The 55,594-nt window shown below is 69.9% G+C and carries 50 protein-coding genes, 2 pseudogenes and 1 CRISPR repeat array (1 of these 53 cut by a window edge); of the genes and pseudogenes, 18 read left to right on the top strand and 34 right to left on the bottom strand.

Annotated elements, in window-relative coordinates; translation table 11 throughout:
* The 4 genes from D7V80_RS02350 to D7V80_RS02335 all read right to left on the bottom strand — a co-directional run.
* Nucleotides 1-1,864, bottom strand: partial view of a WD40 repeat domain-containing protein gene (locus D7V80_RS02350; RefSeq protein WP_120586592.1) — the 5' portion only. The gene continues 245 nt to the left of window position 1, outside the view; the window shows 1,864 of its 2,109 coding nt (coding positions 1-1,864); the start codon lies at nucleotides 1,862-1,864; its stop codon lies off the left edge, out of view.
* A 42-nt stretch (nucleotides 1,865-1,906) separates the two neighbouring features.
* Nucleotides 1,907-2,224, bottom strand: a complete 318-nt coding sequence (locus D7V80_RS02345; protein ID WP_147446967.1) for a hypothetical protein — start codon at nucleotides 2,222-2,224, stop codon at nucleotides 1,907-1,909.
* 407 nt (nucleotides 2,225-2,631) lie between these two features.
* A complete protein-coding gene (locus D7V80_RS02340) occupies nucleotides 2,632-3,561 on the bottom strand; it encodes a YCF48-related protein (RefSeq protein ID WP_120586590.1) in 930 nt (309 codons plus the stop codon).
* A 667-nt stretch (nucleotides 3,562-4,228) separates the two neighbouring features.
* Nucleotides 4,229-4,552 carry a hypothetical protein gene (locus D7V80_RS02335; protein WP_120586589.1) on the bottom strand — a complete coding sequence of 108 codons (324 nt, stop codon included), beginning with the start codon at nucleotides 4,550-4,552 and terminating at the stop codon, nucleotides 4,229-4,231.
* 770 nt (nucleotides 4,553-5,322) lie between these two features.
* Between D7V80_RS02335 and D7V80_RS02330 the strand changes: the two genes are divergently transcribed.
* Genes D7V80_RS02330 through D7V80_RS02315 form a run of 4 tightly spaced genes read left to right on the top strand, consistent with a single transcriptional unit; the run spans nucleotide 5,323 to nucleotide 8,707 of the window.
* A complete protein-coding gene (locus D7V80_RS02330) occupies nucleotides 5,323-6,198 on the top strand; it encodes a hypothetical protein (RefSeq protein ID WP_120586588.1) in 876 nt (291 codons plus the stop codon).
* A 9-nt stretch (nucleotides 6,199-6,207) separates the two neighbouring features.
* The gene (locus tag D7V80_RS02325) at nucleotides 6,208-7,017 is read left to right on the top strand and encodes a hypothetical protein (RefSeq protein ID WP_147446966.1); all 810 of its coding nucleotides are present in this window, start codon (nucleotides 6,208-6,210) and stop codon (nucleotides 7,015-7,017) included.
* 30 nt (nucleotides 7,018-7,047) lie between these two features.
* Nucleotides 7,048-7,800, top strand: coding sequence for a DUF6345 domain-containing protein (locus tag D7V80_RS02320; RefSeq protein ID WP_120586586.1), 753 nt, complete (start codon nucleotides 7,048-7,050; stop codon nucleotides 7,798-7,800).
* A 16-nt stretch (nucleotides 7,801-7,816) separates the two neighbouring features.
* Nucleotides 7,817-8,707, top strand: coding sequence for a hypothetical protein (locus tag D7V80_RS02315; RefSeq protein ID WP_120586585.1), 891 nt, complete (start codon nucleotides 7,817-7,819; stop codon nucleotides 8,705-8,707).
* A gap of 233 nt (nucleotides 8,708-8,940) precedes the next feature.
* Here D7V80_RS02315 and D7V80_RS02310 read toward each other — a convergent pair.
* From D7V80_RS02310 to D7V80_RS02300, 3 genes and pseudogenes are all read right to left on the bottom strand, one after another.
* Nucleotides 8,941-9,324 (bottom strand): annotated as a pseudogene (locus D7V80_RS02310) (RCC1 domain-containing protein); the annotation flags it as partial.
* A gap of 92 nt (nucleotides 9,325-9,416) precedes the next feature.
* Complete coding sequence (locus D7V80_RS43800) at nucleotides 9,417-9,551, bottom strand: RCC1 domain-containing protein (RefSeq protein WP_370452441.1); 135 nt, start codon at nucleotides 9,549-9,551, stop codon at nucleotides 9,417-9,419.
* 210 nt (nucleotides 9,552-9,761) lie between these two features.
* Nucleotides 9,762-10,091 carry a hypothetical protein gene (locus D7V80_RS02300; RefSeq protein WP_147446965.1) on the bottom strand — a complete coding sequence of 110 codons (330 nt, stop codon included), beginning with the start codon at nucleotides 10,089-10,091 and terminating at the stop codon, nucleotides 9,762-9,764.
* Between the two features lie 51 nt (nucleotides 10,092-10,142).
* Between D7V80_RS02300 and D7V80_RS02295 the strand changes: the two genes are divergently transcribed.
* The 4 genes from D7V80_RS02295 (at nucleotide 10,143) to D7V80_RS02280 (ending at nucleotide 14,997) form a co-directional block, all read left to right on the top strand.
* Nucleotides 10,143-11,330 (top strand): SGNH/GDSL hydrolase family protein, encoded by a 1,188-nt coding sequence (locus tag D7V80_RS02295; protein ID WP_233585077.1) that lies wholly within the window; start codon nucleotides 10,143-10,145, stop codon nucleotides 11,328-11,330.
* A 204-nt stretch (nucleotides 11,331-11,534) separates the two neighbouring features.
* A complete protein-coding gene (locus D7V80_RS02290; RefSeq protein WP_120586580.1) occupies nucleotides 11,535-12,362 on the top strand; it encodes a YdiY family protein in 828 nt (275 codons plus the stop codon).
* A gap of 25 nt (nucleotides 12,363-12,387) precedes the next feature.
* Nucleotides 12,388-13,977: an AbgT family transporter gene (locus D7V80_RS02285; protein WP_120586579.1), complete on the top strand. Its 1,590-nt coding sequence runs from the start codon at nucleotides 12,388-12,390 to the stop codon at nucleotides 13,975-13,977.
* 33 nt (nucleotides 13,978-14,010) lie between these two features.
* Nucleotides 14,011-14,997, top strand: coding sequence for a type II asparaginase (locus tag D7V80_RS02280; RefSeq protein WP_120586578.1), 987 nt, complete (start codon nucleotides 14,011-14,013; stop codon nucleotides 14,995-14,997).
* Nucleotides 14,998-15,009: 12 nt separating this feature from the next.
* Here D7V80_RS02280 and D7V80_RS02275 read toward each other — a convergent pair whose 3' ends face one another.
* Entirely contained in the window at nucleotides 15,010-15,573 is a 564-nt protein-coding gene (locus D7V80_RS02275) for a hypothetical protein (RefSeq protein WP_120586577.1), read from the bottom strand.
* A 147-nt stretch (nucleotides 15,574-15,720) separates the two neighbouring features.
* Between D7V80_RS02275 and D7V80_RS02270 the strand changes: the two genes are divergently transcribed.
* Nucleotides 15,721-17,277 (top strand): leucyl aminopeptidase, encoded by a 1,557-nt coding sequence (locus D7V80_RS02270; RefSeq protein ID WP_120586576.1) that lies wholly within the window; start codon nucleotides 15,721-15,723, stop codon nucleotides 17,275-17,277.
* Nucleotides 17,278-17,289: 12 nt separating this feature from the next.
* Here the strand turns inward: D7V80_RS02270 and D7V80_RS02265 are convergent, their stop codons facing one another.
* From D7V80_RS02265 to D7V80_RS02245, 5 genes are all read right to left on the bottom strand, one after another.
* Nucleotides 17,290-18,633: a DUF2254 domain-containing protein gene (locus D7V80_RS02265; protein WP_120586575.1), complete on the bottom strand. Its 1,344-nt coding sequence runs from the start codon at nucleotides 18,631-18,633 to the stop codon at nucleotides 17,290-17,292.
* 25 nt (nucleotides 18,634-18,658) lie between these two features.
* Nucleotides 18,659-20,146 carry an aspartate ammonia-lyase gene (locus D7V80_RS02260; protein WP_199738339.1) on the bottom strand — a complete coding sequence of 496 codons (1,488 nt, stop codon included), beginning with the start codon at nucleotides 20,144-20,146 and terminating at the stop codon, nucleotides 18,659-18,661.
* A gap of 88 nt (nucleotides 20,147-20,234) precedes the next feature.
* Complete coding sequence (locus D7V80_RS02255; RefSeq protein WP_233585076.1) at nucleotides 20,235-22,109, bottom strand: bifunctional UDP-sugar hydrolase/5'-nucleotidase; 1,875 nt, start codon at nucleotides 22,107-22,109, stop codon at nucleotides 20,235-20,237.
* A gap of 69 nt (nucleotides 22,110-22,178) precedes the next feature.
* Nucleotides 22,179-22,637: a MarR family winged helix-turn-helix transcriptional regulator gene (locus tag D7V80_RS02250; protein WP_120586574.1), complete on the bottom strand. Its 459-nt coding sequence runs from the start codon at nucleotides 22,635-22,637 to the stop codon at nucleotides 22,179-22,181.
* Complete coding sequence (locus D7V80_RS02245; RefSeq protein ID WP_120586573.1) at nucleotides 22,634-23,065, bottom strand: hypothetical protein; 432 nt, start codon at nucleotides 23,063-23,065, stop codon at nucleotides 22,634-22,636. The genes D7V80_RS02250 and D7V80_RS02245 overlap by 4 nt, the downstream gene beginning before the upstream one ends.
* A 212-nt stretch (nucleotides 23,066-23,277) precedes the next feature.
* Here D7V80_RS02245 and D7V80_RS02240 point away from each other — a divergent pair, with 212 nt between their 5' ends.
* Complete coding sequence (locus D7V80_RS02240) at nucleotides 23,278-24,702, top strand: RtcB family protein (protein WP_120586572.1); 1,425 nt, start codon at nucleotides 23,278-23,280, stop codon at nucleotides 24,700-24,702.
* Between the two features lie 12 nt (nucleotides 24,703-24,714).
* Here the strand turns inward: D7V80_RS02240 and D7V80_RS02235 are convergent, their stop codons facing one another.
* Nucleotides 24,715-25,203, bottom strand: a complete 489-nt coding sequence (locus D7V80_RS02235; protein WP_120586571.1) for a serine/threonine protein kinase — start codon at nucleotides 25,201-25,203, stop codon at nucleotides 24,715-24,717.
* Nucleotides 25,204-25,214: 11 nt separating this feature from the next.
* The gene (locus D7V80_RS02230) at nucleotides 25,215-26,126 is read right to left on the bottom strand and encodes a DUF2381 family protein (RefSeq protein ID WP_233585075.1); all 912 of its coding nucleotides are present in this window, start codon (nucleotides 26,124-26,126) and stop codon (nucleotides 25,215-25,217) included.
* 584 nt (nucleotides 26,127-26,710) lie between these two features.
* Here D7V80_RS02230 and D7V80_RS02225 point away from each other — a divergent pair.
* On the top strand, nucleotides 26,711-27,217 hold the full coding sequence (locus tag D7V80_RS02225) for a DUF1993 family protein (protein WP_120586569.1): 507 nt from the start codon (nucleotides 26,711-26,713) through the stop codon (nucleotides 27,215-27,217).
* Here the strand turns inward: D7V80_RS02225 and D7V80_RS02220 are convergent.
* Nucleotides 27,165-29,126 carry a 2,3-oxidosqualene cyclase gene (locus D7V80_RS02220; protein ID WP_120586568.1) on the bottom strand — a complete coding sequence of 654 codons (1,962 nt, stop codon included), beginning with the start codon at nucleotides 29,124-29,126 and terminating at the stop codon, nucleotides 27,165-27,167. The genes D7V80_RS02225 and D7V80_RS02220 overlap by 53 nt on opposite strands.
* Entirely contained in the window at nucleotides 29,126-30,172 is a 1,047-nt protein-coding gene (locus D7V80_RS02215) for a squalene/phytoene synthase family protein (protein WP_120586567.1), read from the bottom strand. Before D7V80_RS02215 ends, D7V80_RS02220 begins: the two co-directional genes overlap by 1 nt.
* A gap of 86 nt (nucleotides 30,173-30,258) precedes the next feature.
* Between D7V80_RS02215 and D7V80_RS02210 the strand changes: the two genes are divergently transcribed.
* Nucleotides 30,259-31,668 (top strand): NAD(P)/FAD-dependent oxidoreductase, encoded by a 1,410-nt coding sequence (locus D7V80_RS02210; RefSeq protein WP_120586566.1) that lies wholly within the window; start codon nucleotides 30,259-30,261, stop codon nucleotides 31,666-31,668.
* Here the strand turns inward: D7V80_RS02210 and D7V80_RS02205 are convergent.
* The 6 genes from D7V80_RS02205 to D7V80_RS02180 all read right to left on the bottom strand — a co-directional run bounded on the left by D7V80_RS02205 (nucleotide 31,608) and on the right by D7V80_RS02180 (nucleotide 40,113).
* Nucleotides 31,608-32,798: a glycosyltransferase family 2 protein gene (locus D7V80_RS02205; protein ID WP_120586565.1), complete on the bottom strand. Its 1,191-nt coding sequence runs from the start codon at nucleotides 32,796-32,798 to the stop codon at nucleotides 31,608-31,610. The two genes, D7V80_RS02210 and D7V80_RS02205, sit on opposite strands and share 61 nt — an antisense overlap.
* Entirely contained in the window at nucleotides 32,795-35,071 is a 2,277-nt protein-coding gene (locus D7V80_RS02200; RefSeq protein ID WP_120586564.1) for an MMPL family transporter, read from the bottom strand. The genes D7V80_RS02205 and D7V80_RS02200 overlap by 4 nt, the downstream gene beginning before the upstream one ends.
* A gap of 105 nt (nucleotides 35,072-35,176) precedes the next feature.
* Nucleotides 35,177-36,535, bottom strand: a complete 1,359-nt coding sequence (locus D7V80_RS02195; protein WP_147446964.1) for a hypothetical protein — start codon at nucleotides 36,533-36,535, stop codon at nucleotides 35,177-35,179.
* A gap of 150 nt (nucleotides 36,536-36,685) precedes the next feature.
* Complete coding sequence (locus tag D7V80_RS02190; RefSeq protein WP_120565104.1) at nucleotides 36,686-37,645, bottom strand: sigma-70 family RNA polymerase sigma factor; 960 nt, start codon at nucleotides 37,643-37,645, stop codon at nucleotides 36,686-36,688.
* A 112-nt stretch (nucleotides 37,646-37,757) separates the two neighbouring features.
* Nucleotides 37,758-38,201: a CRISPR direct-repeat array (repeat unit 24 nt; unit sequence CCCAACCTGTCCGACTGTCCGACA).
* A gap of 50 nt (nucleotides 38,202-38,251) precedes the next feature.
* Entirely contained in the window at nucleotides 38,252-39,556 is a 1,305-nt protein-coding gene (locus D7V80_RS02185; RefSeq protein WP_120586562.1) for an NAD(P)/FAD-dependent oxidoreductase, read from the bottom strand.
* Between the two features lie 89 nt (nucleotides 39,557-39,645).
* Entirely contained in the window at nucleotides 39,646-40,113 is a 468-nt protein-coding gene (locus tag D7V80_RS02180) for an Lrp/AsnC family transcriptional regulator (protein ID WP_014394615.1), read from the bottom strand.
* A 64-nt stretch (nucleotides 40,114-40,177) separates the two neighbouring features.
* On the opposite strand from D7V80_RS02180, the gene D7V80_RS02175 reads away from it, so the two are divergent.
* Both D7V80_RS02175 and D7V80_RS02170 read left to right on the top strand, forming a co-directional pair.
* Nucleotides 40,178-42,292, top strand: coding sequence for a M3 family metallopeptidase (locus tag D7V80_RS02175; protein ID WP_233585074.1), 2,115 nt, complete (start codon nucleotides 40,178-40,180; stop codon nucleotides 42,290-42,292).
* Between the two features lie 5 nt (nucleotides 42,293-42,297).
* Nucleotides 42,298-42,687, top strand: coding sequence for a VOC family protein (locus D7V80_RS02170; protein ID WP_120586560.1), 390 nt, complete (start codon nucleotides 42,298-42,300; stop codon nucleotides 42,685-42,687).
* 28 nt (nucleotides 42,688-42,715) lie between these two features.
* Here D7V80_RS02170 and D7V80_RS02165 read toward each other — a convergent pair whose 3' ends face one another.
* The gene (locus D7V80_RS02165; RefSeq protein WP_120586559.1) at nucleotides 42,716-43,558 is read right to left on the bottom strand and encodes an AraC family transcriptional regulator; all 843 of its coding nucleotides are present in this window, start codon (nucleotides 43,556-43,558) and stop codon (nucleotides 42,716-42,718) included.
* A gap of 147 nt (nucleotides 43,559-43,705) precedes the next feature.
* Here D7V80_RS02165 and D7V80_RS02160 point away from each other — a divergent pair, with 147 nt between their 5' ends.
* A complete protein-coding gene (locus D7V80_RS02160) occupies nucleotides 43,706-44,443 on the top strand; it encodes an SDR family oxidoreductase (RefSeq protein WP_120586558.1) in 738 nt (245 codons plus the stop codon).
* A gap of 25 nt (nucleotides 44,444-44,468) precedes the next feature.
* Here D7V80_RS02160 and D7V80_RS02155 read toward each other — a convergent pair whose 3' ends face one another.
* Both D7V80_RS02155 and D7V80_RS02150 read right to left on the bottom strand, forming a co-directional pair.
* Nucleotides 44,469-45,266, bottom strand: coding sequence for a DUF5995 family protein (locus tag D7V80_RS02155; RefSeq protein WP_120586557.1), 798 nt, complete (start codon nucleotides 45,264-45,266; stop codon nucleotides 44,469-44,471).
* Nucleotides 45,267-45,377: 111 nt separating this feature from the next.
* A complete protein-coding gene (locus tag D7V80_RS02150) occupies nucleotides 45,378-45,851 on the bottom strand; it encodes a hypothetical protein (protein ID WP_233585073.1) in 474 nt (157 codons plus the stop codon).
* A gap of 76 nt (nucleotides 45,852-45,927) precedes the next feature.
* Between D7V80_RS02150 and D7V80_RS02145 the strand changes: the two are divergent.
* Nucleotides 45,928-46,470: pseudogene (locus D7V80_RS02145) on the top strand (sensor histidine kinase); the annotation flags it as partial.
* A gap of 86 nt (nucleotides 46,471-46,556) precedes the next feature.
* On the opposite strand, the gene D7V80_RS02140 reads toward D7V80_RS02145, so the two are convergent.
* A complete protein-coding gene (locus D7V80_RS02140) occupies nucleotides 46,557-47,513 on the bottom strand; it encodes an alpha/beta fold hydrolase (protein WP_120586556.1) in 957 nt (318 codons plus the stop codon).
* 253 nt (nucleotides 47,514-47,766) lie between these two features.
* Here D7V80_RS02140 and D7V80_RS02135 point away from each other — a divergent pair, with 253 nt between their 5' ends.
* Together D7V80_RS02135 and D7V80_RS02130 are read left to right on the top strand one after the other, a co-directional pair.
* Complete coding sequence (locus D7V80_RS02135) at nucleotides 47,767-48,723, top strand: lytic transglycosylase domain-containing protein (protein ID WP_120586555.1); 957 nt, start codon at nucleotides 47,767-47,769, stop codon at nucleotides 48,721-48,723.
* Nucleotides 48,724-48,807: 84 nt separating this feature from the next.
* A complete protein-coding gene (locus D7V80_RS02130) occupies nucleotides 48,808-49,323 on the top strand; it encodes a hypothetical protein (RefSeq protein ID WP_120586554.1) in 516 nt (171 codons plus the stop codon).
* Nucleotides 49,324-49,329: 6 nt separating this feature from the next.
* Here the strand turns inward: D7V80_RS02130 and D7V80_RS02125 are convergent, their stop codons facing one another.
* The 7 genes from D7V80_RS02125 to D7V80_RS02095 are packed head-to-tail and all read right to left on the bottom strand — an operon-like array spanning nucleotide 49,330 to nucleotide 55,502.
* A complete protein-coding gene (locus D7V80_RS02125) occupies nucleotides 49,330-50,442 on the bottom strand; it encodes a hybrid sensor histidine kinase/response regulator (RefSeq protein WP_120586553.1) in 1,113 nt (370 codons plus the stop codon).
* On the bottom strand, nucleotides 50,439-51,140 hold the full coding sequence (locus tag D7V80_RS02120) for a response regulator (RefSeq protein ID WP_120586552.1): 702 nt from the start codon (nucleotides 51,138-51,140) through the stop codon (nucleotides 50,439-50,441). The genes D7V80_RS02125 and D7V80_RS02120 overlap by 4 nt, the downstream gene beginning before the upstream one ends.
* Nucleotides 51,140-52,330 (bottom strand): sensor histidine kinase, encoded by a 1,191-nt coding sequence (locus D7V80_RS02115; protein WP_120586551.1) that lies wholly within the window; start codon nucleotides 52,328-52,330, stop codon nucleotides 51,140-51,142. Before D7V80_RS02115 ends, D7V80_RS02120 begins: the two co-directional genes overlap by 1 nt.
* Before the next feature lie 49 nt (nucleotides 52,331-52,379).
* A complete protein-coding gene (locus D7V80_RS02110; protein WP_120586550.1) occupies nucleotides 52,380-53,768 on the bottom strand; it encodes a sigma-54 dependent transcriptional regulator in 1,389 nt (462 codons plus the stop codon).
* Nucleotides 53,769-53,800: 32 nt separating this feature from the next.
* Nucleotides 53,801-54,097, bottom strand: coding sequence for a TraR/DksA C4-type zinc finger protein (locus D7V80_RS02105; RefSeq protein WP_120586549.1), 297 nt, complete (start codon nucleotides 54,095-54,097; stop codon nucleotides 53,801-53,803).
* A gap of 23 nt (nucleotides 54,098-54,120) precedes the next feature.
* Nucleotides 54,121-55,167, bottom strand: a complete 1,047-nt coding sequence (locus tag D7V80_RS02100; RefSeq protein ID WP_147446963.1) for a hypothetical protein — start codon at nucleotides 55,165-55,167, stop codon at nucleotides 54,121-54,123.
* Complete coding sequence (locus tag D7V80_RS02095) at nucleotides 55,164-55,502, bottom strand: hypothetical protein (RefSeq protein ID WP_147446962.1); 339 nt, start codon at nucleotides 55,500-55,502, stop codon at nucleotides 55,164-55,166. The genes D7V80_RS02100 and D7V80_RS02095 overlap by 4 nt, the downstream gene beginning before the upstream one ends.
* Nucleotides 55,503-55,594: the final 92 nt, after the last annotated feature.

Here is a 55,594-nt window from a genome sequence, read left to right as displayed (position 1 = left end):
GCTCGGCCTTGTAGTGATTCAGGGGCCGGGTGGGGGCCTGGTATTGCTTCAGGAATCCCCACTTCCCGTGCCGGTCGTCCCGCGCCGCCAGCGTCTCGCCTTCGGGCACGGGGACGTGCCGCTCCTCGAACGCGGCCTCCGCCAGGGGCTCGACGGGCCAGGGGGATGCATCCTCCCAACGCGCATGCCGGGTCCCCTCGGCCCAGCGCCAGGGCCAGGCGTGGCGGCCCCCCACGGAGAACATCAGCCGGGGCTCGAGCTTCTCCCGCGAGCCCGGGGGACACACCACGGTGCCGTCCGGCTGCGCGCGCGTGAAGTCCCAGCCGCGCTCGGTCGGGATGAAGCGTGCGACTTCGTCCGGCCAGGGGTTCCAGTCGCTCGGGGGTGGCACGCGGCCCGGCTCCAACTCCAACGAGGAGCGGGAGCGCAGCTGTCCGGTGTTCACGTCCCAGAAGGCGATGTCATGGTGCCCCGTTCCCACGAGCGTGTCGTCCGCGCCCCAGGCCAGTCCGTCGATGCCGCTGGCGCCCTCGAGCCGCCGGAGCATCTTGGCCGAGGACCCCACCTTCCACAGCTCGACCGTTCCTCCCTCATCACGCAGCAGGCATGCGCCCATGGAGCCATCCGGCGACCAGGCCCAGCGGCCCAGGTCGCCGCTCCTGGAAGCCGGCCCGAACGAACGGCGCTTCAGGTTCACCTGACACAGGCGCTTGCCGCCCTCGAAGATGAGGACCTGGGGGAACTCGTAGTTGTTGATGAGCACCGCCAGACGCCGGCCGTCGCGGGACCAGACATATCCCTCGATCGCGTGAACGCGCAGCTCGGCGTCCCTGCTCAGGTCGGACACCGCGCGGCCGGTGTGTCCGTTGGCGAGCCGGGGCTGCTCCTCCCCGTAGGCCAGGCGCGCACCGTCTGGAGAGAACGCCAGCGGCAGGGTCAGGTCATCGAAGCGGTACTCGAGGTCGCCGCTCCGCACGTCGATGGCGGAGGCGGACGGGTGGGGTTCCTGTGCCGCGCTGGCGTTCGGTTCGAGCACGAACTCGTCTTTGCAATAGCCCTGGATGCGTGAGCCATCCGGGCTCCACCGCACCCAGGTATGCGGGCGCGACTTCGAAGGCTGTCCGTCCAGCCGGGCCGGGCACCAGCGAAGCCCTTCACTGTCCTCGTTGACCCGGGCCCCATCCCTGAACGGGGCGATGCAGCCCAGCGCGCCGTCCGGCCCGGGGGTGGAGATGAACAGCTGGGTTTCATCCGGAGACCAGCACCACGCGGGCAGGTGCCCCTTGTTCGCCACGTGTGCGGGATTGATCACGGACCACGCGGGCGGCGAGCCCCAGCGCCGGGTGACGTCCGCGGTGAAGGAAGGCAGCGCTCCTGCGAAGGCCCGCATCACGCCGATGACGGCCTGGTCCAGGATGACGCCGAGCCACGCCCCCGACGGCGACCACTGGAGGCAGGAGGGCTCCCGCGTCGAGCCGACCAGCGTCGTCTCGAACCCGACGGTGTCGACCACGCGCCCCGTCGCCAGCTCCCAGATGCGCACGTCTCCCCCGTGCGATTCGTCCAGGCGGTTGCTCGCGATGGCGAGATGGCGGCCATCCGGGCTGAGCGCGAAGCAGCGCTGCATGCCGATGTAGCGCGGCGTCTCCACGAGCCGTGCCCCCGCGGCCAGCACCTTGTCGGAGAAGCGCCGGTGGACCTCCGTGAGGCCGCGCTCGCGCTCCAACCGGAGGAGCCGTTCACGCAGCGGCGGAAGGTCCCGGCCGGGCTCGAAGTTTTCGAAGTCGGCCTGTTCCAACAGCGCTTCGAGCTCCGCGTCGGAGCATTGGGCCAGCTGGGTGAGGTTCGCGAAGGGTCCTGGCATATGACGGAAATGACTCCTTCGCCCGATGATACCGCACGTTGCTCATGGGCGGATGAGCGCTCCTGGCGGCAGGCCGACGCGCAGCAGCGTGCACTCGACGTGCTGGAAGCCCAGCGCCAGCGCACGCGCGGCGGCCCGGGTGTTGCGGACCTCGAAGGTGCCCTGCTCCTTCCCCGCCTCGAAGATGGCCGTCAGCAGCGCGACCTCGCGAGCCCAGGGCGTGACGCGCAGCTGCTGGACCATCCGCTCCGCCATTCCCTGGCGCACCTCGATGAAGGTCCGCATCTTCTCCGCGGGCCTCCACGCCGCGCCCACGGCCGCCTCCAGCTTCTCGCAGGCCTCATCACAGACGTCGTCCACCACCGCGTCGAAGCCGTGGCGCAGGCGTTGCGGCTGCGCATCACCGCCTGCTCCGCCTCCTTGCGGTCCAGCGCCAATGCACGCAGGACGGCGCGGAAAGTGCCGTCCTTCACCAAGCCCTGGAACCAGCGGTGGACCGTCTTGTAGAGCGGGTACTTCTCCCGCGCCAGTTCGCTCTACTGCGCGCCGATCCGCAGAATCCACAGGATGCCGTCCCACAGCAGATGCATTCCCCCAAGCAGAAGAGAAGGAGGCGAGCGTAACGCTCGGAAGGCGGCGGGCTTGCGCGCACGTGAAGCAAGCCGGAGGGTGGGCGCCATTCTGGAGCACCTGAGATTGGCCATGGCAGGTGCGAGCCTGGCCCCACCAGCGATCATGTCCAAGATCCTCTCAGGCACTCCACTCGCTCATGTGCACGCCGAGCTCGGAAGCAGGGTCGCCAGAATTGTGCCGCTGATGCCGACAGCCCAGCCATGGCTGAGGTCGGGGAAGGAGACCCCCAAGAGGGGGTTCTGGTTGGAGGCCAGGACTTCCCAGGTATCGCCGCCAGAAGCAGTGGACAGGAAGATGCCGTTCTCGCCAACTGCCCACCCGTGGAGGGTATCGGCGAACGTCACTCGCATGAGCCGCTCCGCCCCCATGTCCCTGTGCTGCCAGGTACTGCCGCCATCATGGGTGACTACGATCGTGCCATGGTCGCCGACGGCACAGCCGTGGGTGCCGTCCGGGAAGGCAACGCCCCAGAGGTTTTCGCAGAAGCCGTTACCGGTCTGCCGCTCCCAATATTCGCCGCCGTCGGCGGTGTGGATGATGATGCCGCCGGTGCCGTCAGGGCTCCCAGCACCGACGACCCAACCGTTCGATGTATCGGGGAAGGCGCCCCCCCGAAAGCCGTCAGAGAAGTTCGCTGCCTCCAACGCCTGGCGCTCCCAGTTTCGGCCGCCATCGGCCGTGTGAACGATGACGCCCCCGTCGAATTCTGCGCCTACGGCCCAACCGTTGGTGCAATCAGGGAAGGCGACGGCGCCGAGCAGAGCTTTGACATCTTCGATACTGGAGAGTTGAGGACCCCACGTCCGACCGCCGTTGTCGGTGGCAACGATGGTGGGCGGGTTCCCGCCGACCGCCCAACCATGGAGGGTGTCAGGGAAGACGATATCCCGGAGCGTTGCCGTGGTCATGGTCTTGGTATTGGGAATCTCAGTCCAGGTGGCGCCCCCGTTCTCGGTGGCCAGTATGACGCCCTCATCGGCGCTGATCCAGCCGTGGCAGATGTCAGGGAAAGAAACACCGTTCAGGGATGTCAGTATGGGCGAAACCAGGATGGCGATGGACATTGTCGTAGTTCCCCTCGCTTGAGTGCATTTGCGACAAAAGCGCCAGGTCTGTTGCGCGGTTGGCCTTTCAGGGAGTCGTGTGGCACCAGAAATTCGAATCCCGCAGGCCCATGGCCAGCACCTCCAGGACAGGCTCCCTTGATGGGCAATCCATCAAAAAAACATGGCACTACACTTATGACAGAATCTCCGACCCGCTTGCGGATCCGCCATCTCGTTGTCCTTCCGGAGCCAGTCCCCCGCGGCCACGCTCTGCATGCTCTTCCCGCCATGGAGTGGCCCCTCGGCGTTCGCGCGTCCTGATATGTGCAAGTGTGGAAACTGCAAGTGCTCAGGGCACCAGACACCACGCGCGCCCCTCGGTGGCATGCCGGGACAACGGGCCGGAGAATGAGTGAATGCGTCTTGTGAGCCGAAGGTGGCTCGCCGCGAGGTCCTCCGCTCGAAATCCACGGATAGCAGCATACCGGCGTGCGCCCGTCCCCCCATGCGCCGCTCCCCGCTGCAGCGGTCGCTGGCGAGAAGGAGGCACTATCGGCGGCAACCACCCACGAAAAGCGTCAGCGCCCCCCCGGGGCTCGATTGCGCCGGCCTCCTCAAACGCACCTTCAGAGTGGACGTCTTCTCCTCTCCCAAGTGCGCAGGCAGGCGACGGTGCTGGCCTACCTTACCGAGGGCGCCCTCCCCCACCGAATCCGCCACGCGCACCGTAGATGTCCGCGGCCCCCGAGCGGCCGTCGGCCCAGACCACCTGGAAGCGGCGCCCGGTCCACACCACGTCCGGAGTCACCTGCGCGCCAGCGGCCTCGGAGATGGGGAAGCCATCCCCGTCGAGGACGCTGCCGGCCTCCGTCACCCGATTGCCGTAGGTGTCCTCGCGTCCGGCGCCTCCGCCGCGCTCGTCGCTCCAGTCGAAGGCCTCCGGCGAGTTGAAGGCGCTGGCGTCCGGGCCGACGACGGTGCCGCCCGGCGTCACGCGCACGCCGTTCACGCCGTCCAGATGACGAAGAAGTGGGTGCCATTGAAAGCGATGTCCATCCTCCGGATGGATGTGTCACCGGGATTCAGGGGCGTGCCCCCCGGCTTGGGCATGGTGCCGTCCCGAGCCACGGGCGAGCCGTAAGCCCGCCTGTCCGGACTTCACTCCAGACGACGAAGTACCGCGTGTTCCCATAGGCCACCGCCGGGCCGTACTGAGCGACGTACGCCGGGATGCCCACCCGCTGCTGGGAGGTCCGCGTGCTCACATCTGTACTGCACCGGATTCTTGAGACACCAAGCGGGTCGTAGCCAGGCCGCTGCTCCGACAAACACCCCTCCCAATCTCTCTCAAGAAACATCAGCAGAACCAGCAACCTGGCGACAAGTCGCGACTATCCGGACGCTCGAATCGTTGGCGGGACTTGAACAGCAACACGTTCCCGTCTTCCGATCTGGTTCGGATGGCGGCGACCTGGCATCACACTCGTCGGCACGTAACAGACGCGTGCGGATCCACGTTGCAGCTTGAAGCAACCCTGCTGCCCAAAGGCCGAATCCTTCCTGGCTCTTGGTCCGACTCCTGCTGCCGGGAGAACGGTTCTCTGCCGCCAAGAGCTTGCCGACACGACCACGGTCGCGCCGAGATCGCATGGGCACGCTCCCGCCAAAGGCAGAATAGGGCTTGCCGGCCCTTGTCCGCGCTCCGAGACGGGTCCAAGTTTGGTTAGAGCGAAAGGGAAACCAGGCCAATGCCGGAGTGCGGCAGCACGGAGGTGCCTCATGAGTGACAGGCCCACTCATAAACGCGGGCCGACGCCCGCCTTCATCGTCGCGCGTGCGCTCGTGGCCGCGGGGGTGGCCGGCTATCTCCTGGGGTCGCGCTTCGGCAGGCGGAGTGCCGTCGCGCCGTCACCGCTCACGCCCACGCCGCCTGCGTTCGATCCGGCAATGATCCGGCGCGCCCCCCCAGCCCCGCTGGATGCGCACTCAATCGACGCCTTCGTGTGCTGGGTGGCGGGCACGCCCGTCTCGGACACGCAGTCCGTACGTGATGCGGTGGCCGCCGCGCGCGCTGACGACGATGCGGCTCGTGCACTGATCGCGAGCCTCTTCGAACTGCCGGTGCGCGACCTCGGACGCCATCAAGTGCTTCTCTCGATCATCGGAGAGATGCGTCGGCCCGAGTTCGCCGAGCCGCTGGTGCGGTTCATCGGGCTGCCGCCCTACAGCATGGTGCGCGGCGCGTCCGGCGGCCCTGCGTACGACTCATGCATCTCCTACCTCGACGCGGCGGAGGTGCTGCAGGCCCGAGCGGTCGAAATGCTCGCCCACCTGGTCACCGCCGAGGCATTGCAGGCCGTGCTGAGCTTCGGGTCGAATCACGAGTCGCGAGCCGTGCGGCTGGCCGCGCTGGACGCCTACACCTTCAACTCCGACGACAGTCCCGAGGCGCTCGCGCGCGCACGCGCGGCGGCTCGCCCCGACGAGGCCAGGCTCGTCGGCTTGCCACGCCGCACGCGCGACAGCCACCCCTCCGATTTCGATGCGCAGGTGGCCGCCTTCTACGAACGCCATCCCGAGGAGCGGCCGCCGGCGCCGCACGCCCCATTTAGGCGGTCCGACGTGTGCCGGCCCGCACTGCGCCGACCCCGTTGAGGAGCCACCATGCTCGACAAGCCTCCTTCATTTCCCGTGCACTGTACGGTCGGAGCCAACGTGGAAGAGTCGACGGTCAGTAGCTTGTATGGCGGCTGCTGGCGCGACCTCTATATGTGGGTGTGGCAGGCCTACGACCTCACCGACTCCTCCTGGTATTCGGCGGGCCTCAGCGACGCGTGCAACAGCAGTCTGCCGTTCGCGAAGGTCGTGAACGCCGCGTTCCTCATCAACTACGCGCTGTCGGACAACGACGCGCTGCAGTGGCACTCGACCGAGGACTACCGAAGCTCGTCGCGCGCAACGAGCAACCACTTCCATGGGCCCTTCTACACCCGGCTCGCTACGACGGACGGCGGAACGGCCGACGCGAGAGCTCAGACGCGCCGCTTCCTCGCGCGCGACCGTACCAACCTGTACTGCCGCCTCTTCAGCCTGGGCTCGACTTCGGATTCGGCGGGCAACCGGGCGTCGACGATGGTGCACGAGTCATGGCATCACTGGCAGTATGCCCATGGTTTCAACACCTCGCACCGCAAGATTGGCTCGCCGCCGCGGGACGCGGACTGGTACTACCCGCATCGGGTGAGTGATTTCGACTTCGGGCAGATGAACCGCTACGACACGAATCCGAGCCACCTGCTGTTTCACTCGCCCTACCAGATGACGGTCGAGTTCGATGCGGACCTGGCCGAACTGTCGCGAACCTGGGTGCCGCTGGTGGTCACGCAGGCGGCGCGCAACATCGGCAACGTGCGGCTCGCAAACCAATTCGCGAATGCGGTGGCCTATCGGATCGGCAATCCGCGGCCGTTCTGAAGCGCACCTGATCGACGAGCGGAGGCTGCCATGGCCGTGAGAGTGGGTATCGAATGGACCAACGTGTTTCACCAGAACGACCCGGAGTGTCAGCAGCCCGACCTGAACTATTCGGCCGACGTGGCCGAAGGCTTCCTGCTCGCGATGCGCTCCTTCGGCCACGACGACATCTTCGACTGGGGCAACGACAACGCATGGTCGTCGGACTTCGACCATCCGGACTTCGGCGGCGACTCATTGAACTGGAGCGACAACGTGCACTTCTGCTACTTCGCGGGGCACGGCGGCCAGTTCCGCTTCGAGGACAAGCTGGCCTTCAACATCGGGTTCTCGTCGCGCCACAACCCTCCGGATCTCGCGCCGTGCCGGTCCATGAGCCCGCAGTGGAAGCTTGGCGCGAGCCGCCTCAAGTGGTTCGCGCTTGATAGCTGCGACATTGTCACCGACACGGCGCCCTCGCATGTGGTGGAGGTGTGGGGCGGCCCGATGCAGCAAATGCACCTACTGCTCGGATTCATCCACGTGCAGCGGGTTGGGCCGGGCACGCGAAACCGCAGGATCGCCTTCGCCCTCGACATCTGCCAGGGCAAGCCAATCGCAAATGCCTGGCTCGATACCGGCTATGGTTGGGAGAACCCCAACGAGGATGCGTCGCGCCCGATTGCCATCGCTGCAGGCTCCACGCGCGACGAGGCGATCGCGCGGCGCGAAGGCGAAACGCTCGGCTGGTTGTGGTTCGACGTCCGCGCGACGAACTGGCTGGCGTGGAAATGGCGGGACTGACGACGGAGTAGACACCATGCCGACCTTCCAAATCCTGGCGAAGCCGCCTCAGGCGCCAGAGGACGGCGCGCGCATCTTCCGGCTGGCGCCGACGCGCGCGAGCCCGCGTGCAGTGCTGGGGCGCGCGCGCCGCTTCGGACTCGCGGGCCGGACGAAGAGCGGCACGCTGTGCCAGGACGCGCGCCAGACCCGCTACAGCGAAGGCTCGCTCGAGTTCGTGGTCTATCACGCGTCGGGAGGCATCCGCTTCCACGACAACGCGCGCTGGCAGGTCGACGACGGCAGTTCGCGTGTCGAGTTCGACGACGCGACGGCGATCCGCATGGCCGAGCGGTTCATCGAGGCTCATGACGTGGTGCCGCTGGCGGAGTGCAAGCTATTGCGCGTGACGCGGCTGAACGTCGGTGTCGCCGACCGGCGTAGCGGGCTGGGCGAGCACCGGGTCATCGACGTCGGGGTGGCGTTCACGCGCGTCGTTGACGGCCTGCCCGTCGAGGGGCCGGGCGGCAAGGTCATGGTCTACATCGACCACGAGGGCAACCTGACTGGCATTGATCGCCTCTGGCGCGATCTCCGTGACGACGCGGCCGAGCGTGTTGCCTTGCGCCCGGCGGAAGCGGTCCAGCGTGAGGCGATGCGCGAGTGGGAGGGCCCGGGCAGCGGCGTGATGACCATCGACGACATCCGCCTTGGCTATTACGAGCATGGATGGGACACGGCCCAGCGCTACCTGCAGCCAGCCTGGGTCATTGGGATGTCGGTCAACGCGACCGAAGGCGTTTTCGCGGGCCGCACCGCCATGCGGACCGACTATTGGGGCGCCGCGGCCGTGAAATCGCCGGAGCGGCTCATACCGCAGCGCGAGCCGCTCCGGCGGCAGCCGCCGCGGGAAGGTTACGGAGCGTAAGAAGGACGAGGGCCCTGCTGCGTGCGCGCACGGGGGTTGGTAGCCGCCAGGAGGGCCGCGGAAGACGGAGCTGGGGTGGCGCCGACAGGGGAACCCCCTCCGGCGAAGCCCACCGACGGCCTCGTCTCACGGGGTGAGCGAGTGCGCGGGCCGCAACAACGCGTAAACGCCTGTTCGAGGCCCCGTCAACCATGTCGATCAGCGGCCCGGCCTGCCCCCTCATGCCTGCTCGCTCAATTCCGAGACCGGCTCGAGTACCAGGGCAACGTCACCAGGATGGGCCCGGTGCTGTTCGCCGCCTCGCCATTGCCCAGTTGGCCCGCGGCATTGCCACCCCAGGCATAGACGATGCCAGTGCTCGCCACGGCCAGTGTGTGGTCGTGGCCCGCCGCGATGGCGAGGGAATTGCGGAACGTGAGGCTCTCTCCGCGCGACTGCTGCTCCTGTCCCTCGCCCAGTCCCAGCTGTCCGGAGGTGTTGTCGCCAAAGGTGACGAGCGAGCCGCCTTCGGTTGCCGCCAGCGAGTGGTATTCGCCCGCGGCGATGCGCTGGACGCCCGCCAGGCCGGACACCTGCACCGGGGACCGGCGGCTGGAGGCCGTCGCGTCGCCGAGCTGGCCGTCACCGTTCTACCCCCAAGCCCAGACCGTGCCGCCCTTGCGCAGAGCCAGCGAGAAATCACCCGCCGCGACAAAGGCGATGCTCTCCGTCAGCCCCACCACCCGCACCGGCCTGGACGGGGTGTCGGTCCCTCCGTTTCCAAGCAGGCCCCCGGAGTTGTCCCCCAGGCCCGGACGGTGCCATCCGTGAACAGGGCGAGGGAGTGGCCGCCTCCCGCCGCCACCGCGCGGACGCCGGTCAGTCCGGGCACCGGTTGGATCCAGCCGTCGACGCGGGGGGGTGAAGGAGCTCCACTCCAGCACCGTGCCGTCACGGCGGAGCATGACCGAGTGGTAGCGGCCTCCGGCGACGAGCGGTGCGTCCGGGCACGCGACGACGGAGAGCCCGAAGCTCCGGGTGATGGCGGGCGCCACGTCGTTGGTGATGGTCGCCGTCACCTTGACGCGCGTTCCCGCGGGCAGGCATTCGGGGCCGGTCCAGCGCACGTCGCTGGCCGTCGCGGTGCGCTGCGGCTGCGCCAGGCCCCCAGGCGGGCCTCCCAGCTGAACTTCAGGGTCCGCTGGGCGGCATCCTTCGCGGCGAAGTGGAACGCCACCGTCTCGTTGGCCATCAGGTTGACGGCGGACTGCGTGCTCTCGACGAGCGTGGGGGACTGCGGCTGGGGCGGCGGTGGCGGCTCCGGGTCGGAGCCACAGCCGGTGCCCCAAAGCATCAGCACCGCCAGCAATGCCAGTGGGCAACGGATACCAATCAGTCGGTTCATGAGGAGCCCCCTGGAGATGACAGGAAAGACGATTCATCTAGCATGGGCTGCATGCCCGTTCGCTCCCCCATCGCCAGCGTCTGCCTGGGCCTGGGCCTGTCACTGGCCGCGTGCAGGCGCCCCTCCCCCACACCGGAAGGCCCTTCCATGACCTGGGTGAGCATCCCCGCCACCGACGCGCGGGTGCGGTACGTGGGCCGGACGTATCGCTCCGACACGGGGGTCGTCTTCTCCCATCCGGGCGTGACGGTGCGCGCGCGCTTCTGGGGAGACGCCGTGCGGATGCGGCTCGATGACGCGGGCACGGGCGGCGACGTGGGGACCAACCACTTCGACGTGGTGGTGGACGGGGCCGCGCCCAAGCTGCTCGCGGTGCGGCCCGGCCAGGGCAGCTACCTGCTCGCCAGCGACCTCCCCGTGGGCCTGCACACGGTGGAGCTCTTCAAGCGCACCGAGTCCCTGGTGGGCGCCAGCACGCTCCTGGCGCTGGAGGTCCATGGCGAGTTCCGGGAGCCGCCCCCGCGGCACACGGGGCTCAAGCTGGAGTTCATCGGCGACTCCATCACCTGCGGCTACGGCACCGACGTCACCTTCATCCCGGAGACGTCCTCCTCCAAGGCGCCTGGCTTCACGTCGAAGCACCAGAATCCCAGACGCGGCCATGCCTGGCTCACGGCCCAACGCCTGGGCGCGGAGGCCGTGTTCGTCTGCTATTCGGGCCACGGCGTGTACCGCAACCTGGACCTGTCCACGTCCGGGTTGATTCCCGCCCTCTACGAGCGCGCCGTTCCGGACCACCCCGCCACCTGGGACTTCTCCAACGCTTCGCCGGATGTGATTGTCCTCAACGCCGGCACCAATGACACGTTCGCGGGCGCGGGCACCGCCGCGTTCCTCCCGGACGAGGCGGCCTTCAAGGCCGCCTACCGGACCTTCCTCGAACGGCTCCGCGCGCTGCATCCCCGCGCGCACATCGTCTGCACGCTGGGCAGCATGACGGATGGCTTCAAGCGGAAGGAACAGCAGGGCGTGGTGACGTCCGTGCACGTCGGCGATTGGATTTCCCAGCTCGTGGCGGAGCGCCAGCGCCTGGGCGACGCGCGGGTCCACCGCCACGTGATGGCCATGCAGAACCCCTTCGCTGACGGCGTCGGCGAGGACTGGCATCCCTCCGCCGCCACGCACCAGAAGATGGCGGAGTCGCTGAGCCGGTTCATCCAGGACGTCGTGCGCCCCTGAGCCAGGGCCCGCGAAACAAATCCCTCATCACGTTCTGACGGGCAGAGGCACGAGGGGGCCATCCCCTGGCGTGCCCGCCTGTGATTGCCGTACGCGCGGTGCGTGTCGAAGGTTGCGTGGAACGCGAGAAGGCCTTCAAGCACCACCGAGGCCGCCCCTCCCTCTTCACCGGGACAGGCAGGCTCCTCCTTCCCCAGGGCACGTATGAGTCCACTCTTCATCCTCTTCGCGGCCATGGCCCAGACACCCACGCCTCCTTCGGAAGCGGCGGATGCCTCCTCACCGGCGTCCGTCGCGTCAGCCACCGGGGAAGAGGACGAGGACGAAGGGCCCTGGACGGGGTCGGCGGGGCTCGGCGCCTCCATGTTCACCGGCAACGCCCGCGCCTTCACCATCACGGGCGATGCCATGGCGGAGTACGAGTCCCCGGTGTGGGCGCTCACCCTGGAGGCGGATGGCGCCTACGGCAACGCGGCCTCGGAGGACGAGGAGGAGCGGGAGGTCACGGCCCTGACGCTCGGCGGCTGGGCGCGCGGCGACTACCGCTTCACGCGCCTGCTCAGCGCCTACAGCTTCCTGGGCCTGGAGACGGACCACCCCGCCAGCCTGGAGCTGCGCACCGAGGTGGAGCTGGGAATCGGCCTCACGTTCCTGGAGCGGAAGAAGAAGAAGACGGAGAAGGAGCTCTTCCTGCGCACGTACCTGGGTGCGAGCTACGCGAAGGACCGCCGGTTCCAGTACACGCCCACGCGCGAGGACCTGCCGAACGTGACCCTGTGGTCGCCCGCGGTGGGCGTGGCGTTCCGCTACGACATCAACGAGCGGGTGCACCTGCGCGAGGACGCCCTGCTGCTTCCGGACATCTTCGGCGACACACGCGTCCTCCTGGACTCCACCACGAAGCTGTCCGTGCACATGACGGACCGCTTCGCGCTCACCACGTACTTCGAACTGCAACACGACAGCGTACCCGCGGCGGGCAAGGTCAAGACGGATACCTCGCTCTCGGTGGGGGGCGAGCTGGAGATCTGAGGGATTGGAAAGGAGCAGCACTCCCATGGCCAAAGCGGCTCATTTCGACGACGTCCAGGTCCCAGGCGAGACAAAGAACAAACAGCGCACGCCGCCGAAGAAGAAGGGCATGGAGCGGGTGCTCGACGCCATCGAGCGGGTGGGCAACAAGGTCCCCCACCCCGCGGTCATCTTCGTCGCGCTGATTGCCCTCGTGATGGTGCTCTCCCACCTCTTCTACTGGCTGGGCGCGAGCGTCACCTACGAGACCATCAACCCGGACACGCATCAGTTGGAGGAGACGACCACCGCCGCGAAGAGCCTGCTGACGGGCGAGGGCCTGCGCTTCATGTTCGCGGGCGTCGTGCAGCACTTCATGGACTTCAACGCGGTGGGCGTCATCATCGTCGCCATGCTGGGCGTGGGCGTCGCGGACGCGGCGGGCCTGGTGGGCGCGCTCATCCGCAAGCTGGTGGCGGTCGCTCCGGCCCGGCTCCTCACGTACATCCTGGTGTTCGTGGGCATCCTGTCCAGCATCGCCGCGGATGCCGGCTACCTGGTGCTGATTCCCCTGGCGGCGGCCGCCTACCTCACCGTGGGCAGGCATCCGCTCGCGGGCCTGGCGGCCTCCTTCGCCGGTGTCGCCGCGGTCTTCACCGTCAACATCCTGATCAAACCGCTGGACGGCATCCTGACGGAGATCACCAACGACGCCATCCACATCATGGCGCCGGACCGCTCCATCGACCTGACGGCGAACTTCTGGTTCTCCGTCGCGTCGGTGGTGATGCTGACCATCATCGTGTCGCTCATCAGCGACAAGCTCATCGAACCCCGGCTGGGTGAGTACCAGGGAGAGAAGCCGGCCACGGTGGGCGCGAAGCTGTCCCCGGAGGAGTCGCGGGGGCTGAAGTTCGCGTTCTGGGGGCTCGTGGGCGTGCTGGTGTTCTTCGGCCTGCTGGCGCTGCCCCCGGGGGCTCCGCTGCGCAATCCGGAGACGGGCGCGCTCATCGGGGACTCGCCGTTCATGAACGGCCTCATCGTCGCCATCACCGTGCTGTTCCTGGTGACCGGGGCCGCCTACGGCGTTGGCGCGGGGACGATGAAGAACAGCGTGGACGTCATCAAGGCCATGGAGAAGGCGGTCGCCGGGCTGGGCGGCCTCATCTTCCTCTTGTTCATCATCAGCCAGTTCATCGCCCTGTTCACCTACACGAACATGGCGACCATCGCGGCCGTGAAGGTGGGTGATGCCCTGGAGCACGCGGGCCTGGGCGCGCTGCCGCTGCTCGTCGGCTTCGTGCTGGTGGTCGCCGTCCTGGACCTCATCATGACGGGCGCCATTCCGAAGTGGGCCATCTTCGCGCCGGTGTTCGTGCCGCTCCTGATGCGGCTGAACGTGGAACCGGAGGCCGTGCTCGCCGCGTACCGCGTGGGCGACGGTCCGTTCAACGCCATCTCCCCGCTGAACGCCTACTTCGCGCTCATCGTCACCTTCGCCCAGAAGTACCAGAAGGACGCGGGCGTGGGGACCGTGGTGGCGTTGATGCTGCCGTACGTCATCGTGGTCTTCGCCGTGTGGATCGCCATGCTGGTAGCGTGGCAGGTGCTGGGGCTGCCCTGGGGGCTCGGGTAGACGGCTCGGGTAGACGGCTCGGGAGACACAACCATGTCGAGGGTCCACCTTCTGGCCACGGGCGGCACCATCGCGGGGAGGGCCGGCTCCGGCGTGGAGCCGGGCTACCGCGCGGGCGAGGTCGCCGTGGAGTCGCTCATCGACGCCGTCCCCGGACTGCGCGCCCTGGCCACGCTCAAGGGCGAGCAGGTGGCCCAGGTGGGCAGCCAGGACATGGACGACGGCCTCTGGCTGCGGCTGGCGGCCCGGGTGAACGCGCTCTTCGCGGGTGACGAAGCGGACGGCGTCGTCATCACGCACGGCACGGACACGGTGGAGGAGACCGGCTACTTCCTCCACCTGGTGGTGCGGAGCGCGCGGCCGGTGGTCCTCACCGGCGCCATGCGGCCCGCCACGTCGCTGAGCCCGGACGGACCGCTGAACCTCTACAACGCGGTCGCCGTCGCCGCCGACCCGGAGGCCCACGGCAGGGGCGCCATCGTCGTCCTCAACGACGACCTGCACTGCGCGCGCGACGTGACGAAGTCGAGCACCACGGACGTGCAGACCTTCATCTCACCGGGGCCGGGCCTGCTGGGCACCGCGCGGTACGGGCGCATCCGCTACTTCCGCCAGCCCACGCACCGGCACGCCGCCGCGTCCGGGTTCTCCGTGGACGGGCTCGAACGCCTGCCCCGGGTGGACATCCTCTATGCCCATGCCCACATGCCGCCGGACCTGGTGCGCGCCAGCGTCATGAACGGAGCGCGCGGCATCGTCGTGGCGGGGATGGGCAACGGCAACGTCTCCACGGAAGCCGCGGGCGCGCTCGCGGAAGCAGTGAAGGCGGGCGTCGTCGTCGTGCGCAGCACGCGGGTGGTGAGCGGCGACGTGGGCCGGAACATCGAAATGGATGACGACGCCCTGGGCTTCGTCGCCGCGGACCAGCTCAACCCGCAGAAGAGCCGCGTGCTCCTGCAGCTCTGTCTGGCGCGGGGAATGGAGCGCCTCGCGGTGCAGGAGGCGTTCTACCGTCACTAGGGAGCCCTGCCCTCAGCGCCGCGAGTCGCGCCGGGTCTGGGTCTGGCGGCCCCGTGTCGAGGCATGGACCTGACGCTTCAGGGCGGGAAAGCGCTCCTGCTTCAGCGCCCCGCCCCGCTTCTTGCGGGACGCCTGCTTCGAGGCGGGGGCCTTCGCGGTGCGGCCGGCGGCGCGCGTCCGGCGCGCGGGCTTGCGTCCTCCCGTGGCGGTGCGTGTCGTCCGCCGGGGGCCGCTCGGGCGGCTCGCGGCGCGGGCCCGGATCTGCTCCTTGCGCTCGAGCAGGGCGAGCCGCTTCTCGAAGCGCTCCAGGGTGAGGGCGAAGTACTCGACCTTGCGGAGGGTGTTGCGGTTGCCCTCGGCGCGGCGGGAGCGGGAGGGCACCTCCTTGCGGAGCGCCTCCCTGCGCTGCCGCTGCGCCTCGTCCTGGTACTTCTCCATCAGGCGGCGCGCTCTCAGGATGCGGCCGCGCAGCTCTCGTGGCGACAGCTCGGTCAGGTTGCGTGGAGCGCTGGACAGGACGAGCTGGGCTTCTCGCTCGGTGAGCAGTGACATCCGCTTCGACGGCAGTGTGCGCATGGGCTTCCCCCTTCATGATGGGATTGCGTGGCGGAACATCCACACCTTCCATCCGCCGGCAAACCGCTCCCGGAGGCAGGGGCGAGTGACCTTCTGGATGTTGCACCCTCCTGGCGCCGTGCCCAGTTCCTCCATCAGGAGGCTTCCATGTTGACCTCGTTTCATTCACGCGCGCAGGCCGAGTTCCATCCCGCTCCCTCCATCGAATCTCCGGAGGAGACGAAGCTCGCCGTAGCGGCCACCGTCCCCACCGACGCCGGTTGTGTCGGCACGTTCGTGGGAGCGGACGAAGAGGTGAAGGCCCCTGGCCTCGACCGCGCATTCCTGAAGGCGGCGGGCTTCGAGGGCAAGGCCGGTCAGACGCTGCTCATCCCCCGCTCGGGAGGCCCGCCCCTGGTCGCCGTCGGCCTGGGGGCGCGGGCGCAGCTGGATGCAGGCAAGCTCCGGGATGCCGCCGCCGCGTTCGCGCGGACCGTGGGCCACCAGAAGCACGTGGCGCTCCAGGTCCCGGACACCGGGAGCGTTCCGGCGGACCTCGCCGCGCAGGCCTTGACCGAAGGCGTCCTGCTCGCCCGCTACCGCTACCGGCCCTACAAGCGGCACTCGGAGCAGGAGCCGCCGCTCGAAAACCTGACGCTCGTCCCGGGTTCGAAGAACACCGGGGAGGTTGAGCAGGGCATGGTGCGCGGAGGCATCCACTCCCGCGCCACGGCGTTCGCGCGCGACCTCGCCAACTCCCCCGCCACCCTGCTGACCGCCGCACGGCTGGCGGAGGTGGCCGAGTCCCTGGCCAAACGCTGCGGCCTGGAGGTCGAGATCTTCGATGGCGAGGCCCTGGCCAGGCTCGGCTGCGGAGGCCTGCTGGGCGTCAACGCCGGCAGCGCGGAGCCGCCGCGGATGATCAAGCTGACGTACACGCCCCGGGGCAGCCGGGGCGAGGCCGTCCAGCCCCTGGGCCGTATCTCGCTGGTCGGCAAGGGCATCATGTTCGACTCGGGTGGCCTGGGCCTGAAGCCCAACGACCTGGTCCACGCCACCATGAAGGGCGACATGTCCGGCGCGGGCGCCATCCTCGCGGCGATGACGACGCTGAAGTCCCTGGGCTGCAGGACGGAGGTGACGGCGTACCTGATGTGCACCGACAACATGCCCTCCGGCACCGCCATGAGGCTGGGGGACGTGCTGACGGTCCGCGGCGGCAAGACGGTGGAGGTCATCAACACCGACGCTGAAGGGCGCCTGGTGATGTCGGACGCGCTCGTCCTGGCCACCGAGCAGTCGCCGAAGCCCGACGCCATCGTGGACATCGCCACGCTCACCGGGGCGTGTCAGCGCGCGCTGGGCGTGCTGAGCGCGGGGGTCATGGGCAACGACCCGTCCCTGGTGGAGCAGGTGAAGGCGTCAGGGGAGCGCACCGGAGACACCGTGTGGCAGCTCCCGCTGGACCGGCGCCTGCGGCAGGAGCTGGAGTCGGAGGTGGCGGACATGAAGAACGTGGGCGGCGACAACGCCGGAGCCATCACCGCCGGCCTCTTCCTGGAGGAGTTCGTGGCCGGGCTGCCCTGGGCGCACATCGACATGGCGGGCACCGCGCGGGCGGAGCGCGACAACGCGTGGCGCAGCAAGGGCGCCACGGGCTACGGCACGCGCCTGCTCATCGACTTCATCATGGGCTTCCAGCCCACCCGCGAAACCCGCCACTGAAAGCCGGCGCTTTCAGTCCGGCAGCCAGTCCGCGCGTCCCCGTTCGACGCGGGTCCGGCGCTCGCCCTGGAAGGAGGCCCGGACGCGCTCCGCCTGGGCGAGCAGGCGGTGGAAGCGGTCCTTCTCCGGAGAGCCCTGGACGTCCGCGAGCACGCGTGCAAGCAGCGCGTGTGCCGCGGCGCGGTCCTGCGCGTCGCGCGCGAGCAGGCCCACGGTGAGGGCAATCTGGAGCACCTCCTCCAGCACCTCCGGGTCGCCCCCCGCGTAATGGAGCGGGCCATCCACGGCGAGGAAGAGGTAGTCGCGCAGCCGCAGGGCCACCAGTGACACGCGCGCCCGGCCATCCGGGTCCACGACGTTCCAGTCCCCCAGGGGCAGGCCCGCGAGCCGGCGCATCACGGAGCGGATCTGATGGAGCGCCTGCCGCGCCGTGTACGGGTCGTTCGCGGACGAGGACAGGGCCCGGTTCGCGACGTCGACGAGGATGCGCAGCCCCAGCGCGGGGTCGCAGTCGGGCTCGCGCGCCGGCTGGATGCTCAGCGTGTCGGCGAGCTCGTGGAGCACGTGCGCGGCCACGGGTCCCCCTCCCTCCGCCACCACCCAGCCGATGACGTCCTCCTGGTCGATGTACTCGCCCACGGTGATGCAGATGCGGACCCGCACGCCCCACTGCCGGGCCAGCCGCGTGAGGTCCTGGAGGTCGACATCCGCGAGGTAGCCCGACGTCGCCGCCAGGAGCGAGGTGGCGTCCGCCGGCAACCGCAGCGCCACCGTGGGGTCCAGCGGAAGTTGCTTCAGACGGGCCTGGATGCGCCGCTCCGTGGCGGAGACAATCAGCTCCTGCACGAGTCCGAGCACGCGCTCCACCCGCAGGAAGCGGAAGGTGCGGACCAGGAAGAGGATGAGCAGGCAGAGCGCCACCAGCACCAGGAAGATGGCCACGGACAGCACGGGCCGGGGCCTGACGCCGTGGTCCTCGATGATGCCCAGCTCCCGGATGGCCGCGAGGATGAAGCTGCTGGAGAGGGCGAAGAACGGCAGGGCCCGGCGCAGCGGCGCGTTCTTCAGGTAGATGGGGACCAGCCGGGGTGAGTACTGGTTCGCGGCGGATTGGATGACCGGCGTGTTCAGGGACAGCACGATGGTGAGCACGGTGATTTGGAGCCCGAGCAGCGTCCCCAGCGCGCCCCGGGTGTCGTCCAGGTCGCCCGGCCACGCATGCCCGAGCACGCCCCAGGCGGCGTCCGTCTGCACGCGGGCGAGCGCGATGCCCGACACCACGCCCACGGCGATGATGCCGCCCAAAATCAGCCAGTAGGGCTCGCGGAGGAACCTGCGCAGGCGGCGGATGAACATGCGGACCTCGCGAGGAAGGAGCCCCCTAGTGCGTGCCCTCTTCGTCCCGGACCTCCACCGCCTGGCCCCGGGTCAACCGCTCCGGAGAGAGCAGCTCGTCCAGCTGCTCCCGCGTCAGGAGCCCGGCGGACACCACCAGGTCCGCGATGCTGGCGTTCGTGGCCAGCGCCTCCCTCGCCAGCCGAGCCGCGGGCGCGTAGCCGATGTGCGGCATGAGGGCGGTGATGACGCCCACGAAGGACTCGACCTGGCGCGCGAGCCGCTCCTTGTTGGCGGTGATGCCCCTCACGCAGTTCACGCGCAGGGTCGCCATGGCGGCGGTCATATACTTGAGGTTTTCGAACAGCACGTGGGCCATGACCGGCCCGAAGGCGTTGAGCTGGAGCTGCCCCGCCTCGGCGGCCATGGTGAGCGTGACGTCTCCTCCGGCGACCACGAACGCCACTTCGTTCACGACCTCCGGAATGACCGGGTTCACCTTGCCCGGCATGATGCTGGAGCCCGCCTGCATGGGCGGGAGGTTGATTTCGTTGAAGCCCGCCTGGGGGCCGGAGCCGAGCAGCCGCAGGTCGTTGCAGATCTTCGACAGCTTCATCGCGGTGCGCTTGAGGGTGCCGGACACCTCCATGAAGACGCCCACGTCGGTGGTCGCCTCAATCAGGTCCGGCGCGGTGACGAGGGGGCGCCCGGTGATGTCCGCCAGGTGCGCTCGCGCGGCCTCCGCGAAGCGTGGGTCCGCGGCGATGCCCGTTCCAATCGCCGTCGCCCCCAGGTTGATCTCCCCCAGGTGGCGTGCGACGTCCCTCAGGCTCGCGTGTTCCTCGGACAGCGTGACGGCGAAGCCTTCGAACTCCTGCTGGAGCGTCATGGGCACGGCGTCCTGGAGCTGCGTCCGTCCAATCTTCACGATGCCCGCGAACTCCTGCCCCTTGTCGCGGAACGCCTGCTCCAGGAGCAGCAGCTCCGTCAGCAGCCGCTCGAGGGACAGCATCAACCCGACCTTGAGCGCCGTCGGGTAGGTGTCGTTCGTGCTCTGGCTCCGGTTCACGTGGTCATTCGGGTCCAGGTGCTGGTAGTGGCCCTTGGGGTGGCCGGCCAGCTCCAGGCCGCGGTTGGCGATGACCTCGTTGAAGTTCATGTTCGTGGAGGTGCCGGCCCCGCCCTGCATGACGTCCACGACGAACTGGTCGTGCAGCCTGCCGGCCTTGATGTCCTCGCAGGCCCGGTCGATGAGCGAGGCCCGCGTCGCATCCAGCACGCCCAGCTCCGCGTTCGCCCGGGCCGCGGCCTGCTTCACGCAGGCGTAGCCGAAGAGCAGGTCCGGATAGACGGAGATGGGGCGCCCGCTGATGGCGAAGTTGTCCAGCGCCCGGCTGACGTTGATGCCCCAGTAGGCCCCCGCCGGGAGCTGCCGGGAGCCCAGGCCGTCGGTCTCCGTCCGGGGCGATGCGCCGTCCGGCGTCAGCGTGTGGATGCTCTTCTGGAACGTCTCTTCCGCGCGTGGGTCGGCCATCGCGGGCAACGTAGGGACGCGGGAGGCCCGGTGGGACGTGCCCTCCAGGGAAGGGGGCTGTCCACCGGGCGTCCCTGGGTCGCCTACGTCACTGCACGACGGGCGCGCACTTCGCCGGGCCGAGCGTGGCCTGGAAGTAATGCGCGTAGAGGTCCGGCGTGAGCGTGAAGTTGCAGGTGTTCACCGCGTCCGGCGACAGGTTCTGGTGCTCCTGCATGTAGCGCGCGACGTAGTCCCGCACCCCGTCCGCGGAGGACCACAGCATGCGGCCTTCCTTGAACATGCTGTACCCGCCGCCGCCACCGCCGCGGTAGTTGTTGACGGCGATGCGGAAGAGCTGCTCGTCCTTCACGTCCTCGCCCTTGAAGCGCAGGTGCGTGAGCCGCGAGCCCGCGGGCTTCGTCAGGTCGTAGCCATATTCGATGTGCGAGTAGAGGTCCCAGTTGTAGTCCGCGACCACGGGCGTGGTGGCCTTCGCGTCCGCGGGCTTCGCGGGCAGGTTCGCCGCGTCCAGCTGCTTGAAGTACAGCGTGTTCATCTCCAGCGCGCGCCGGAGGATGGAGCCGTTGATCTCCATCACGTACAGCGTGTTGTCGTAGATGTAGACGCTGTAGGCGTCCCGCAGGGTGACGTCCCCCTGCGGCAGCGCGACGTCATTGGAGAACAGGGCGGTCGCGGACAGGTCCACGGGGAAGCCGGCCTCCTTCGCGGCCTCCTCCTGCACGATGTTGAGCAGGTCCGCCAGCGCGCTGTCCACGTAGCGGCCGGGGAAGCCGCCCGTGAAGGCCGCGGTGGTGCTGCCAATCTTCTGGTTCACGTAGTCCACCGTGGTGTCGTGGGCGGCCTGGGTGAGCTGCTTGACGTTGGCGTCCTCCGCCACCGTCTCGTCCACCGCGTGGAGCTGCGAGTCGTGCGCGTCCACGCCCCAGCGCTCCCCGTTCCAGGTGACGTTGAGCTGCACGTGGGCCAGGTGGCTGCCCCAGCGGTTGGGCTGCGTGAGGAGGACCTCGCGGCCATCCTGCTGCTTCAGCAGCATCTTCGGGATGGGCTGGTGGGTGTGGCCGGTGAGGAGCACGTCCACGTCCGCCACCTGCTGGGCAATCTGCACGGCCTGGTTCTCAGCGGTGAGGTTGCCGCGGTCGGACCACTTCGTGTCGTCCGCGTAGTCCGCGAGCCACGACTCGGGGCTGGTCGCGCTGCCCGTCGGCTGCTTGTCCGGGCCGCCGTGGATGGCCACCAGCACCACGTCCGCGCCAGCCGCCTTCATCTTCGGCACGTACGTCTTCGCGATCTCCAGCGGCTCATCGAAGCGCAGCCCGGTGATGTTGTCCTTGCGCTCCCACGTCGCCACGCCCGGGGTCACCAGGCCGAGGATGCCGACCTTCACGTCGCACACCGTGGTCATCACGTACGGGGTGAAGGCCTCGGAGCCGTCCGAGCTCTTGCGCACGTTGGCGCCCAGGAGGGGGAAGTTCGCCTCGCCCTTGAACTTGTTGAGGACGTCCTGGCCGTAGTTGAACTCGTGGTTGCCCATGGCCATGGCGGCGTAGCCCAGCTCGTTCATGGCGGTGGCCATGGGGTGCTTGGACGCGTTGTCCACCTGGGCGTAGTAGGTGCCGAGCGGCGAGCCCTGGATGGTGTCACCCGTGTCCACGAGCAGCGTGCAGTCCGGGTTCTTCGCGCGCTCCTGCTTGATGAGCGTGGCCACCTTGGAGAGGCCGCGCTTCGCGTCCGGCTTCCCGCTGAAGTAGTCCCACGGGAAGATGTTGGTGTGCAGGTCGCTGGTCTGCAGCACGGTCAGCTTTCGCGGCGACCGGTCCACCGGAGTCGGGTCGACGGGGGGATCATCGTTGGAATCACAGGCGGTCATCAGCGAGCTGGCGCCCACGAGACAGAAAGTGCCGGTGCGCAGCGCGCGCATCAGGAAGGAGGAGCGGTTCAAGAGGCCTCGACCTTGTGTCATGCCGGAAGGGAATCCTCCGGAGGGGCGCGCACACTACAAGACCTCTCTGACGTTCCGCGAATGGGGGGCTCACTCCCCGGACGCCGGCTCCAGGTTGGCCACCACGCGGCGCAGGAGCGACATGAACGTGGCTCGCTCTTTTTCGCTGAAGCCCGCGGTGGCCTGCTCCGCGACGTCCTCCAGCTGCTCCTTCGCCTGGGGCAGGCGCTCCCGGGCCTTGGCCGAGAGCGAGATTTGACTGGCGCGCTTGTCGTCCGGGTGGGGATGGCGCGCGATGAGCCCGTCGCGCTCCATGCGCGTGAGGAGCGCGGCCATGGTGGGCTGCTCGACGTGGGCGTACTCCGCGAGCTGCTTCTGGAGGAGTGGCCCGTGCTCCTCCAGCGCGATGACCACCGGCAGGTAGGCCATCCCGAACTCGAGCGGCCGCAGCCGCTGCTCGAAGTGGCGCATCAGCAGCCGGGACGCATGGTTGATCCAGAAGGTCGGTACGGCTTCCGGGTCCCAGCGCGGGGCGGACTTCGCGCTCATTGGAGGTTGCCCGAGGAGTCCTCCGACTCCTCCTCGGCCGTCGGGTAGGCGGAGACGGCCAGGGCGATTCCCTGGTCCGCGAACCACCGGACGTCCTCCGGCGGGAAGTGGATGGAGCTGGCGAAGTGCCGCGCGGTGCCGACGAACAGCCCGAAGTCCACGACGCAGGGCACGGCCTGCTGGCGCAGCTCCGTCAGCAGGGGGGCCAGCACCTCCAGCTGCCTGCGGGCGGCGGCGACGGGGCCGTGCAGCGTGCCCTCGCCGTCCTCCACCAGGGTGAGGTTGAAGCCAGAGGTCGAGTGCCTTCCCTGGCGCTGGTGCTGCTCTCCCTGGAGCCAGACGGCATCCGGGTGGCACTCCGGGAAGCGGTCCAGGACGGACGCCACATCGAACTCCGGGGCCTGGGCCCGTAGGACCGCCACCGTCATGACACCGCTCCGTTCCCCTGCTTCGACACGTCCATGGCCCCATCCTCGACTGGAGCGGGCATTTTCGCGAGTCCGTCAGGTGAGGTGTGTTGGATCGTCCAGGGGGTCGCGGACGCTCCGGCGTCCCGACCGCGGCTGCTGACCCGAGGTCTCGAACCCATCGCTCACGTCCCCCGGGCTGAAATCCGCCCGGGTCAGATTCCGAGAAGGTCATGCAGCCGAAACTGAACCGGCTCCTGCGGGCACTTGCCCGCGAGGGGCTCGACGTTGCCTACGACGGTCGTGTCTACACGGTCCGCCTCCAGGCGGATCCCCATGCTCCCCCCGCCGAAGTCCTCCTTCCGCCGGACCTGCCGGTGGAGGGCAAGGCGCTCCAGCAGCTCGCGGCGCTCGCCGCGCTCCATCACCCCGACGGCGGCCGCGTGAAGCAGGTGCGCGCGACGCCGGACTTCCACCCGGGTGACTCCGGGGTGGCCATCGGGTCGGTGGTCCACACGGAGGGCCTGGTGGTCCCCGGCGCCGTGGGCACGGACATCAACTGCGGCATGCGCCTGCACGTCGCGGACATCCCCGTGGACGCCTTCCTCGCCCGCCGCGACGCCTTCGTCGAGCGGATGAAGGGGCACTACTTCTTCGGCACGCGGGACGTCGCCCAGGGCTCGCGCGCCCTGGAGGCGCTGCTGCGGGACGGCCTGCCCGGCTGGCTCCTGGAGACGGAAGACCAGCCCCTGGGCATGGCGGCCCGGGTGGACCTGGGTCAGCTCCACCGCGAGTCCGGCCGCGTCCATCTGGGCGGGGCGCTGGAGGGGGACCCGGCGTGGGCGCCCACCGGGCTGCGGCGGGAGGGCGTGGTGCGCGACCCCGGCCTGGCCACCATTGGCGGGGGCAACCACTTCGTGGAGGTGCAGCGGGTGGAGGCCGTGGTGGACCGGGCGCGGGCGTGGGCCTGGGGCGTGCGGGAGGGGCAGCTCGCGTTCATGGTGCACTCCGGTTCGCGGGACATGGGCAAGCACGTGGGGCGCACCTGGCAGGAGCGGGCGCGCGCCGCGTGGCCCATGGGGGCTTCGCACCCGGCGAGCGGCATCTTCCCGCTCGCGGACCCGGCGAAGGTGCGTGAGTACCTGAAGGCGGAGGCCACGGCCGCCAACTACGCCTTCCTCAACCGGCTGCTGCTCGCGGAGCTGGTGCGGCAGACGCTGCGGGAGCTGTTCGGGGACGTGGAGGCGCCGCTCGTCTACGACGTGCCCCACAACATCACCCTGCCGTGGGAGGGCGGCTGGCTGGCGCGCAAGGGGGCCTGCCCGGCCGAGGAGGACCAGCCGGTCATCATCCCCGGCTCCATGGGCGCCACGTCCTACCTGATGCGGGGCCTGGGCAACGCGAAGGCCCTGGCGTCGGCCTCGCATGGGGCGGGGCGGGCGCACTCGCGCTTCTCCATGTCACGGGGTGGCGCGAAGCACCGGGAGGAGGACCTGGGGCTGACGGGGGTGGACTGCATCGCGATGCGGGCCGAGCGCCGCATCGAGGAGGCCCCCGCAGCCTACAAGCCCATTGGCCCGGTGGTGGCCTCCCAGGTGGACGCCGACATCGTCCGGGAGGTGGCCCGGCTGCGGCCACTGATGACGTTCAAGGCGTGATTGGAATGCGAATCACCGGAAAGCATCCACGATGAACGCGGCCGCGACGGAGCCATCCAGGAGCGCGGTTCCAGGCTTGGATTCGGGCAGCTTCCGCATCTGATCATGGCCGAGCCGCGCTACCGCGCAGATGGGAACTTTTTCTCCGTGCGGCGCCTGCGCCTCGTAGTACCGGATGACAACTTGAGGGCCGCTCGTCCAGACCTGCCCATACAGGCGGCTCGTCGCACCGAGCGGGCCGAACTCCTCTCGCATGACGCTCTCAATGGGGCCGTCGTAGAGCGTGATGCGCCGGCTCTCGGTCTGGTTCGCGTCGAGATCCACCAAAACGCTGTCCCCAACGCGCAGCCCCATGTAGCGAATCGCCTTCTTGGACTCTTCCGGGCACTCCTGCGGACGCGGACTCCCGTCGGGGCGCAACGCCACACCGCTTCCAGTGCAGCCAAGCGACGCAGCGAGCAGGACGGTCGAGCTGAACAGGAGGGCTCTAGGGGTCTGCATGAACGGCCCTTCTACTTCTGAACGATGGTGCGTTCCAGCTTCACGACCACCTGGAGGAGACCGTCTCCTCGGAAGATCTGGAGCGCAAGGTCCGTAAACTGACCGTCGTCCGTCAGGAAGGCGCTCCTGTCCACAACGACTGCGATCCGCCCCGTCTCTCCCGGAACGATCGTGGCCCGGTCCATGCGAAGCGCGAAGGGGCGAGCCGTGTAGTGGGTGAAGTCACGGGTCAGATAAGCACCGTCAAACTTCCATGGACCACCGTGGTAGGTGTTCTGCAAGGTGACGAGCGCCGCCGCTTTGCCGGGGCCTTCGAAGACTTCGACGACCATGTCCATGTCCTCGTTCCTCGGCCGGTAGACGAACCTGCGGCGAAAGGGCGTCTTCTTCCGTTGTCCGTTCACGAGAAGCGTCGCGTAGGCGTGATCAACGGAGTTCTCTTCCTTGCGGTAGCGCTCATTCTCCTCAGCGAGCGTGTCGTTCTGCTTGAGCGCCTCCATCAGCGCCGCGTGCATGGACGCATGACTCTCCCGGCTCTTGAAAACATCCACTTGCTGGTCGGGGTTCGGCGACCTCCCGTCCCTCCTGCTCCAGGGAGGCTTCACCAGGAACGGGATTTCAGTCCCATCCGCCAGCGTTACGACCAGAGGGATGCCTTCGTCCCTGTTGAGGTCTTGGATGGGCTCAAGAATCACCTTGTTCCGGACCACGGCCAACGGCTCGAGTCGGCCCTCCCAACCGATCATCCTCGTCGTGCTCGCGTCTACAAGCTGCTCGAACCGCAGTGTCGTGACGACCCGCCCCCTCACATAGATTGAGTGAGTGCCATCGTTCGGGTGCTCGGAGAGCAGGAGGGAGCGCACCTTCGGCTCATCGCGCACTTCACGGGCTTGTACGGCGGATGACGCCATGAGGATGGCCATCAAGCCACACCTGAAAACCTGGAGAGCGCGCATGATCCTTCCAACCTATCAAGGTGGGTCCGAGCGCGGCAACCCAAACGCCTCGCCCGTAGGCTGCCGAGCATTGCCCTGTTCGAACGGCTCAAACATCGCCGGGCCCGAGACACCGGTTCCAGCGAAGTGCCATGGACTGTCACGATGGACAGCCCACCCCGCCCGGAGGCCACTTCGACCCACGCACGGCGCGTCTGGCGTCTGGGACATGCCTTCTGTTCGCGGAGACCGGCACTCCTTGCACCGTCTCTCCACCACGAAGAGGCGTCAGCCATGATGCGTCGTTCGTGCACGGACCTGGGGCACTCGCAGGACTCGTATGACTGCCACCAGCTCGGGTCGGACACGCGCATCGTGCAGAGCCACATCCGCGTGACTGACACGGGGGGGAGGAAGACAGGCTGCTCGCCCCCCCCCTCTGCATGACCTGCCCCTCGCCTTCTGACGCCACGCGGGAACCCGCCGTGACGCGGGGCGTCCGGACGATTCGCTCCGGGAGCCCCCTGCGATTGGCTCGCGCGCCCGGGGCGGTCCCGTTAGCTTGCGCGCCCATGTACTTCGAGACCTTTACGCAGATGAAGAAGCAGCTGGGGCAGTTGGGCAAGTGGTTGGAGACGGCCGCGGCCCATGCCAAGGCGAAGTCCTTCGACCCGAACCTCTACCTGAACTTCCGGCTGGCGCCCGACCAGCTCCCGTTCGTGCGGCAGGTGCAGATCGGCTGTGACGCCGTGAAGCTCGCGGCCTCGCGATTGTCAGGCAAGGCCGCGCCGTCGAACCCGGACACGGAGCAGACGCTGGAGGAGCTCAGCGCCCGCGTCCGGTCCACCATCGCGTACCTCGACACGTTCACGGCGAAGGACTTCGAGGGCGCCGCCGGTCGCGTCGTCACCCACCCCCGGTGGGAGGGAAAGGTGATGAGCGGCGCGGACTACTTCCTGGAGAACGCGGTCCCCAACTTCTTCTTCCACGTCACCCACGCGTACGCGCTCCTGCGGCACAACGGCGTCAACCTGGGCAAGGCGGACTACCTGGGGTCGCAGAGCTTTCGCGCGCCCTGAAGGCTCCGGCCTGCCGCTCCGCGAGCGACAGCGCCCACAGCGGGAAGATGCGCAGGTAGGCGTCGTAGTGGATGGCGCAGGTGCGGTTGAACACGCCGGCCAGCGGCTCTCGCGGCCACTGGCCCTCCGCCGCCTGCCTCTCGCGCAGCCACGCCACGCCCCGTCGCGTGGCCGCCGCGTTCGCTTCGCCCGCGGCCACCAGGGACAGCACGGCCCAGGACGTCATCACCGCGTGGCCCGTGCGCCCCTCCACCCAGCGGCGCTCACGGCAGGCCTGGATGGTCTCGCTCCATGAGCCGTCCTCGCGCTGGTGGGCCTTCAGGAACGTGACGGCCTTGCGCAGGGCAGGGTCTCCATTCCCCGCGCCCGAGGCCACCAGGCCGGTGACGCCGAACCACGTGCCATAGCTGAAGCACACGCCCCAGGCGCCCTCCCAGCTGCCGTCCGGACGCTGCTGGCGGCGCAGGAAGTCCGCGCCCCGCGCGATGGCCCGGCCCACCGGTGCGTGCGGCCATGCGCCGCGCCACGCGGCCAGCGCCTGGATGCAGGCCGACGTGCACTCCACGTAGCTGGGGTCCACCATGATGCCAGCGAAGACATCCGAGGGATTGAACCGCTCCAGCCAGCGCGGCCCCCGCTGCTGCTCGTAGGTGGCCCAGCCGCCGTCCCGGTTCTGCAAGGACAGGATGAAGGCCACGGCCTGCTCCAGCCGCTCGCGGGGCACGCGATTGAGGCCGAGAGGCTCCAACAACAGACACGCCTTCAGCGCCTCCGCCGTGCAATCACTGATGGGCCAGCCGTGCGCGCGGGTGCTGAAGGGCCACCCTCCCCGGCTCGGATGCCGGTGGTGTCTGGCGGCGTCGGGTGAATCCTCCAGCACCTGCTGCGCCTCCAGGAAGCGGCCCGCGCGCTCCAGCGTGTCCCGCGCCCAGGCGGACTCTCCGGCGGCCACCAGCGCCTGCACCGCGAAGGCGGTGTCCCAGAGCTGCGAGGAGTTGTAGCCGTTGACCGCGACGCCCTCAGGCGTGTGCTGGAGGTAGTCCGGCAGGCGCTCCAGGTGGGCCCGCACCTCCGGGCCGTCCGGCCGCGCCACGTGCCACACCACCATGTCGAGCACCTTGTTGATGGGCCCGATGCAGACGAAGTGCGTCGCTTCGTCCTCACCTCGAATCAGCGCCAGGGACTCCGCCAGCGCGCGGTCCCGCAGCCGCTTCGAATGGAACCGCTCATACCAACCCAGCACGCGGTGCACGGCGCGCAATCCCAGGCCGTGGGGGCTGTAGGCGTCCGTGCTCGCCACGCGTCCGCGCGCCGCCTTCCAGTCCACGTCCGCGTAGGGCTGGGGATACAGCTCACGCCGCAGCTCGGCCAGCAGCGGTGTCTCCGGGGCGCGGGCCCGGCGGCCATAGAGCCAGCCCATGGGCAGGTACACCATGCGGCAGTGGCACCAGAGCCGGGAGGGATGGAACGGCAGCCCTCGCGGCAGCAGCCAGAGCTCGGGCGGCACGGGCGCGAGGCCCTCGTATTCGTAGAGCCCCAGCAGGGCGAGGACGAACTTCCCCCAGGACGCGCTGCTCAGCGGGCCACCTCGGGGGAGGAACCACGCCCTCGCGCGGACCAGGTCCGGGTCGTCCGCGCCGACGCCCAGCAGCCGCTGCGCGACGTAGTTGAGCACCGAGGTGAAGACGAGGCTGGGCGACTCCACGTCCAGCCCCCAGCCTCCATCCGGGTTCTGGTGCGCACGCATGTGGGCGGCCATGCCGTCGCGGACGGACGCCTCCGGCGTGCGCCCCATCACATACAGCCCGGCCACGTACACCGGCCCCAGGAACAACGGACCGCTGTAGTCGCCCTTCCAGGACCCGTCCGCCGCCTGCGTCCCGGCCAGCATGTCGCGGGCCCGCCGCATCAACTCCAGGACTCCGCGCCGTCCCGCGCCGCCCGCGAAATGCTGGCGTAGAGCGCCCGCAGCGCTTCATCCGAGCCCACCCGCTCCTGCGTGAGCCGCATCAGCATCGCCACCGTCTCCCGGGGAATCTTCACCGGCTCCGGTTCGAACACCGCGGAGTTGCCCTCCACCGCGTCGAGCGTCGCGGCCGCGAAGAAGAGCGGGTAGAGGCAGAACAGCCGCAGGCCGGGCTCCTCCACGGGCAGCGCCAGCGAGTACTCCAGCGCGACGTCCAGCTCCCGGCGCGCCACCGCCACCAGCTCATCCAGCAGCGCCACGGCGTTCGCACGGAGCGCAGGCAGGGTCAGCGTGGCGGGCGTGAGGCCATGCGCGGCCATGCGGTCCCTGGGCAGCCAGCAGCTTCCGCGGTCCAGGTCCTCGCGGACGTCCTTCAGGATGTTGGTGAGCTGCAATGCCCGGCCAAAGGCAGGCGCCCGCGACATGAGCCGCTCTTCGCGCCAGGCGACCCGGGGTGAGCTGGCGACGAAGAGGCCGGTCAGCATCTCGCCGACGACGCCCGCCACGTAATAGCAATACATGAACGTCGCCTGGAGGTCGGGCAGCCCCATGACCTGCCCGCTTCCTCCATGCATCCGCTGTATCTGATTCATGCCGCCGGTCATCGTCCGCACGCATCGCGCGATGGGCGGGTGGACCCAGGAGGGAAGCGAGGTCAGGGTTTCGAGCACGGCCGGTGTCTCTGAAACCAGCTCGGCCTCCGCGGGTGGCACCTCGTCCCGCAGGGCGAGCCGCGCCCTTCGCGCGAAGGAGCGGGCACGGGCCTCCCAGCCTGGCTCCAGCGACACCAGGCCACCCAGTTCGTCGAGCAATGCACCGTGAAGTGCCTCCGGGGCCTCGTCCTCCAGCGTGTCCGCGATGCGGCACAGCAGGTAGGCCACCGTCACCGCCAGGTCCAGGGGCTCGGGCAACAGCGGGATGTTGAGCGCGAAGGTCCGGGAGACCCGGGGCAACTGCGTGCGACAGAATGATGCAACCTGCACTTTCATGCCTGCCTCCTCCGCGTGCGGCGCCGCGCATCAATGGATAAGTCGTCAATGCCAGACATGGCGTCTGCGAACCGAGCGGGGGCGACGTGGGGGACACCGAGGTGGTGATAGCCGGGGGCGGGCCCGCGGGCTGCGCGGTGGCGGCGGCGCTCTCCGACCTGGGGTGGTCCGTCCTGCTGCTGGACGCGGGCGTGGACCGGCACAAGCAGCTCGCGGGCGAGCTGCTCCACCCGCCCGGGGTGCGGGACCTGCGCGCGCTGGGCTTCGGGGACGTCGTGGATGGCTGGGCGGCCCATCCCGTGAGGGGCTTCGCGGTGCGCTTCCATGCCCCCGCCCGCACGCTCGTCCTGCCCTACGGTCGCGGTGTGGTGGGACTGTCGCTGGAGCACGCCGCCCTCACCCTGCCCCTGCAGGAGTCGGTGTCGCGGCGGCGCGGCGTCACCGTGCGCACCCGGGCCCGCGTGACGGCCGTGGAGCACAACTGCGAGCGCGGCGTGCGCCTGCGCTATTCGCACGCGGGCACCGAGCACACCGTGCACGCCCGGCTGCTGGTGGCCGCGGACGGACGCGCGTCGCCCGTGCGCCGGATGCTGGGCATCGCCGAGCATCACCAGCGCCTGTCCACCATGCTGGGCGTGACGGTGGACAGCGCCTGCCTCACCCACCCGGAACACGGCCACCAGTTCGTGGGCGGCGCGGTGCACGCGCTGGCGTACACCATCCAGCCCGGCGTGGCGCGCGTGATGGTGGACCTGCCCCTGGGCAGCACGGCCCAGACGCTGAAGGAACAACCGGAGCTGCTGCTCGCCCTGCCCTCGCGGCTGAGGGAGGCCGTCCGGCAGGCGCTGGAAGAGCGGCCCGCGGTGCGCATGGCCTCCAACGACGACTGGCTGGCGGAGACCGTCTGGATGGGGAGCGCCGTGCTCGTGGGCGACGCCGCCGCGTGCTGCCACCCGCTCACGGCCAGCGGCATGGCGTCCTGCTTCCACGATGCCCGCGCCCTCCAGGAGTCGCTGGAGCGCTACCCGGGCCACGTCGCCCGCGCGCTGGAGCACTACGCGCACGCGCGGCGGCCCGCGCAGCGCACCCGCGTCGCGCTCGCCTCCGCGCTCTACAGCGCCTTCGCCGGGCAGGACGAGGGCATGCACGCGCTGCGCATGGGCCTGTTGCACTACTGGGAGCACAGCCCCGGCGGCGCGCGCGCCTCCATGGCCCTGCTGTCCTCCGAGGAGCCCCGCATGCGGGTGATGGCCCGCGAGTACCTGCGCGTCGTCGCGCATGCCTTCGCCGCGATGCTCTCGCCCAACGGCCCCGGGGGCAGCCTGCGGTCCGCCGCGCCGCTGTTGCGCTCGGCAGGGCCGCCCTTGCGAGGCACCGTGGCGAGCGCGGTGGAACAGGTGGGGAGCTGGCTGCATCGTCGCGTCCGCCGTCCCGTCTACACGCTGGCCCGGGCGGGCTGGGCCTCACCCAGGCGCGCCTTCGCATCCAAGCGATAATCCCGGCCGCGCCAGTCCACCTCGCGAGACAACCGCGCGGACAGCGCCACGCCGGCCCCCAGGAGCGGGAGGAGCGCCGGCACCCAGTAGTGCCGGGGGGCGACCTCCGGTCCGTGACAGGTCCGCTGGAGCCGCAGCTGGCTCCACACGGAGAAGCCGATGGGCACCGCCGACAGGAGCGCCGGGCCCCAGGCCCTTCGCGCCACCGCCGTCGCAAGCGCGCCCCACGACAGCCAGCTCACCGCGCCGCGCACCCAGAGGGGTCTCGCGAAGGTCCCGGGGATGCCCGACTCCGAAAAGAGGAGCCACCGCCGGAAGATGCGCAGGAAGGTGCCCAGCCCCAGGTGTCCCGTGACGACGCGCAGGGGGGCGTGGATGACGCGGTTCTTCCACCCGGCCAGGTACAGCCGGCGCCCCAGGTACATGTCATCCACGAACTGCCCGGCGGCGCAGCCCACGCCTCCAATGGCCTCCAGCGCCTGGCGCCGGAACACCATCAGCTGCCCCATGATGAAGGGCAGCGAGCCATCCGGCTCCGCGGTGCACGCGACCGACGCGCCGTACCACGCGTTCACCAGCAGCCCGTAGCCCACGTCGCCCGCGAGGGGCGCGTCCGCCGCCGCGTAGATGGGCGCGAACGTGGCGCCCGTCTCGCGATCCTCCAGCAGCGCACCCACCAGCGCCGTGAGCACCCCGGGCGAGGGGCGCGTGTCCGAGTCGCTGAAGGCCAGCAGCTGGCACCGGGAACGGGCCACGCCCACCTGCATCGCGTTGAGCTTGCCCGTCATCCCCGCCGGTGGCTCGCCCGCGACAATCAGCTCCACCCGCTTCGCGCGCGTCGGGCGGGCGGCCACCTCCTCGCGGGTGGGGAGGAACGCCGGGTCGTCCTCGCTGTCGAAGACGAAGAGCACCTCCCACTCGCCGGGATAGTCCAGGCCCAGCAGCGCGCGCACGTTCTCGCGCGCCTCCACGTCCAGGCCCCGGATGGGCCGGATGACCGTCACCGACGGTGGCTCGAAGTGCTTCATGGGCGGAGCCGCGCGCCGCCGCAGGCCCGCCATCAATTCCCGGTGTCCATGCGCGAGCACGCCCAGTGCCGCCGCCGTCCATGCGAGGTTCCGCGCGCTCATGACCGCACCTCCTCCGTCCCCTGCTCTCGCGGGTGCGAGCGCCTCCAGTGGCCGGGCCCCCACCAATTGAAGTCCCCCATCAGGCGCATCATCGCGGGGACGATGAGCACCCGGACCAGCGTCGCATCCAGCGCGACCGCGATGGCCATGCCCAACCCCATCGCCTTCACCACCACCACCGACGCCAGCGTGAAGGCGGCGAACACGGCCACCATGATGGCCGCCGCGCTGGTGATGAGGCCGCCGGTCTTTTCCAAACCCTCGGCCACCGCGTGGGTGTTGTCGCCGGTGCGCAGGTACTCCTCGCGGATGCGGCTGAGCAGCAGCACCTCGTAGTCCATGGACAGGCCGAACAGCGCGCAGAACAAGAGGATGGGCAGCGACGGTTCGATGGGCCCGGGTTCGAAGCGCAGCAGCCGGTGGAGGTGCCCTTCCTGGAAGATCCACACCAGGGCGCCGAACGAACCGGCCAGCGACAGCAGGTTCATCAGGAGCGCCTTCAAGGGCAGCACCACGGAGCGCAGGAGCACGAAGAGGACGATGCACGTCATCCCCATCACGAACCCCACCGCCGCGGGCGTGTGGTGCTTCACGAAGGCCGCCGCGTCCACGTCCGTCGCGGTCTGACCACCCACCCGCCACCGGCCATCACCCACCGTGCGGTCCTCGCGCAGCGCGCGGACCAGGTTGCGCGCCTCCAGGCTGCTGGGCGCCGAGGACGTCAACACCTGCATCACCGCCACGTTGCCGGTGACGTACGCGGCCCGCGCGGCCTGGAGCTCCGGTGGGAGGAATTGGGGTGGCGCCGCGGCCATCCGCAGGACGGTCGCCCGGTCCATGCCGGGGCCCAGGTCCACCGCGCTCTCCACGCCGACCACGCCGGGCATCGAAGCCACCCGGCGGCTGGCGTCGTAGAGGGCGCCCGCGCGCTCCGGCGTGAGGGGATTGCCTCCTGGAAACTCCACCGCCACCAGGACGCGCGTGGCGGCCTCGCGGGGGAACAGGCGGGCCAGGGTCTCCGCGCCCTGGCGCGCCTCGGTGCCCTCGGGCAGCGCGGTGATGTCCGTGGCCGCCAGCTGCAGCCGGCGGAATGGCAGCCCCATGGCAAGGAGCAGCGTCAGCGTGGGCAACAGCACCCACCAGGGATGCCGCATCACCCAGGTGGCCAGCGCGTGCCAGGCGCCGCCGGGCCCTTCCTTCCGAGCGAAGGGCAACCGTCCCCGGTCCACCCGGGGCCCCAGCCAGGCGAGGAGCGCGGGCAGCACGGTGAGCGCGAAGAGGACCGCGAAGGCCACCACCAGGGCGCCGCCCAGCCCCATGGCGCTCAGGTACGAGCCGCGGAAGAAGAGCAGGCCTCCCAATCCCACCGTGACGGCCAGCCCCGAGAACGCCACCGCCCGCCCGGCGGTGTCCAGCGTGCGCGTCAGTGCGTGCTCCGTGGAGAGGCCCAGGGCGAGCTCGGAGCGGAAGCGGCTCACGATGAAGAGCGAGTAGTCGATGGCCACGCCCAACCCGATGAGCGACACGACGTTGAGCGTGTACTGGGCCATGTTCGTGGCGTGTGACAGCAGCATCACGCCCGCCACGCCGCAGAGCACCGCCAGCCCGCCCACCACCAGCGGCAGCATGGCCGCCACCACCGTCCGGAACACCCACAGCAGGACCACCAGCGCCAGCGGGAAGGACAGCAGCTCCGCGCGCAGCAGGTCGTGCTCCAGCAATTCATTGAGCGCGGCCAGGAAGGCCACCTTGCCGGTGAGCGTCGTCCGGAGGTCCGGGTCCTGCAGCGCCGAGCGCACGGCGGGGAACGCGGCGGTGGCCTCGCGCTCGCCGCCCTTGAGCCGCACCAACGCCAGGAGGTCGTGGCCCGTCCTCGCCACGAAGCGGGCGCGGAAGGCCTCGGGTGCACCGATGGGTGACACCACCGACGCGACCTCCGGCAGCCGCTCCACGCGCGACAGCACGGACGTCACTGCCTGGGCGAAGCGCGGCTCGTCCGTGGTCCATTCATCGTGATGGAAGATGACCGCCAGGGTCTGGTCGTTCGACCCCGCGGCGGCGCCACGCGCGAGCGCTTCGGCCCTCGCGGATTCGATGCCCTCGATGGTGCCGGTGGTGAGCTGCCCGCCCCGGAGCAGCGCCCACACCGCCGCGGCGAGGAGCAGCAGCGTGCCCACCAGCACCCAACTCCGGTGCCGGAACACGCCCACCGCCAGCCGGGCGAACAGGGATGGCTCGCCCCCCGCTGGTGAGTCATCCCCCCGTCCCGCCATGCACGTCCCCCCGTTCGCACGCCCGTCCGTCACCAGGGAACTGGTGACGGAGGGAGCGCTTGGACAGGGGCTTCACCCCTTGGGGCAATCCGGAGGTGGACCGGCCTACTGGAAGGTCACCTTGCCGTCCCGTTGGTAGCAGACATGCGGCACGCCATCCGTGGGACGGATCGCCACGCTCGGACGGCTGTTGTCCTCCACCGTTCCCAGCTGCGTGTACGTCCAGAAACCCTGCGCGTCCGTCGTTCCGAGCGTCAGCGCCGTCCCATTGCGCAGGACGACGACCGGCTTGCCTCCGCCGTAGGCCAGGGCCGACGAGGTGTACTTGTAATCCACCGTCGAGACCCTCCGGGTGCTGGACGCGGCAGGCGTCCCGACCGTGATGTCCTCGATGGCGTTCCATTCGCCTTCGGAAATGTTGTTGGAGAGCGCCAGGAAGTGCGAGTCCGGCCCCCAGGCCGTCGCGAGCCAGGGCGCGGAGGTGCTGGTCTTCAGCGCGAAGGACTCCAGGGCCGAACCCCGGAGGACTTGCAGGTACTGGTTGACGTAGCCGCTCGCGGACTGGTGCGTGATGAAGTGCAGCGCTCCGGCCGCGTCGAAGAGGGCGTCGCTCGTGAGCGCATGGATGCTGGTGGAGGGCGTCACGGTAGACCACGTGTTCGCCGCCGTCCGGGTCGCAACCTTGACGCCCGCCGAAGGGTTGGAGGTGAAGACGATGACCGGCTGCTGCGCCTGCGCCGGGTTGAGCGCGATGCTGAAGCGCATCACCACCGATGAGTCGACCTCCTCCCGAACCCAGGCGCCATTGACGCGCGTGGCATAGCCCACCCGCGTCGCCGTGTTGGTGATGTTGCCGGTTCCCTTGGAGTAGGCGACGTGCGGCGTGCCCGTGACAGGGTCGACGACCAGCTGGCTCTTCACGACGAAGACGCCCCCGTTGTTGAAGCCGGGACCGTCAATCTGCTCCGTCGTCCAGGACGTGCCGTCCCAGCTCGCGTACCACAGGCTGTTGTGGGTGTCGTTCGTGTAGATGACGTGCCCATTGCCCGTGCTGTCGAACGCGATGTCGCAGCTGCTGCCGGTGACATCCGGCCTCGTGTCGATGGCGGAGTTGGACGCGAGCGGCGCGGCCACGACATTGAACTGGAACGAGCTCTCGGCTGTCTTGCCGGATTCCGTCTCGACGGTGACGGACAGGGATGCCGTCCCCGCCGTGGGCAGCGTCCAGGTGACCCGCTCGTTGGAAGGCTCGACGACACCCGCGTTGACGCTCCAGCGCACGGACTTGATGACTTCGCCCGAAGCGACGACCCGGAAGCGCTCCGCCGTGCTTTCGACGTAGGGGCCCGCGCCGTCCTCCCGCTCAATCAACAGCGCAACGCCTTCAGCTCCCCGGGATTGGATGACCTCCACGGGGCGGGGCTCACGGCCGCAACCGGCGAGCAACGTCAGACCACCCAACATCAGAATCCGTGGGCCCCACACCTTCCGCATCGACATTCGAGTTCCTCTCAGATGGACGTGGCGAGCCCTGCTCGCCTCTCCCGGGGAGTGCGCTCAAACGGATACGCTCTGTGAAAGTTTTATCAGGACCATTTTTCCACGAAGTCCGTGTCATTCCGGCACGGGCATGCGCACCCCCATGAGCTTCCGGTCCACCAACACAGAATGCAGCGCATGGATGCGTCCGCTGGAGTCCAGGTCCACGCGAAGCACCATGTTCAGGGCCAGCATCGGATCCGCCCCCGGATGGAACACCGCCACCACGGCGGGCAGGCCGTTGAGCATCCGCGCCTCCCATGCCACTGGAGGCCCCCGCATCTCCATCAGCCGGCGCATGAAGAGGATGACGCGCTGGGGGCCCACGATGGGCACCAGGGCCGCGCGCACCTTTCCGCCACCATCCGACAGCGCACGCACATCCGAGGCCAGCAGCGCCTCCGCGGCAGCCACGTCTCCCGTCACCAGCGCACCCAGGAAGGCCTCCAGCGAAGCCCGCGTGCGAGCCTGCACGTCGCGAGTGGGCACGCAACGTGACTGGTCATACGCGGCCATCACCGCCCGCGCGCGGTGGTGCACCACCTTCACGTTCGCTTCGCTCATGCGCAGCGCCTCGGCCACTTCCAGCACCGAGTAATCAAAGACATCACGCAGCAGCAGCACCGCCCGCTGCTTGGGTGACAGGGCCTCCAGCGCCAGCAGGAAGGCGAAGGACACGCTCTCCAGCAGTTCGTAGCGCCCCTCCGTCGAGCCGCCGCCCGGAAGGCGTGCCTCCACAGCGGGTAGGACTTCCTCGTCGCCCGTCTCCACCGGCGAAGGCAGCCAGGGACCGACGTAGCCCTCGCGGCGGCGGCGGCGCAGGTGGTCTCGCGCCAGGTTCACCGCCACGCGGGTCAACCAGGGGCGCAGGGTGTCCAGACGCTCCGGAGGCGTCGCGAGCGCGCGCGCATAGACGTCCTGCACCAGGTCATCCGCATCCGCCGCCACGCCGGTCATCCGGTAGCAGAGCCCCCAGAGGAAGCGCTCGTGCTCGCGTGCGGCCTGCCCCAGTGCTCCTCGCGCCTGTGAATCCATCCCGGTCAAGCCCTCACGTTCCAAGAATCCAGGAGCATCACTGGAGCACCGCAATGGTGGGTACCCCAATCCCCCGAACCTCCAAGCCGTGCCCCTCCGGGCCCGGACCAAGCCAAACCTGTCCGACTGTCGGACAAGTTTCCAAGGTCCGCAGCCAAAGCCCGGGAGCCCCGCCAAGGTCCCCCAACCTGTCCGACTGTCCGACAAGTTTCCGCAGTCCGGAGCCAAAGCCCGGGAGCCCCGCCAAGGCCCCCCAACCTGTCCGACTGTCCGACAGGTCGCCGCCAACTGGAGTCATCACGGGTTCCGCCTGGTCCCCTAAAGCCGGTCCGACTGTCCGACAGGTTTCCGCTCCCAGGAGCCAGCGCCGAGGACCCGGTCACGGTCCTCCCAACCTGTCCGACTGTCCGACAGGCCTCCGCCGTCGGGATGGAACAGGAGCTTCCAGCTGAGGTCCTCCCAACCTGTCCGACTGTCCGACAGGTTTTCCAGCTGCCCCGGGGCAGCGCGGGGGGCCTGCCACGGTCCTCCCAACCTGTCCGACTGTCCGACACGTTTTTGCTCTGCGGCGCAGGGGAGGGGCTCCTGGCCTGTATCCCATCGGCCTCAAGCTCCCGCCGCGTGGCGCTGGAACGTCTCGGTGCGTCGCACCAGGGCTTGCTCCACGGCCTCGGCGCTCGCCAGGGATGCGTCCGCGAGCATGCCCTCCGCGCCCACCCAGTCGCCGACCCGGAACAGTCCGCCCACGTGCGGGACCTCCACGGCGGGGCGTCCGGTCAGCCCGCCGTTCACGGCCCGGGGCAACCCGGCGCTGACGGCGAGCGAGGGCCGGTAGCGCCGCGCCACCACCTTCGCGCGCCATCCTGGCTGGAGCGCGTCCATCACGGCCTCCAGCGCCGCTTCGCTCGCCTCCGTGTCCGCGCCGCCCAGGTACTTCGCCACGTGCACCATCGCGCCCCCGTCCGGGGCCAGCTTCGCGGAGGCCGAATGCACAGACGCGTACCAGGGCCCATCCAGCCCCAGCGCGAACAGCGCATCCGGTCTCGGCAGGGCCGACAGTCCCAGCTCCAACGTCGCCGCCTGGATGGGCACCGCCTCCCGCGCCTCCCGCGCGAGCACCGCGTCTCCCGGCATGAGCGCCGCCACGTCCGCGGGGCTCCCCGCCATCACCACCGCGTCCGCGCGGTGCACCGTGCCGTCCGCGAGCCGCACGCCTTCAACCCGCTTGCCCCCTTCCTGGAGGACGACGGCTTCCACTCGCGCGGACAGCTCCAGCCGGGCGCCCGCGTCGCGTCCCAGCCGCTCCACCGCGTCCACCAGGGTGCTCCAGCCTCCGTCCACGTACAGCACGTTCGCGGCGGTCGCGCACTGGAGCTGCTTCAGCCCCGCCTCCGCGCTGAGCGCTTCGAAGTCCGCGCAGTACGAGGACACGCGGATCAGCGCCCCGACGAGCGCCCGGCTGTCCTTGCGCGTCAGGTGCGTCTCCAGCCACTCGCGCATCGACATGGACCCCAACGGCTTTGTGTCGATACGGGCCAGCCCCGCCAGCAGCTTCGCCACCTCCAGCTTCGAGGCGAGCGACAGCACGTCCGTCGTCATCAATGTCACGGCGCCCCGAGGCAGCGTGTGCAGCCGGCCGCCGACCAGCGCATGGGAGCCCGTCTGATTCGGAACGCCTCCCGTGGGCTTCACGCCCAGGCGCTCCAGCACCCGAAACGCCGCGCCCGCCCGGTACAGGGCATGCGGTCCCAGGTTGAAGCGGAAGCCCTCCACCTCCGTCGTCCTCGCCCGCCCTCCCAGGTGCTTGGAGCGCTCGTACACCGTCACCTCGCAGCCGCCGCGCGCGAGCAGCGCCGCCGCCGTGAGCCCGCCCAGTCCCCCGCCCACCACGGCCACCTTCGTCGCCTGCATGTCCGTCCTCCGTCCCGGCGCCCGGCGCATTCCGGGCATCCAACGGCCTCCACGAACGAGGACGAAAAAAGGTTACAGCGCCGGCCTCATCAGGCGCCGCGGTCGACCGGCAGCCCCGAGCGCGCGAAGGAGAACACCAGCGACGTCTCGATGCGGCTCACCTCCGGGCGGCTGGTGAAGGACTGGATGGTGAGCACGCGCAGGTGTTCGGTGTCCCGACACACGACGTGCACCAGGAAGTCCGTCGTGCCGCCCAGGCAATAGACAGCCACCGTCTCCGGCAGCGAGCGCAGGTGGTCTCCGATGCTGCCGAAGTGCTCTCCCACGTGGAGCCGGAGCTGCACGCCGATGAGCGCCTGGAGCCCCAGCCCCAGCGGGCGCGGATCCAGCTCCGCCCGATAGGAGCGGATGACCCCATCCGTCTCCAGCCGCTTCACCCGCGCGAGGCACGACGATGGGGCCAGCCCCACCTTCGCGGCCAATTCCTTGTTGGACAGCCGTGCATTGTTCTGGAGGGCCTCCAGAATCACGCGATCAATTCGGTCGAGTGCCGCCATCCGAGGCTCCTGGGCGAATTCCATTCGATGGATGCCGCATAATCCTGGCTCGTATTCTGTCCGCATGCCACGACACAGAATCGCAGCATGCCTCGTCCTCCTGGCGGGCACGGCCTTCGCGGCCCCCGCTTCGTCGCCGGATGCCCTGCTCGCGCCCTGGTCGGGGCCATATGGGGGCGTCCCGCCGTTCGACCGCGCGCGGGTGGAGGATTTCGCTCCGGCGCTCGAAGCCGCCATGGCACAGGCGAGGAACGAAGTCGCCGCCATCGCGGACTCGAAGGAGCCTCCCACCTTCGAAAACACCGTCGCCGCGTACCAGGACTCGGGACGGACGTTCAATCGCGTCTACGAGGTCTACAACGCGTGGTCCTCGTTCGTGAGTTCACCGGAGTACCAGGCCGTGGAGCGCGAGCTGGCGCCCCGGCTGTCTGCGTTCTGGGATGAGGAACCCCAGAACCGGAAGCTCTTCCGCCGCATCAAGGCGGTCCGGGACTCGGCCGCGAAGGCGAAGCTGACGCCGGAGCAGCAGCGCCTGGTGGCGTACTACTACGACGACTTCGTGCGCTCGGGCGCCCTCCTGGACGCGGCGGGCGCGAAGCGGATGGCCGCGCTCAACCAACGGCTCGCCACGCTCTACACGACGTTCAACCAGAACGTGCTCGCCGACGAGAAGCGCTACACCCTCCTGGAGAACGAGGCGGACCTGGCGGGCCTGCCGGAGCCGCTGCGAAAGGCCGCGGCGGCCGAGGCCACGGCGCGCGGGCAGCCGGGGAAGTGGGCCGTGGCGAACACCCGCTCGGTGGTGGCGGACTTCCTCACGTATTCGGAGCGACGGGAGCTGCGCGAGAAGGTCTGGCGCAACTACGACAGCCGCGGCGACCACGGCGACGCGCATGACAACAATGCCATCATCACGCGGATCCTCGCGGCGCGCGCGGAGCAGGCGAAGCTCATGGGCTTCCCCACCCACGCGCACCGGCAGCTCCAGCGCGCGATGGTGAAGACGCCCGAGCGCGCGATGAAGCTGCTGGAGACGATGTGGACGCCCGCGGTCGCGCGCGTGCGCGAAGAGGTCACCGCGATGACTGCCATTGCCCGAAGCCAGGGTCAGCAGGAGCCCATCGCCCCGTGGGACTACCGCTACTACGCGGAGAAGGTGCGCAAGCAGGCGTATGACTTCGACGACAGCGAGGTGAAGCCCTACCTCCAGCTGGAGACCCTGCGCGAGGGCATGTTCTGGGTGGCGGGACAGCTCTTCGGCTACACCTTCACGCCCGCGCCGGACGTGCCCGTCTATCACCCGGACGTGCGCGTCTTCGCGGTGAAGGACCGGGAGAGCGGCCGGGAGCGCGGGCTCCTCTACTTCGACCCCTACGCGCGCGAGGGCAAGTACAACGGCGGGCAGACGGAGACGTACCGCGTCCAGGAGCGCTTCCGGGGCGAGGTGCCGGCCCTGGTGGCCATCAGCATGCCGTTCGTGAAGCCGGGAGCGGGGAGCCCCGCGCTGCTCGGCTGGCGCGACGCGCAGACGCTGTTCCACGAGTTCGGCCACGCGCTGCACACGCTGAGCGGGGACGTGACGTATCCGTCGCTCGGTGGGGGCCGCGTGGTGAGCGACTACGCGGAGTTCCCCTCCAAGCTGTTCGAGCACTGGCTCGCCACGCCGGAGGTGCTGAGCCGCTTCGCGGTGCACCACACGACGGGACAGCCCATGCCCCAGGCGCTCGTGGCCCGCATCCAGAAGGCGGCGACGTTCAACCAGGGCTTCTACACCGTGGACTTCCTCACCTCCGCGCTGGTGGAGATGAAGATGCATCTGGCGGGAGCGAAGCGAATCGACCCCGACGCCTTCGAGCGCGACGTGCTCCGCCAGCTCGGCGCGCCCATGGAGGTCGGCATGCGCTTCCGCATGCCCCATTTCGGGCACGTCTTCGCCAGCAACGCCTATGCGGCGGGCTACTACCGCTACCTCTGGGCGGACATGCTGGCTTCGGACGCCTTCGAGGCCTTCCAGGAAGCCGGTGGTGCCTACGACGCGAAGGTGGCCGCGCGGCTGCGCGAGCACGTGCTTTCAGTGGGCAACACCGTCGACCCCTTCGAGGGCTACCGGAAGTTTCGCGGAAAGGACGCGAGCCTCGACGCCCTGATGCGCGAGCGAGGCTTCGCGCCCATACACTGAGGACCATGATCGATCACACCGGCATCGGCGTCGCGGACGTGGCCCGCTCGGCGGCCTTCTACGACGCGGCATTGGGAGCGCTCGGCCTTCGCCGTGCCATCCAGCTTCCGGCGGACACCGGGGCGGATGGCATCGGCTATGGCCGGGACTTCCCCATCTTCTGGATCGATCGCTTCCATCCCCATGGCGTGAAGCAACACACGGCCTTCGCCGCCACGAGCCGCGCCCAGGTCGACGCCTTCCACGCGGCCGCGGTGGCGGCGGGCGGAACCGACAACGGGCCGCCCGGGCTGCGCGGCGTCGAGACAGGCTATCCCGCCGGTTACTACGCCGCCTTCGTGCTGGACCCGGACGGCAACAACATCGAAGCGGTCTTCCGGGAGCCTTCTCGCTAGAGGCGCCCCAGGCCCTGTGACGGCGGCCTCACTGCACGGCGCGCGCGAACTGTCCCGGAGTGATGCCGACGATGCGCTTGAAGTGCCGGTTGAGCTGACTCTGGTCACAGAGCCCGACCTGGAGCGCGACCTCCGCGGGTGCCAGTCCCTGAGACAGCAGCCGCTGGGCTCGCGAGACGCGCAGGTGGGTGAGGTATGCGTGCGGAGGCATGCCCAATTCCTCGCGGAAGGCGCGGCACAGGTGGAACCGGTTCCAGCCCACCTGCTGGGCCAGCGACTCCAGGGTGATGCCCTCCGGAATGGCTTCGTGCAGGGCCTCCACCACGCGCCGGATGGGCCAGCGGTAGCGCCGCTCCAATGCGCTTGAATGGTCCAGACATCCGACCAGCGAGGAGAGGGCTTCGGCCAGGGCCGTCTGGAGCGCGAGGGAGGTGGAGCGTCCCTCCAGGCCCGCATCCAGCACGGCGTGGAGGCGCACGAAGGCGGCCGCCACGGGCTGCGTCGTTTCGAGTTGGAGCTGGCGAAGCCGGGCGGAGGCCGGCGCGCCCAGCGCCTCGCGGGCCTCGGCGATGAGGGACTCATCGAAGGCGATGACCTGGAACCGGGCAGGTCCGTCACGGCGCAGGTCCCGGTGCACCTCGCCCATCTGCTTGAGGTCGACCGTTCGGGGCGAGGAGGCATGGACCTTGCCCCGCCCCCACCACTCCGAGTGTCCCCGCTGCGTCACCATCACGGAGAAGCGTTCCTTCACGGAGCGCAGCAGCCGTCCGTCGGTCCGGTAGCGCACCAGTCGCAAGCCCGGCAGTTCCGGGAACAGGAAGGTCTGGATGGACAAGGGGCCATCCACGACGGCGTGATGGAGCGCGGGCACGGTTGGATTCTAGGGATGAGCCTTCCCCCTGGCTTGGGCGAAGTTGACCTGCACGCCATGTCAACAACGTCCAAGCCCGGCGTGCCCCGGCATGGCTACGTCTTGCATTGCAGGCCCGGCCCTCACCTGGCCGGGCAGGGAGGCGTCATGTCAGGCATCCAGGACAAGGTCATTGCCATCACCGGAGCCAGCAGCGGCATTGGCGAAGCGGCGGCGCTGCTGCTCGCCGGGCGTGGAGCAAAGGTCGTCCTTGGCGCGCGTCGGTTGGAGCGGCTGGAGCCAGTGGTGGAGCGCATCACGAAGGCAGGAGGGGAGGCCCTCTGCGCACGGACCGACGTGAGACGGCGCGAGGACGTCGCCGGGCTCGTCCGCCTGGCCTGTGAGCGGTTTGGCAGGCTGGACGTGCTCATCAACAACGCGGGCAGCCTGGCGACCTCTCCGCTGGACGACCTGCGCATTGACGACTGGGAGGAGTTGGTCGACACCAACATCAAGGGAGTGCTGTACGGCATCGCCGCGGCGCTGCCGGTCTTCCGCCAGCAGGGCTTCGGGCACTTCATCAACACCGCGTCGACCTCGGCGCACCGGATCGTGCCCGGCCAGGCGGTCTACGCCGGGACGAAGTTCGCCGTGCGAGCCATCTCCGAGGGCCTGCGCCAGGAGGCGGGCCCCAGGCTGCGGGTGACGGTCATCTCGCCAGGGATGACCCGGACGAACTTCCTCGAGCACGTGAAGAATCGGGAGCTCCGGGCCCGGTTCGAGGAGGTCCGGGACAAGCTCGCGATTTCGCCGGATGCGATTGCCCGCGCCATGGCCTACGCCATCGAGCAGCCCGCCGACGTGGACGTGGGCGAGGTGATTGTCCGTCCCACGGCGCAGGACTGAGCGGGCTCTGGGGTTGAGGGGCCGGCTACCCGCCAATCACCTGGATGTTGTAGGCGATGTCCTTGTTCTCTTTCGCGCGGATCCACTCAAGCAGCCCATCCACCAGGAAGCCGGGGTGGAGGATGAGATTGCCCAGATCGTGCACGGACTGATCGCGCTCCGCGATGTGCGGGGCCCACTGGTCCTGGGGCAGCGGCGCGAGCAACTGCGCCAGCTCCCAGGCCTTTTTCCGGGCCACATCCATCGCGAAGTTGAAGACCAGGTCCTCCCCTTCCGGACTGATGGCCTCCAGCTGCTTCAGGCGCGGTGACACCTCTCCCAGCTCCACTTCCACCACCGAGACCAGCCGCGCCAGCAGACCGTTGATGCTATCAAAGTCCTGCTTCAACGACGCGAGCTCGCTCCCCGGCGCCACCGTGGCCGCCGCGATGCCCAGGTCCAGGTTGATGTGCGCGTTCATTCCCAGCAGCAGGTGCTGAATGATCAACGGCGAGTCGTCCTTCAGCGAATCGAATGCCAGCTGCCAGGACTTCGTCAGCGTGCCGCCGGAGGAATAGGCATTCCACGCCGCCAGGAAGCGGTTGGCGAAGACGACATCCAGCCTCCCCATCCGCTCGTTGTCCTTGAAGACATTGCCCGCGATGATCGCCCTCCGAACGTCGACCGTCACCCGCTCGTAGAGCGCGGTGAAGTAGCCAATGCGGTCGTGCGTCCGCAATGACTGGTCGATGATGTCATTCTCCTGCGTGATGACCTCATCAATGGTCGTGGGAGGAGCCGGAGTCGCGGACGGAGCAAGGGGAACTGCGACGTTCAGGGCCATGGTGCCAGGAACTAGAGAGGAATTGAGAGGCCCCTGCAACCGGGTGCGCTTTCACCCGTAGGGCAAGCGCCCCCTGCCCCGACACATCCTCACGGCCGCGACCCGGAAGAACTAGCGGTGCTGGGCGAGGAGCCAATCCCAGAACGCATGGTTGTCGTACTGCTGCGTCCAGCAGTCGTGCACACCGCCGGGCAGCACGGTGAGGCGCGCGATGTCACTCCCGGTGGCCACCACGCCGGGCTGCAACGTCCACACGGGGCTGCTGGCGCCCGGGAACAGGTACGTCACCTTCTGGGTCGGTGCGGTCACCTGGATCGGCTGGAACAGGCCTTGGTTCTTCGTCACGCCCGTCAGCCATGAGGTCTCAGCCGAGAGCGAGCTGCCGTCCGCGAACGAGTGCACCGCCCACACCGGCACGTTCTTCAGCTGGGTGATGGTGGGCCCCGGCGCGCCGATGTTGGTGGCCATGGGCGCCAGCGCCGCCAGACGGCTCCCATACGTGTACGCGTACTGCCAGGCGCCGTAGCCACCGAAGCTGATACCCGTCAGGTAGATGCGCGTCGTGTCCACGCGGTAGTTCGCCACGATGAAGCTGATGAACGCGTCAATCGCCGCCGGCTGACGCCACGGACGCGGTGAGAGCTCACCAACGCGCGGCGTCCTGACCCAGCAGCTCCAGGACCGCGTCAACTTCGAGCAGCAGTTCATCGGCATCGTCAGCCATGACCTGCGCACGCCGCTCAATGCCATCCACCTGACGGTGAGCGCCATGGCCCGCCGCGACGAGCTCGACGCGCGCACCGCCCAGTCCGTGCTGCGCATCCAGTCCGCCGTGCACCGCGCGGTGCGGCTCGTGGGGGACCTGCTGGACTTCACCCAGGCCCGGCTGGGCGGGGGCATCCCCATCGCGCCCCGAGCGTCGGACCTGAACCCGGTGGCCCGGCAGGTGCTGGATCAGGTGGACGCGGCGCACCCCGGCCGCACCCTGCGGGTGCAGGAGCGGGGCGACGCGAGGGGAGTGTGGGACTCCGAGCGGATTGCCCAGGTGGTGCAGAACCTGGTCACCAACGCCATCAAGTACAGCCCCGAAGCGAGCCCGGTGCAGGTGACGACCCGGGGCGAGGACGGCTGGGTGTGCCTGTCCGTGCACAACCAGGGCACGCCCATCCCCCCGGAGAAGCTTCCCGGCATCTTCGAACCCCTCCAGCGCGCGACGTCGGAGGTGGACTCCACACCTCCAACCTCAAGCAAGGCACCACGTTCACCGTGCGCCTGCCCCGGCACGGGGACTCAGGCGGGCAGTGACTTCAGGAACGCCAGCAGGGCGGCGTTCACCTCCGCGGGGCGCTCCTGTTGGATCCAGTGGCCCGCGCCTGGAATGACGAGCACGTCCTGGAGCCGCGGCACCAGGGCCTTCATGGCGTCCAGCGGAGCGAAGGCGCGGGCCGGGTCCTTCTCCCCGGTGATGAAGAGGGCGGGCTGCTGGATGAGGGCCGTCGCCAGCTCGGGCAGCTCCTCCCAGTCGCGGTCCATGTTGCGGTAGCGATTGAGCCCGCCGCGAAAGCCGCTGTGCGTAAGCTCCTTCGCGAAGTGCGCGACGTCCGCCTCCGTGAGCCACGCGGGCAGCGGCTCCGGCACCTGGAGACCGGTGAGGAAGCCGTCGCCCTGGCGGCGCGACTTCACGGCCTCGGCCTGCGTGTCGAAGCCGGGGGCGCCGCCCAGGGTGATGCGGAGCGTCCTCGGGATGTCCGCTTCGAGCTCCGCCTCGGCGATGCCCGGCTCCTGGAAGTAGAGGATGTAGAACCACTTGTCCCCGAACACGTGCCGGAAGAGCTGGGTCGGCGGCATGGGCGTGCGGCCCAGGTGCGGCACGCTCATGCCCACGACGGCGCGGAAGCGGTCCGGGTGCAGCGCGGCGCAGGTCCACGCCATCGCCGCGCCCCAGTCGTGGCCCACCACCACCGCGGTCTTCTCCCCCAGCGCATCGAGCAGGCCCACGAAGTCCGCCATCAGCTGCTTCATGCTGTAGGCCTCGATGGGTTCGGGCCGGTCGCTCTGGCCGTAGCCGCGAACGTCGGGCGCGACCGCGTGGTAGCCGGCGTCCGCGAGCGCCCGGAGCTGGTGGCGCCACGAGTACCCGGACTCCGGCCAGCCATGGAGGAGCAGGACCAGCGGGCCCTGGCCGGCCTCGGCGAGGTGCAGGTGGATGCCATTCGTCCGGACGCTGCGGTGGGTGATGTCGGCCATGGGAGCGTTCTGCACGACGCGCGGCCCCCTGTCATTCCACGCGTGACGATGGGTTCGGATGATGACGGAGGGCATCGGGCCGGTGACGGGAGTCACCAGGTACAGGCCCCACACGGGCTCCAGCGCCGCTGCGCGTGGCCAGTGAAATCCATGGGTTGTCCGCGCCCGCTCGGTCCATGGGAGCTGGCACACCGGCTGCTATGAGGTCCTGCATCGCTTCACCGAAACCCAATCCCTTTCGAGGTCCCCCGCCATGGCCATCTCGCCCCTCCGCAGCCCCTCCGCTCCCGTGTCCCGCATGCCGGTGCAGGACGCAGCCTCTCCCCGCCTCGCGGGTCGCCCGGGGGGCGTGGATGGGTTCTCCTCGGCCCAGAAGCCGGGGCTCGCCGCATTCCAGAAGGACGGCTTCGACATCGGCTCTGGCAAGGGCGCGGAGCTGGGCAAGCTGCTCCAGGACACGCTGTCCGCGCTGACGTCCATCGTGCAGCTGGTGGCGCAGGCCGTGCCGGGCGGCGCGCAGGCGCTCTCCGGAGCCCAGGGCGCGCAGGGCGGCAGGTGCGGCGCGGGTTCGCAGCCCTTCTCCGACAGCAGCTTCACGCCGCAGGACTCGGCGCGTCCTCCCGTGGCGCTCAACGGCAACACCGGCGTGGTGGGGCCGGCGGCGGCGCAGTCCCAGGCGTCCAATGGCAACACGGGCGTCGTGGGGCCCTCGGCTTCGTCCTCGAGCGGCGGCACGAAGCTGGGCGGCAACCTGCCCCCGGGGCTGGAGAAGTTCCGGAGCGCCATCGAGTCCGCCTCCGCCAAGACGGGCATGCCGGCGGAGATGCTGGCCGCGCAGATCTGGCAGGAGTCGCGCGGCAACCTGGAGGCCGTCTCCACCAACGGCGGCAACGGCCTGACGGACACGGGCCTGATGCAGGTCAACCCCAACACCTTCGGAGAGCTGCAGGCGAAGCACCCGGAGCTCCAGGGCAAGAACCTCTCCGACCCGGAGACCAACATCCTGGCGGGCGCCTTCTACATGAAGGACATGAAGGCGCAGTTCGGCAGCGATGAGCTGGCCCTGCGCGCCTACAACTCCGGCCCCAACGGCGTGGACAAGAGCAACCCGGACGCCATCCCCGCCGGCACCGGCGACGCCACCTACGTGCAGAAGGTGAAGTCCTTCATGAACACGCTGGCCACCGGCCAGGGCACGCTGCCCGCGTAGGACGCCGTGCCCATGACACACCCGTGACGGAAGGATGGCATCCCCCGGGGGAAAGAGGCGGAGCCGGCGTCCAGGATCCCCCTCATGACTTCCTCCTCCTTCCGTCCCTTCGTGCTGGCAGCCGTTTCCTCCTCCGCGCTGGTCCTGGGCGCGTGTGCTGGCGGCACCGCCGCGACCCGCCCCGCGGAGTCCCTCTCCGTCCGGGAGCTGAACATCGTCGACGAGAACGGCCAGACGCGCATCCGCATCGCGGCGCCGATGCCCAACCCCCAGGGCCTCAAGCGCGCCGTCACCGCCTACGGCCTCCAGTTCCTCAGTCCCACCGGGCAGGAGATTGGAGGGCTGGGGATGCTCGACGCCATTGGCATCCGCGGGCTCTGCTTCGACAGCGAGGAAGGCTACGAGGCCATGTGCATGGGCCTGGAGCAGGGAAAGCCCACCGTCACCTTCCGGCACGACTGGAAGGAGCGCATCACGATGGGCGTGGTGGATGGCGTGGCGAGCATCGTCATCCACGACGCCCAGGGGACGCCGCGCCTCAAGCTGGAGGTGGACCAGGACGGCAAGGCGCGGACCGTCGGCGTGACGCCCGCGCCATGAGCCGCGTCAGCGCGCCTGGGTCCCCGGTGCTCCGGGCAGATGCACGGTGAGGCGCGCGCCGCCCAGCGGGCCATCCTCCACCTGGAGGGTGCCGCCGTGCTGGGTGACGATGGCGTGCACGATGGAGAGCCCCAGCCCGCTGCCGCTCGCCTTCGTCGTGAAGAAGGGCTCGAAGAGCCTCCCCCGCGACTGCACCGGCACGCCGGGCCCGCTGTCATCCACGAAGAGCGCCACCTCTTCTCTTTGCGCGCTCGCGCTGAAGCGCACCCGGCCTCCCGGCGGCGTCGCCTCCAGCGCGTTGAGCGCCAGGTTCAGCAGCACCTGCCGCAGCCGCTCCTCCTCCCCCCACACCTCCAACGCGCCCGGCGGCTCCACCTCCAGCGTCACGCCGCGCTGCTCGGCCTGCCAGCTCAGGAGGCTGCCCACCCGCTCGAACAGCGGCGCCACCGCCACGGCGTCCGACCTGAACTCGCGGGGACGGGCGAACTGGAGGAAGTCCTCCAGGATGTGGTCCAGGCGGCGGATTTCATCCCGCACCAGCAGCAGCGGCTCCAGGAGCGGCCCCTGGACGGCCTCCTCCAGCCTGCGCACCCGCCGCTCCAGGACGGTGAGCTGCAGGCCCGCGGCGTTGAGGGGGTTGCGGATTTCATGCGTCAGGCCCGCGGTCAGCGTGCCCACCGCGGCCAGCTTCTCCGACACCTGCGCGCGCCGGGCCAGCGCCTGCTTCTCGCGGTGCAGCCGCACCTGGCGCAGCGCCTGCTCCAGGGTCACCAGCAGCTCCGGCGTGGCGCAGGGCTTGAGGAGGTACGCGCACGCCCCCGCGTGCACCGCGGCCACCGCCGCCTCCAGCATGCCCAGGCCCGTGAGCAGCACCACCTCTCCGTCCGGCACCAGCGCCTTGAGCCGGGGGGCGAGCCACGAGCCCTCTCCGTCCGGCAGCCGGACGTCCACCAGCGCCACGTCGAAGCCCGCCGGCGCCCGCTCCAGCGCCCCCGCGCAGCTCGTCGCGCTGGAGACGACGTAGCCCTGGTCCTCCAGCAGCTCCTTCATGTTGTCCAGGAACGCCGCGTTGTCATCCACCACCAGCACCCGGGGCCGCTCCCCCGCGCTCCCCGTCACGCGCGCTCTCCGTGCACGAGCTCCAGCGCGGCGAGCAGCGCCCCGGTGTCGAAGGGCTTGCGGACCCACCGGCCCTCGAAGTCCGCGGGCAGCGCCGCCGGGTAGGCCGTGACGACGAAGGGGGTGGTGCCGGGGAAGCGCTCCTGCACGCGGCGCAGCGCCTCGCCGTCGGGGCCGCCCGGCACGCGCAGGTCCACGAGCGCCGCGAAGGGGTGGATGGACTCCAGCCCCACCACGTCAGGCACCGAGCGCGCGACCACGGCCGTGAAGCCGCGCTCGCGCAGCACCTCCGTGAGGTTGTCCGCGAGGTGGACGTCGTCCTCCACCAGCACGACGAGCCCGTCGCGGCGGGCCCGCGTGAGCAGCGTCATCAGCGCGGGCACCGGCACCGGCTTGGGCAGCACCGCGAGCACGCCCTCCGCGCGCGCTCGCGCGAGCTCGGCCTCGCCGGGGTGCGCGGTGACGATGATGGCCGCGAGCCCCGGGTCCCGCTGGCGCAGGTGGTGCACCAGCGCGGCGCCGCTCATCCCGGCCATGCGCATGTCGGTGATGAGCACGTCGTAGCGCACCTCACGCGCGGCCTGGAGCGCGGCCTCGCCCCCGTCCACCACGGTGGCCGAGTGGCCTGCGTCCTCCAGGATCTCCGCCAGGTTCTCCGCGAAGGCCCTGTTGTCATCCACCAACAGGAAGCGGCCCATCAGGAAGGCTCCAGCGACAGGGGAAGCTCCACCACGAAGCGGGCCCCTCCCGGCCCGGCTCCGGCTTCGGCTTCGGCGGGAGCGTACGCGATGCCGCCGCCATGCCGTTCGAGGATGCGCCGCACGAGCGCCAGGCCCAACCCCAGCCCGCGCGCCTTCGTGGTCATCAGCGGCTCGAAGACGCGCGCGCGGATGGCCGGGTCCAGGCCCGGGCCGCTGTCCTCCAGCACCAGACGGACCCGCCGCGCCCCGTCCTCCGGGACGTCCGCCGTCAGCCGCACCTCGCCTTCGCGCTCGCCCAGGGCCTGCACCGCGTTCTGCAGCAGGTTCACGAAGACCTGCCGCAGCTGCACCGCGTCCCCCTCCAGCGGGGGCAGGGCCTCCAGGCCCTCCTCGCGCACGCGCACCCGAGGGGGCGGCGCGACGTCCTTGCGCGCGGAGGTCCAGACCTCCGTGAGCCGCAGCGGCGCGCGGACCAGCGGGCGGGAGCGGATCATGTCCAGCAGGCTGGTGATGATGTGGTTGGCGACCCCCACCTGTTCCCCGATGCGGTCCAGGTGCTTGAGCACGCGCGCGTCCTCATCCGCGGCGAGGCGGCCCTTGAGGATGAAGAGCGACGTCTCGATGACGCCCAGGGGGTTGCGCAGCTCATGGCCGATGGAGCCCACCAGCTGCCCGAAGGTCGCCAGCCGCTCGGCCCGGGCCGCCTGGGCCAGCAGGTCCTCGCGGTACGTGTGCAGCATGATGGCGAGCTCCAGGTCGAGGATCTTCCCCAGCGCGCGGCCCAGGCGGGCGGTCCGGGCGGGGTCGTCGCGCAGCGACTCCTCCATCACCGCCGTCAGCTCCTGGCGCAGCAGGTTCATGGCGCCAAACATGTAGTGCTGCGGCAGGTGGATGCGCACGTGCACCCGTCCGATGCGGCAGCGGCGCTCGAACCAGGCCGCGTCCCACGGCCCCAGGAGCAGCGACCCCATCCAGTCCTGGAGGGTCACCTTGAGGTGCCCCACCCGGCTCTCGCCTCCCTCCAGCGCCTTGCGCGCCCCCGGGTGTTCGAGGATGCGCCGGTAGAAGACGTCCGCGATGCGCTCGAAGTGCGCGCAGGCGATGGGGTGCAGCTCCCGCAGGGCCTCCCCGTCGCCGGTGGAGAACCCCACGTAGCGCTGGAGCTCCTCCAGGATGTCGTCCGTCACGCCTCCAGGTCCAGCTTCCATGGCGAATCCCTTCCTTGCGCGCGGGGCCTCAAGGCCCGGCCGGCTCCTCGTCCGGGCCGGCGCCACCGCCGCCGTACTCCTTGAGCTTGTATTGGATCTTCCGCACGCTGATGCCCAGCACCTCCGCGGCGCGCGTGGTGGAGCCCTGCACCATCTCCAGCGTGCGGAGGATGGCCTCGCGTTCGATGGCGGCGAGCGTCGCGCCGGGGATGAGCCGGTCGAAGCCCCCGGCGCTGGGGCGGGGGCCGCGCAGCACGGGCGGCAGGTCGTCCGCCGTGAGTTCCTCTCCTCGCGCGAGCACCACGGCGCGCTCCACCGCGTTCTCCAGCTCGCGGATGTTGCCCGGCCAGTCGTGGCTCATCAGCGCATCCAGGGTGCCGGGCGCCAGCCCCTTCACGGCCTTGCCATGGACCCCGTTGCAGCGCTCGATGAAGTGGCTCACCAGCGCGGGGATGTCCGCCTTGCGCCGGCGCAGGGGCGGCAGCGTCACCGCCACCACGTTGAGGCGGTAGTAGAGGTCCTCGCGGAAGCGGCCCGCCTTCACCTCCGCATCCAGGTCGCGGTGGGTGGCCGCCACGATGCGCACGTCCACCTTCAACGTCTGCGTGCCGCCCACGCGTTCGAACTCACGGCCCTGCAGCACGCGCAGGAGCTTCACCTGCACGGCCGGGGAGATTTCTCCAATCTCGTCCAGGAACAGGGTGCCCCCGTCCGCCAGCTCGAAGCGGCCCTCCTTGCGCGCCAGGGCGCCGGTGAAGGCCCCCCGCTCGTGGCCGAACAGCTCGCTCTCCAGCAGGCCCTCGCTGAGCGCCGCGCAGTGCACCTTGACGAAGGGGCGCGCCTTGCGCGGGCTGAGTTCGTGCAGCGCCTGGGCCACCAGCTCCTTGCCCGTGCCGCTCTCCCCCAGGATGAGCACCGTGGCCCGCGTGGGGGCCGCCTGGTGGATGAGGGAATACACGCCCTGGAGCTCGGGCGCGTCCCCGATGATGTTGCCCACGCGGAAGCGCTCCGCCACCCGCTCCCGCAGCTGCCGCGTCTCCTGCTTCAGCCGGCGCGTCTCCAGCGCCTTGGCCAGCACGACGAGCACGGCGTTCAAATCCAGCGGCTTGGTGAGGTAGCTCTCCGCGCCCAGGCGCATGGCCTCCACCGCCGCCTCCACCGTGGCGAACGCCGTCATCATCACGAAGGCCGCGTCGCTGCCGTCCTCCTTCGCGCGGCGCAGCAGGGTGACGCCGTCCATGCGCGGCATCCGCACGTCGGTGAGCACCAGCGCGGGTGAGAAGTCCGGGAGCGCGGCGAGCGCCTCCGCGCCGTCCGCGGCCTCCCGGACCTCGTAGCCCTCCTCCGACAGGAGGGTGGCCAGGGCGCGCCGCGCGTTCACCTCGTCATCCACGACCAGGATGCGTTCTGGGGCCATGCCCCTGCTTAACAGACATGAATCCAGGGCCTTCATGCGTTCGCGTCCCGGGCCCGCGCGTCCGCGCACGTCAGGCAGCAGCGCGCCTCCGGGACGGCGAGCAGCCGCTGCCGGCCGATGGCGCCCCCGCACCGCTCGCAGCCGCCGAAGCGGCCCTGCTCAATGCGCTCGAGCGCCGCCTCCACCTCCTCCAGCTCGCGCGGCGGGAGGCACGCTCCCCGCGCGGGCGGCCGGGCAGCCACCGCCTCGCCCGCGCGCGAGGCACGCAGCGCGTCCCGGCGGGACAGGAGCATCCGCAGCGCCAGGGTCGTGATGGAGTCAGCGGGCATGGGGTCCTCGTTGCGCGCGGGCGTCAGGAGGCCGGGGGAAGTGACAGGGAGGCGGAGCGCTTGCGCCGCGCCGCGAGCACGCCCGGCGCCGCGAGCACCGCGACGGCCACCGTCACCAGCGCGGCGCCCGCCAGCTCCCGGACGCTCACGCCGGAGAGCCCCAGCCACGCCGAAAGGACGGCCGTCGCGCCCACGCCCGCGAACACACTGGAGGCGCGGTTGATGGGCACGGTGAAGGTGTTCTCCCGCGCATCCAGCAGCACCAGCCCCCCGAAGATGCCGCTGCCCTGGGAGAAGAGCCCCACGGCCAGCTCCACGGCCAGCGTGGGCCGCGTGAACATCCCGGTGAAGCCCTCGCGCAGCTGCTCCGCGGCGCCGCCCACGCCCGCGAAGGCCCACAGCGCGAGCAGGACGACGAGCGCGGGCGCGGCCACCATCTGCTCCTCCACGAAGTAGCGCTCGCGCGCGCCGGGCACGTGGTTCTTCGCCAGCCGGCTCATGAAGCGCAGCCGCACGAAGTAGCTGACGACGTACACCGCCCAGTCCAGCCCCGCCACCAGGGAGAGGCGCGGCTCCGCGCCCGGCCCCGTCGCGACGAGCAGCGCGGCCAGGCTCACCCCCAGCGCCACACGGGAGGGCCACGCGACGCTCCGGCCGCTCACCGCGTCCACCAGCGGCGCGAGCACCAGCACGCCGCCGCGCATCAGCAGCATCATGAAGACGATGGAGGTCCCGTCGAAGGTGTAGGCCAGCGTGGTGGTGGCGATGATGCCCGTGGTGCACAGGCCCGACAGGAAGGTCCAGCGCCCCGGCCAGGGCAGGCTCACCGGCCCGAAGCGCCGGCGCCCCGCGTGCTGGAAGGCGCCGCTCCACGTCAGGTACGCGAACATCCCCGCGAGCGTGGCCAGCGCCGTGGAGGGCAGCAGCACGAAGCCCGGCAGCCCCGCGCTCATCCCCGGCAGGGCGCCCAGGCTCAGCGCCTTCGTCAGCGCGCTGTAGGGCAGGTAGCAGGCGAAGTACCCCAGCGCGAACCACCCGATGGCGACCGGGGCCTTGGGAGGCGGGCTCATCGTCCGCCCGCCATGCACCAGGGGCAGCACCGGGCCTCGGGCACGGCCTGGATCCGCTCGGGCTCGATGACGGCGCCGCAGCCCTCGCACCGGGGCAGGCCGTCCGCCGGAAGGTGCTCCAGCGCGCGCTCCAGCGCCTCCAGGGCCCGCGCCTCGCGAGCGTCGAGCGCGTCGAGCAGCCGCGTCTCCTCCAGGGCCATCGCGCGGTCCACCCACTCCGGGGCCCCGGCGCCGGTGACTTCACGCAACAGCTCCCGGTGCTTGCGCCTCAGCTCCAGCAGGGCCCGCCACCGCTGGCGCAACCGCCGGCCCGTCTCTTCACGCGTGGCATTCATCGAGTGTCCTCCCGTATCGGTTCCCGGGTCCCCCCACGCCGCGCGACCCACCCCCGTCGCTTTACAGGATGCATGCCACCGTTGTCCCGGGC

Source organism: Corallococcus sp. CA054B (assembly GCF_003611625.1).
GTDB lineage: Bacteria > Myxococcota > Myxococcia > Myxococcales > Myxococcaceae > Corallococcus > Corallococcus coralloides.
The sequence above is the reverse complement of the archived record's forward strand: the minus strand, read 5'-3'. Positions and strand labels throughout refer to the sequence as shown.

Excerpts from the sequence above, each read along its gene's own strand:
- D7V80_RS02340 (WP_120586590.1), bottom strand. The coding sequence starts at position 3,561 with ATGTCCATCGCCATCCTGGTTTCGCCCATACTGACATCCCTGAACGGT.
- D7V80_RS02330 (WP_120586588.1), top strand. The coding sequence starts at position 5,323 with ATGAGTGACAGGCCCACTCATAAACGCGGGCCGACGCCCGCCTTCATC.
- D7V80_RS02325 (WP_147446966.1), top strand. The coding sequence starts at position 6,208 with ATGCTCGACAAGCCTCCTTCATTTCCCGTGCACTGTACGGTCGGAGCC.
- D7V80_RS02320 (WP_120586586.1), top strand. The coding sequence starts at position 7,048 with ATGGCCGTGAGAGTGGGTATCGAATGGACCAACGTGTTTCACCAGAAC.
- D7V80_RS02315 (WP_120586585.1), top strand. The coding sequence starts at position 7,817 with ATGCCGACCTTCCAAATCCTGGCGAAGCCGCCTCAGGCGCCAGAGGAC.
- D7V80_RS02300 (WP_147446965.1), bottom strand. The coding sequence starts at position 10,091 with ATGAACCGACTGATTGGTATCCGTTGCCCACTGGCATTGCTGGCGGTG.
- D7V80_RS02295 (WP_233585077.1), top strand. The coding sequence starts at position 10,143 with ATGCCCGTTCGCTCCCCCATCGCCAGCGTCTGCCTGGGCCTGGGCCTG.
- D7V80_RS02290 (WP_120586580.1), top strand. The coding sequence starts at position 11,535 with ATGAGTCCACTCTTCATCCTCTTCGCGGCCATGGCCCAGACACCCACG.
- D7V80_RS02285 (WP_120586579.1), top strand. The coding sequence starts at position 12,388 with ATGGCCAAAGCGGCTCATTTCGACGACGTCCAGGTCCCAGGCGAGACA.
- D7V80_RS02280 (WP_120586578.1), top strand. The coding sequence starts at position 14,011 with ATGTCGAGGGTCCACCTTCTGGCCACGGGCGGCACCATCGCGGGGAGG.
- D7V80_RS02275 (WP_120586577.1), bottom strand. The coding sequence starts at position 15,573 with ATGCGCACACTGCCGTCGAAGCGGATGTCACTGCTCACCGAGCGAGAA.
- D7V80_RS02270 (WP_120586576.1), top strand. The coding sequence starts at position 15,721 with ATGTTGACCTCGTTTCATTCACGCGCGCAGGCCGAGTTCCATCCCGCT.
- D7V80_RS02265 (WP_120586575.1), bottom strand. The coding sequence starts at position 18,633 with ATGTTCATCCGCCGCCTGCGCAGGTTCCTCCGCGAGCCCTACTGGCTG.
- D7V80_RS02260 (WP_199738339.1), bottom strand. The coding sequence starts at position 20,146 with ATGGCCGACCCACGCGCGGAAGAGACGTTCCAGAAGAGCATCCACACG.
- D7V80_RS02255 (WP_233585076.1), bottom strand. The coding sequence starts at position 22,109 with ATGACACAAGGTCGAGGCCTCTTGAACCGCTCCTCCTTCCTGATGCGC.
- D7V80_RS02250 (WP_120586574.1), bottom strand. The coding sequence starts at position 22,637 with ATGAGCGCGAAGTCCGCCCCGCGCTGGGACCCGGAAGCCGTACCGACC.
- D7V80_RS02245 (WP_120586573.1), bottom strand. The coding sequence starts at position 23,065 with ATGACGGTGGCGGTCCTACGGGCCCAGGCCCCGGAGTTCGATGTGGCG.
- D7V80_RS02240 (WP_120586572.1), top strand. The coding sequence starts at position 23,278 with ATGCAGCCGAAACTGAACCGGCTCCTGCGGGCACTTGCCCGCGAGGGG.
- D7V80_RS02235 (WP_120586571.1), bottom strand. The coding sequence starts at position 25,203 with ATGCAGACCCCTAGAGCCCTCCTGTTCAGCTCGACCGTCCTGCTCGCT.
- D7V80_RS02230 (WP_233585075.1), bottom strand. The coding sequence starts at position 26,126 with ATGGCCATCCTCATGGCGTCATCCGCCGTACAAGCCCGTGAAGTGCGC.
- D7V80_RS02225 (WP_120586569.1), top strand. The coding sequence starts at position 26,711 with ATGTACTTCGAGACCTTTACGCAGATGAAGAAGCAGCTGGGGCAGTTG.
- D7V80_RS02220 (WP_120586568.1), bottom strand. The coding sequence starts at position 29,126 with ATGCGGCGGGCCCGCGACATGCTGGCCGGGACGCAGGCGGCGGACGGG.
- D7V80_RS02215 (WP_120586567.1), bottom strand. The coding sequence starts at position 30,172 with ATGAAAGTGCAGGTTGCATCATTCTGTCGCACGCAGTTGCCCCGGGTC.
- D7V80_RS02205 (WP_120586565.1), bottom strand. The coding sequence starts at position 32,798 with ATGAGCGCGCGGAACCTCGCATGGACGGCGGCGGCACTGGGCGTGCTC.
- D7V80_RS02200 (WP_120586564.1), bottom strand. The coding sequence starts at position 35,071 with ATGGCGGGACGGGGGGATGACTCACCAGCGGGGGGCGAGCCATCCCTG.
- D7V80_RS02195 (WP_147446964.1), bottom strand. The coding sequence starts at position 36,535 with ATGTTGGGTGGTCTGACGTTGCTCGCCGGTTGCGGCCGTGAGCCCCGC.
- D7V80_RS02190 (WP_120565104.1), bottom strand. The coding sequence starts at position 37,645 with ATGGATTCACAGGCGCGAGGAGCACTGGGGCAGGCCGCACGCGAGCAC.
- D7V80_RS02185 (WP_120586562.1), bottom strand. The coding sequence starts at position 39,556 with ATGCAGGCGACGAAGGTGGCCGTGGTGGGCGGGGGACTGGGCGGGCTC.
- D7V80_RS02180 (WP_014394615.1), bottom strand. The coding sequence starts at position 40,113 with ATGGCGGCACTCGACCGAATTGATCGCGTGATTCTGGAGGCCCTCCAG.
- D7V80_RS02175 (WP_233585074.1), top strand. The coding sequence starts at position 40,178 with ATGCCACGACACAGAATCGCAGCATGCCTCGTCCTCCTGGCGGGCACG.
- D7V80_RS02170 (WP_120586560.1), top strand. The coding sequence starts at position 42,298 with ATGATCGATCACACCGGCATCGGCGTCGCGGACGTGGCCCGCTCGGCG.
- D7V80_RS02160 (WP_120586558.1), top strand. The coding sequence starts at position 43,706 with ATGTCAGGCATCCAGGACAAGGTCATTGCCATCACCGGAGCCAGCAGC.
- D7V80_RS02155 (WP_120586557.1), bottom strand. The coding sequence starts at position 45,266 with ATGGCCCTGAACGTCGCAGTTCCCCTTGCTCCGTCCGCGACTCCGGCT.
- D7V80_RS02140 (WP_120586556.1), bottom strand. The coding sequence starts at position 47,513 with ATGGCCGACATCACCCACCGCAGCGTCCGGACGAATGGCATCCACCTG.
- D7V80_RS02135 (WP_120586555.1), top strand. The coding sequence starts at position 47,767 with ATGGCCATCTCGCCCCTCCGCAGCCCCTCCGCTCCCGTGTCCCGCATG.
- D7V80_RS02130 (WP_120586554.1), top strand. The coding sequence starts at position 48,808 with ATGACTTCCTCCTCCTTCCGTCCCTTCGTGCTGGCAGCCGTTTCCTCC.
- D7V80_RS02120 (WP_120586552.1), bottom strand. The coding sequence starts at position 51,140 with ATGGGCCGCTTCCTGTTGGTGGATGACAACAGGGCCTTCGCGGAGAAC.
- D7V80_RS02110 (WP_120586550.1), bottom strand. The coding sequence starts at position 53,768 with ATGGCCCCAGAACGCATCCTGGTCGTGGATGACGAGGTGAACGCGCGG.
- D7V80_RS02105 (WP_120586549.1), bottom strand. The coding sequence starts at position 54,097 with ATGCCCGCTGACTCCATCACGACCCTGGCGCTGCGGATGCTCCTGTCC.
- D7V80_RS02100 (WP_147446963.1), bottom strand. The coding sequence starts at position 55,167 with ATGAGCCCGCCTCCCAAGGCCCCGGTCGCCATCGGGTGGTTCGCGCTG.
- D7V80_RS02095 (WP_147446962.1), bottom strand. The coding sequence starts at position 55,502 with ATGAATGCCACGCGTGAAGAGACGGGCCGGCGGTTGCGCCAGCGGTGG.